The sequence below is a fragment of the Aromatoleum aromaticum EbN1 genome (genome assembly GCF_000025965.1).
In the GTDB taxonomy this organism is placed as follows: Bacteria; Pseudomonadota; Gammaproteobacteria; order Burkholderiales; family Rhodocyclaceae; genus Aromatoleum; species Aromatoleum aromaticum.
On sequence record NC_006513.1, the window covers coordinates 628,782 to 685,617 of the forward strand.

Consider the following 56,836-nt stretch of genomic DNA (forward strand, 5'->3'; position numbering starts at 1 on the left):
GAGCTGGTGAATCGCCTCGGCGAGGTCGCGTTCTGGAAAATCGACATCAAGCCGGGCCGCCCGATGGCTTTCGGCCGTATCGGCGATACCTGGCTGTTCGGCCTGCCGGGCAATCCGGTCGCAGTGCTGGTGACTTTTTACCAGTTCGTGCAGGATGCCCTGCTCGTCCTCTCCGGCGTTTCGCCGCTGCCGGAACCCGCGCTGTTCGAAGTTTCGTGCGGAGAAGCGATCCGCAAGCAGGCCGGCCGCCGGGAGTTCCTGCGCGGCCAGCTGGGAACGGTCGACGGCCGGCAGACGGTGCGCCTCGCGGGAGCGCAGGGCTCGGGAGTGCTGCGGTCAATGTCCGAGGCGAACTGCTTCATCGTCCTGCCCGAAGAACGCGGCGACGTGGCAGCCGGAGAACCGGTTATGGTGCAGGTTTTCGACGGACTGATCTGAAGCGACGTTTCACCGGATGGACATTCAATGACCCAGGACGAACTCAAGAAGGCAGCCGCGATCGCGGCACTCGACTACGTCGAAAACGGAATGATCGTCGGCGTCGGCACCGGCTCGACCGTCAATCATTTCATCGACGGTCTGGCCGGCATCAAGGGCCGGATCGCGGGAGCGGTGTCCAGTTCGGAAGCCAGCGCACGCCGCCTGCAGGCCCACGGCATCCCGGTTCTGGATCTGAACGACATCACCGACCTGCCGGTGTACGTGGATGGAGCCGACGAGATCGATGGCGGGTTTTGCATGATCAAGGGCGGAGGCGGCGCGCTGACCCGCGAAAAGATCGTCGCGGCGGTTGCGCGCCGGTTCATCTGCATCTGCGACGCGAGCAAGAAGGTCGCCTGTCTCGGCCGCTTTCCGCTGCCGGTCGAGATCATTCCGATGGCCCGCGCCTACGTCGAACGCGAACTGGTCCGGATCGGCGGTCGGCCCGAACTGCGCGAGGGATTCGTCACCGACAACGGCAACCTGATCGTGGACGTGCACGGCTTGATGATTACCTCACCGCGCGCGCTCGAGACCGAGCTGAACCAGATTGTCGGGGTGGTCACCAATGGCCTGTTCGCGCGCCGCGGCGCGGACGTGCTGCTGCTGGCAACGCTCGCCGGGGTCGAGCGACAGGTTGCAAACTGAGAAGCGCGCGCTCCCGACGCTCACCTGAAACATTCCGGTCATTTTTTGCTGCTAGCCTCCTCGCACACAGGGGATTCCAACATGCCGAGCAAACACACTCTTACTCATTTCGACACCGAACTGGAGTCCATCCGCAAGCGTCTGCTGGAAATGGGCGGCCTCGTCGCACAGCAGCTGAGCCGCGCGATCGAGGCGCTGAGCAGCGGGGACATGGCAACGATCGAAGCGGTCATCGAAGACGACCGACGCGTCAATGAAGAGGAAGTCGCGCTCGACGACGCCTGCATCCTGCTCATTGCACGGCACGGGCCCACAGCGGGCGACCTGCGCATGGTCATGACGATGATCCAGATGATCACCGACCTCGAACGGGTCGGCGACGAAGCGAAGAAAATTGCGAAGGCGGGCAGGCAGATCATCGGCTCCGACGTGGTTTTCGTGCCGAAAGTCGAACTGCGGCACGTCGCGGCGATGGTGATCGACATGCTGCAGCGCGCGCTCGACGCCTTCGCCCGCATGGATCCCTCGTCGTCGGCCGACATCGCCCGCCAGGACAAGGAAGTCGACGCGATCTTCAAAGGCATCATGCGCCAGCTGATCACCTACATGATGGAAGATCCGCGGCTCATCACGCGCGCGCTCGATGTGCTGTTCATCGCCAAATCGATCGAGCGGATCGGGGACCACGCCAAGAACGTGTCGGAATACGTGGTGTATATGGTCAGGGGCCGCGACGTGCGCCACGAAGGGATCGAAGCGCTGGAGCGCGAGTCCAGGGTCCGCTGACGGGGCTGCTGCGGCCGGAAAAGCGAAGGGATGACCCGCAGGTCATCCCTTCGTCGTTCGCACCCGCGGCATGCGCCGGGATTTACTGTGCGGGAGGAACGTAGCCGCCGACCTGGTCCGCACCACCGCCGAAGAAATGCTTTTCCATCTGTTCGGCGAGGTACTTCCGTGCCCGCGCATCCATCAGGTTGAGGCGATTTTCATTGATCAGCATGGTCTGGTACTTCACCCACTGCTGCCAGGCTTCCTTGGACACATTCTCGAAAATGCGCTTGCCCAGCGCGCCCGGCACCGGCGGCAGGTCCAGCCCTTCCGCTTCGCGCCCAAGCTTGATGCAATTGACCATACGGGCCATCGTTCAATCCCCTCTGCAAATGGGTTCATCGGATTCTGAAGACGCCATTCTATCGGATTCGTGCGCTTCACTCCTGGCCAGCGTCCATCTGTTGCGGCCACGATTCTTCGAGCAGTACATCGCCTGATCGGCAATCGCGATGAGCTGTTCCGGGTTGTCCGCGTGCTGCGGGAACAGCGCGATCCCGAGGCTCGCGGTGAGGTTCATGGACCGTCCCTCGAATTCGAAGCGCTGCGTCTCGATGACTTCGAGGATGCGGCGGGCGAGCTCGCACAGATCGCGCTCTTCGGCATCGGGCACCAGCACGCCGAATTCGTCGCCGCCGAGGCGGAAGAACATCTCGTTGCGCCGGATCACGCCCGCGACGGCCCGGGAGAGACCGACGAGCACCGCATCGCCCGCCTGGTGACCGAACTCGTCGTTGATCGGCTTGAAACCGTCGAGGTCGATCGCGATCAGTCCGACACGGACCTGATGGCGGGTCGCTTCGGCCAGCAGGCGATTCAGCTCCTCGTGGAAACGCCGCCGGTTGAAAAGGTTCGTCAGCGGATCGCGCTCGGCCAGTTCCACCATCTTCCGGGCGATCTTTCGCTCTTCGGTGACATCCTCGTAGATCCACACCCGCCCGATCCAGCGCTGGCCCTCGGCCGACTCCACGACCGTGGACACGTCGGTGACGATGCGTCCGTCGCACAGGCCGATCTCGTGCGTTTCGCTGACACCATGCATCTGCAGCACGCCGGCGATGTGTTCGAAATACGCTTCGGGCTGCTCGATCAACGGAGCCACGCGACTTTGCAGCACCACGTCGCGCATCCCGATGAGGTTCTCGTCGGGCTCGAACCCCCAGATGTCGAGCATCGCACGGTTGTAGTAGAGGACCCGGTGGTCGCGGTCCATGAACAGAATGCCGAGGCGGATCACGTTGAGCAGTGCCGAAAGGCGCTGGCGCTCATCGTTGCTGCGGGCCAGATAGCGTTCACGAAGCGCCTGCGCGCGACGCAGCTCGGTCACGGTCTCGAGCAGTTTGTATTCAGTTTCCTTGCGCGCCTGGATGTCCTCCGCCGACATCCGCAAACCTGCCGGATGAGTGGAATCGTCGCCGAGCCGCCGCCAGTGGCATGCGACCCAACAGATGCGCCCGTCGGCACGCATCAGGCGCATCTCGAAATTCGCGGGTGGGCCGCCCTCGGCGACTTTCCGCGCCGTGCGCAAACAATAATTGCGGTCCGACTCATGCACGAGGAACGCGATCGCATCGGGCGCTGCGAGGCATTCGGCAGGCGTGCGGCCGGTGATGCGGTGGATCGACGGGCTGATCCAGACGAGGCGCCCGCCGACATCGAACAGCGCCTCCAGTCCATACACGCCTTCGGCAACCTCCCGCAGCCGCCGCACCTCGTCGGAGACGGCGTCGATACGTGCGAGGGCATCCTGCGGCTGAACCTCCCGTGAAAGCGCGAGCGGAATCGCTGCGTCGGCATCGAGCCGGTCGAGCCGCGCCGCGATCTCGATATTGCCCTGCTCCCTTTCGCGCCCCCGGCGCAGCCTGTCGCAGCGCACGGCTGCCCCAGCCAGCAGGCCGATTACGGCGATCGTGATCACCGCCGCAAGGCGCGCGCCCTCGGCCCCGACATACTTTCCGATTCCGACTGCGAACGCAGCAAGCATCGCGGCGACCATGCCGGCGAGCACCGGAACCAGCTTTGCGCTGCCCTCTTCGCCGCTCAATTCGTCGCCTCCTCGCATACTGCGAGAGACCTCTTTGCGGCAGGCAATACCTCGCGAATGCTCATAGCGGCTTCGTGAACACCTTGGAGCGGCGCTGGTAGTTGTACAGTTCACGCTTCTGCCGCGGCAGGGCGTCCGGCCCGATCTCGCTGAAGCCGCGCTCGCGGAACCAGTGCGCGGTGCGCGTGGTCAGCACGAACAGCCGCTCGAGGCGCTGCGCGCGCGCGCGCTGCTCGATCCTTCGCAGCAGCTGGTCGCCCAGCCCCGCCCGCCGGTACTCGGGAGTCACTGCAAGGCAGGCGAGTTCGGCGGCACGTTCGTCGCTGAACGGGTACAGCGCGGCGCACCCCACGAGCACTCCGTCGTGTTCGACGACAGTGAAGCGGTCGATTTCCTGTTCCAGCAGCTCGCGGCCCCGCCGCACCAGCGTGCCGTCCGTTTCCATCGGCGAGATCAGGGCGACCAGCGCGGCGACGTCCTCGACGGTGGCTTCGCGCAAGCGGAACAGCGGGTCGCGCGACACGATGGTGCCGACACCGGCGTGCGTGAAAAACTCCAGCAGCAGGCCGCCGTCCTTGTCATGGTCGATCAGATGGACGCGCGCGACGCCGCGGCGCACGGCGCGGATCGCACAGGGCAGGTAGAGATCGAGATCCTCGGTCAACCCTTCGCCGGCGTTGAACATGCGCTCGGCTTCGTCCGCGGTAACGGAATCGATCAGATGCTGGTCCGCATCCAGCAGTCCCGGCGCGTCGCACAGGTAGATGAGCTTTTCGGCGTGGACCGCTATCGCGACCGCTTCCGCAACTTCCTCCATCGCCAGATTGAAAATCTCTCCCGCCGGCGACACGCCCAGCGGAGTGATCAGCACGACGTTCTGCTGATCGAGGTCGGCGTTGATTTCCTCGGCGATGATCTTGCGCACCGCCCCCGTATACAGGTAATCAACGCCCTCGACGACGCCGACCGGACGCGCCGTGATGAAGTTGCCGCCAGTGATGCGCATGTAGCTGCCCGCCATCGGCGTGTTCGGCAGCCCTTGGGACAGCAGCGCTTCGACTTCGATACGGGTCACCGCCATCGCCGCCTTGACGCATTCAAGCGCGTCGGCGTCGGTCACCCGCAGACCGTTGTGGTAGCGCGGCTCGAGACCGCGGCGCGCCAGTTCGGCATCGATCTGGGGACGCGCGCCATGCACGAGGACGAGGCGAATCCCGAGCGCCGCCAGCAGGTTGCAGTCGTATGCAAGACTTTGCGCGCGGACGCCGGCCGCGACCTCGCCGCCGAAACCGATCACGAACGTCCGGCCGCGAAAGGCGTGGATGTAGGGGGCCGCCCCACGCACCCAGGCGACGAACTGGTCGGTGGTCGCAGGGACTTCGGTTGCGGCACGGGAAGGAGTGGGTTGCCCGTTCAAGCGATCACCGTCAGGAGTCTTTGAGCTGTACGCGCCGCCAAAACGAGGCACGGAGCCCGAAAACCTCACATTCTAACGAAACAGGGACGCTGCGCATGCGCTTACCATGTGCCGAAACGCAAAACGTCGTTTCCCAGCTCCATTTCAAGCCCTGCGCAGAAAGTTGGCAACACTTTGATACGGGCAAACTCCGCTCGAACAGCGGGCAACTGCGGCGCCACCACGTCGTACTCGGCGTTGTCGATCCTGTGGCCGAGCTCAGCCGAGTCGCACGCGCCCGTCCAGCTTCAGAAATCGCCCCACAGCGCCTGTAGCGCGGCGACCGCAGCGAGCCCGGCCGTCTCGGTGCGCAGCACCCGCGGCCCGAGTCCGACCGGAACACACCCCGCGGCCCGGCACATCGCGAGTTCCTCGTCCGACCAGCCGCCTTCGGGGCCGACGAGCAGGTGCAGCGCGGCATCGGGGCGGGCGAGCGACGCCAGGCGCCGGCCCTCGACCGGGGTCAACACGAGTCTCGACCCCACTGCGGCGCTGGCGAGATACTCGCGCAGCCCGGTGATCGGCTCGATCTCCGGCACGCGATTGCGCCCGCTCTGCTCGCACGCCGAGATCGCCACCTGGCGCCAGTGCGCGACACGCTTGTGCGCACGCTCGCCCGACAGCTTCAGCACGCAACGCTCGGCCTGCAGCGGGACGAGCGCCGAGGTGCCCAGCTCGACGGCCTTCTGCACGATCCAGTCCATCTTCTCGCCGCTCGCGAGCGCCTGCACCAGCACCAGCGACAGCGGCGACTCGCGTTCCAGCGCGTGGTATTCGTCGCGTACCGCGAGGGCGTCCCGGCCGCGCACTTGCAGCCGGGCGGCCAGCTCTCCACCGCGTCCGTCGAACAGCACCAGCGGGTCGCCGTCGCGCAGGCGCAGCACGCGCAAGGCGTGGTGCGCGAGCGCGTCCGGCAGTTCGATTTCGCCCGAATCGGGCAACGGGCAAGGAAAAAAGAAGCGAGAAATCATCATGCTATTATAAGGAAACCCTTGTCTTTCCGGAGCTTCTCGATGGTCGCAACGACAACTCCGCTGTGCAATTTCGGCTGGCCGGCGCCGGACTTCGACCTGCCCGGCGTCGACGGCAAGCGTCATACGCCTGCGTCGGCGCGCGGGCCCAACGGCCTGCTGGTGATGTTCATCTGCAATCACTGCCCGTACGTGAAAGCCGTCATCGACAAGATCATCCGCGACGCGCGCGAGCTGGCAGAGCACGGTATCGGCAGCATCGCGATCATGGCGAACGATCCGGCCGACTATCCGGAAGACTCGTGGGACAACATGGTGCGCATCGCCCGCGACCTCGACTTTCCGTTTCCGTACGTGCTCGACGCGACGCAGGCGGTCGCGAAAGCGTACGGCGCGGTGTGCACGCCGGATTTCTTCGGCTTCAACAGCCGGCTCGAGCTGCAGTACCGCGGCCGCCTCGACGCATCGGGCCGCGGCCCGACGCCTGCCGGGGCGCGCCGCGAGCTCTTCGACGCGATGCTGCAGGTCGCGCGCTCCGGCGAAGGGCCGCGCGAGCAGAGCCCGAGCATCGGCTGTTCGATCAAATGGCGGGAGGCGTGACATGTCGACTGTCGGGCAACGACTCGCCTGTGCCCGTGCGCTCGAATCGGTCGTGCGCGACATCGCCCGCGAAGTCATCCTGCCGCGCTATCTGAAGACCGCGCGCAATCGCAAGCCGGACGGGTCGCTGTTCACCGAAGCCGATCTCGAATCGCAGGACCGCTTCATCGAAGCGCTGCCCCGCCTGCTGCCCGGCCCCGTGCTCGGCGAGGAAATGAGCGGCGAAGAGCAGGCCCACCTGTGGAGCAGCGGGCGGGCCGGCATGTGGTGCATCGATCCGATCGACGGCACCACCAACTTCGCCAACGGCATTCCGTTCTTCGCGGTGTCGATCGCGTATCTCGTCGAACAGGAAACCCGCTTCGGCGTCGTCTATAACCCGGTCACCGACGAATCGTTCTACGCCGCGAAAGGCGCCGGTGCGTTCCTCAACGGCGTGGAACTCCCCCTCCGCCCTGCTGCGCCGCGCCTGCACGACGCGGTCGCCGGCATCGATTTCAAGCGCATCAGCCATCACCTCGGCGACGAACTCGCGGTGCGGCCGCCGTATTTCTCGCAGCGCAACTTCGGCTCGAGCGCGCTCGAATGGTGTTTCGTCGCCGCCGGTCGGCTCGACGTCTATCTGCACGGCGGGCAGATGCTGTGGGACTACGCGGCGGGCCGGCTGATCCTGGCCGAGGCCGGCGGGGAGGCGGCGGCGCTCGACGGCGGGTCGCTGATGGCGGGGCCGGCGATCAAGCGCGGCATCATCGCCGCGGCCAATCCGACGCTGTTTCTCGAGTGGCGCAACTGGGTGGCCGCGCACTCCTGACCTTCCCGACCGGGCTCGTCGGGCTTCCGGGCGGCAGCTTCGCCCCGCGCCGCAAACCTCACCGCTTTCACGATCACCGCTTTCAAGATCACATTTCCCACGAACCTGCCCGCGGAACTTCGCCATGTCCATGAAACATCCGATCATCGCCGTGACCGGCTCCTCCGGCGCCGGCACGACCACGGTGAAACATACGTTCGCCGCGATCTTCCACCGCGAGCGCGTCAACGCCGCGATCGTCGAAGGCGACAGTTTCCACCGCTACACGCGCAACGAGATGAACCGCCTGATCGAGGATGCGGAACGGATCGGGCAGCGCGGCATCAGCCATTTCGGGCCGGAAGCGAACCTCTTCGAAGAGCTCGAGAACCTGTTCCGCGCCTACGGCGAATCGGCGACCGGCCGCAACCGCTCGTACATCCACAACGAGGAGGAATCGGCGCGCCTCGGGCTGGCGATCGGCACTTTCACCGAATGGGAAGACCTTCCCGTCGGCACCGACTGCCTGTTCTACGAGGGGCTGCACGGCGGTGTCGTCGCCGACAAGGTGGATGTCGCGCGGCACGTCGATCTGCTGATCGGCGTCGCCCCGGCGATCAACCTCGAATGGATCCAGAAGCTGCACCGCGACACGAAGATTCGCGGCTACTCGATGGAAGCCGTGCAGGACACGATCCTGCGCCGCATGCACGACTACGTCCATTACATCGTGCCGCAGTTCTCGCTCACGCACATCAACTTCCAGCGCATCCCGATCGTCGACACGTCGAATCCGTTCATCGCGCGCGATGTGCCCACGCTCGACGAATCGATGGTCGTGATCCGCTTCAAGGACCCGCGCGGCGTCGATTTTCCCTATCTGCTGCGCATGATTCACGAGTCGCAGATGTCACGGGCGAACTCGATCGTGATCCCGGGCGGCAAGATGGACCTCGCGATGCAGCTGATCCTGACACCGCTGATCTGGAAGCTGATGGAACGCCGGCGGCAGTGGGTGTAGGCCCGCGCCGCCCCGTCAGGCGGCGGCAATAGCGTTGCCGCGCCAGACACTTATCCGTTTTGCAGCGCAGCAGGCCCTACCCCATTGCCGTCGTTTTCGGCGATAATTCCGCTTTTTCCAAGCCGTCACAGGCCAGAGAAAGCCATGCCGCCAGCCGCACACACGAATCCGCGCAACGTCACTCCCCCGGTCTTCAACCCGGTCACCGGCGCGATTCGCGCGCTCGCGATGGACGCCGTCCAGCAAGCCAACTCGGGCCACCCGGGCGCCCCGATGGGCATGGCCGAGATCGCCGAAGTCCTGTGGCGCCACCACCTGCGTCACAATCCGGCGAACCCGCAATGGGCCGACCGCGACCGCTTCGTGCTGTCGAACGGCCACGGCTCGATGCTGATCTACGCGCTGCTGCACCTGACCGGCTACGATCTGCCGATCGAAGAGCTCAAGCGCTTCCGCCAGTTGCACAGCAAGACTCCCGGCCACCCCGAGTACGGCTACACGCCGGGCGTCGAGACGACCACCGGGCCGCTCGGCCAGGGCCTCAGCAACGCCGTCGGCATGGCGATCGCCGAGAAGGTGCTCGCCGCCGAATTCAACCGGCCCGGCCACGCCATCGTCGATCACCACACCTACGTGTTCGTCGGCGATGGCTGCCTGATGGAAGGCATTTCGCACGAAGTCTGCTCGCTCGCCGGCACGCTCGGCCTCGGCAAGCTGATCGCCTTCTATGACGACAACAGCATTTCGATCGACGGCGACGTCGCGGGCTGGTTCACCGACGACACGCCGAAGCGCTTCGAAGCCTACGGCTGGCATGTCGTGCGCGACGTGCAGGGTCACATGTCGGCCGAAATCGACGATGCGATCCGCGCCGCGAAAGCCGAGACCAGGCGGCCGACGCTGATCTGCTGCAAGACGGTCATCGGCGCGGGCTCCCCGGCCAAGCAGGGCGGCCACGACTGCCACGGCGCGCCGCTCGGCGCCGCGGAGATCACGGCCGCGCGCGCCCATATCGGCTGGACCCACGCGCCGTTCGAGATCCCCGCCGATGTCTACGCCGAGTGGGACGCGCGCGAAGCCGGCAAGGCCCGCGAAGCCGACTGGAACGCAACGTTCGCCGCGTACGCCGAGTCCTTCCCCGAAGCCGCCGCCGAGTTCGAACGCCGCATGAAAGGCGAGCTGCCGGCGAGTTGGGCGCAGCATGTCGACAGCGTGCTCGCGAAGTTCGGCGAGAAGGCCGAGACGATCGCGACGCGCAAGGCGAGCCAGAACTCGATCGAGGCGTTCGCGCCTGCGCTGCCCGAGCTGATCGGCGGCTCGGCCGACCTCGCCAGTTCGAACCTGACGCTGTGGTCCGGCTCGAAGGGCGTGTCGAAGGATTCCGGCGGCAACTACATCTACTACGGCGTGCGCGAATTCGGCATGGCCGCGATCGCCAACGGCATCGGCCTGCACGGCGGGCTGATCCCCTACACCGCCACCTTCCTGATGTTCAGCGAATACGCGAGGAACGCGCTGCGGATGGCGGCGCTGATGAAGCTGCGCCAGGTGTTCGTGTTCACGCACGACTCGATCGGCCTCGGCGAGGACGGCCCGACGCACCAGCCGGTCGAGCAGACTGCGACGCTGCGCCTGATCCCCAACATGGACGTGTGGCGGCCGTGCGACACCGTCGAAACCGCGGTCGCCTGGGCGAACGCGATTGAACGCCGCGACGGCCCGTCGTCGCTGCTGTTCTCGCGCCAGAACCTGCCGTTCCAGGCGCGCAACCCGGAGCAGGTCGCGGCGATTCGCCGGGGCGCCTACGTGCTGTCGGAAGCGGCGAACGGCAAGCCACAGGCAGTCGTCATCGCCACCGGCTCGGAAGTCGGTCTGGCGATGGCAGCGCAGCAGGCGCTCGCCGGCGACGACATCCATGTGCGCGTCGTGTCGATGCCCTCGACCAACGTGTTCGACCGCCAGGAAGCCGCGTACAAGGCGTCCGTGCTGCCGCTCGGCGTCCCGCGCGTCGCGGTCGAAGCCGGCGTTACCGGCCTGTGGCACAAGTACGTCGGCCTCGAAGGCGCTGTCGTCGGCATCGACACCTTCGGCGAATCCGCTCCGGCGGGGGACCTGTTCAGACATTTCGACATCACCGCCGACGCGGTCGCGCGCGCCGTGCGCTCGGTCCTTCTTTAACTGCCCATTCCCCATTCCATATACCTGTATTCCTCGAGGGAGATTCTTCGATGACCATCAAAGTCGCCATCAACGGTTACGGCCGGATCGGCCGCTGCACGCTGCGTGCGCTGTACGAGTTGGGCCTGCGCGACCAGTTCGAGATCGTGGCGATCAACGCCTCCGGCGATCTCGCCACCAATGCGCACCTGACCCGCTACGACACCACGCACGGCCGTTTCGCGACCCCGGTCGCGACCGAAGGCGACAATCTCATGATCGTCGGTGACGACCGCATCCCGTTCTTCTCGACGAAGGACCCGCTGGCGGTGAACTGGGGCGAGTTCGGCGTCGACGTGCTGCTCGAATGCACCGGCGCCTACGCGTCGAAAGCGAAGGCCGAAGTGCTCCTGAAGCAGGGCGCGAAAAAGGTGCTGATCTCCGCTCCGGGCGGCGATGATGTCGATGCGACGATCGTCTACGGCGTGAACCACGACGTGCTGACCCGCGACATGACGGTCGTGTCGAACGCGTCGTGCACGACCAACTGCCTCGCTCCGGTGGCAAAAGTGCTGCAGGACAACATCGGCATCGAGCAGGGCCTGATGACCACCGTCCACGCCTACACCAACGACCAGGTGCTGGTCGACGTGCGCCACAAGGACCTGCGCCGCGCCCGCGCTGCCGCGCAGAACATCATCCCGACCAAGACCGGCGCGGCGAAGGCCGTCGGGCTGGTGCTGCCCGCGCTGAAGGGCAAGTTCGACGGCTTCGCGCTGCGCGTGCCGACCATGAACGTATCGCTCGTCGACCTCACCTTCACCGCCAGCCGTGCGACCTCGAAGGAAGAGATCACCGTGCTGATGAAGGAAGCCGCCAACGGACCGATGAAGGGCGTGCTGGCGGTCAATGAAGAACCGCTGGTGTCGATGGACTTCAACCACGATTCGCACTCATCGGTGTTCGACGCGACCCAGACGCGCGTCATGGACGGCACGCTCGTCAAGGTGCTGGCGTGGTACGACAACGAGTGGGGCTATTCCTGCCGCATGCTCGACGCCGCCCGCGTTTTTCACCAGGCCAAATAACAGTCCACCGACTCCCGACGCCCTGCTCTTCGCAGGGCGTTTTTCCATCCGGAAGAAATCCCCATGAACGTCAAGAAACTCGCCGACCTCGACGTCGCCGGCAAGCGCGTCTTCATCCGTGCCGACCTCAACGTGCCGCAGGACGAAGCGGGCAACATCGTCGAGGACACCCGCATCCGCGCGTCGCTGCCGTCGATCCGCTACTGCCTCGAACGGAGCGCCACCGTCATGGTCACCTCGCACCTCGGCCGACCGACCGAAGGCGAATGCCGCGCCGAAGACACGCTCGCGCCAATCGCCGTGCGCCTCGGCGAACTCCTCGGCAAGCCGGTGCGCCTGATCCGCGACTGGGTCGAAGGCGGCTTCGAAGTCCGGGCCGGTGAAGTCGTGCTGCTCGAGAACTGCCGCTGCAACAAGGGCGAGAAGAAGGACAACGAGGAACTCGCGAAGAAGATGGCCGCACTGTGCGACATCTACGTCAATGACGCGTTCGGCACCGCGCACCGCGCCGAGGCCACGACCCACGGCATCGCGCGCTTCGCGCCGGTCGCGTGCGCCGGCATGCTGATGGGTGCCGAGATCGACGCGCTGACGAAAGCGACCGAGAACCCGGCCCGTCCGCTCGTCGCGATCGTCGGCGGCGCGAAAGTGTCGACGAAGCTGACGATCCTCAAGACGCTCGCCGAGAAGGTCGACCAGCTGATCGTCGGCGGCGGCATCGCCAACACCTTCCTGCTCGCGTCGGGCAAGCGCATCGGCGAATCGCTCGCCGAACCGGAGCTCGTCAAGGAAGCGCAGGCGATCATGGACATGATGAAGGCGCGCGGCGCCGAAGTGCCGCTGCCGGTCGACGTCGTCGTCGCCGACGAAGTGTCGGCGCTCGCGCGGGCGAACCGCATTCCCGTCGACGAAGTCGGCCCGCACGACCGCATCCTCGACGTCGGCCCGAAGAGCTCGGCAAAGCTCGCCGAGATCATCGCGCACGCCGGCACGATCGTGTGGAACGGCCCCGTCGGCGTGTTCGAGCACAACCAGTTCGCGGGCGGCACGAAAATGATGGCCTCGGCGATTGCGCACTCCGAGGCGTTCTGCATCGCCGGCGGCGGCGACACGCTGGCCGCGATCGCCAAATTCCACATCGCGCAGGACATCGGCTACATTTCGACCGGCGGCGGCGCCTTCCTCGAGTTCCTCGAAGGCAAGAAGCTGCCCGCGATCGCTGCGCTCGAAGCGCGCTTTGCCGACTGATCCCCCTTCCTCCGACCGACCTGCAGCGGACAATCCATGCCACGCCACACCAAGATCGTCGCCACTCTCGGCCCCGCCTCGTCCGACCCGCAGGTGCTTGAACGCATGGTTCACGCCGGCGTCGACGTGGTGCGGATGAATTTCTCGCACGGCAAGGCGGAGGATCACGTCGCGCGGGCCGAGGCGATCCGCGAAGCGGCATCGCTGGCGGGCCGGCCGGTCGGCATTCTCGCCGACCTGCAGGGACCCAAGATCCGTGTCGGCAAGTTCGCCGAAGGGCAGGTCGAACTGCAGCGCGATGCCGGATTCATCCTCGATGCGCGCTGCGAGCTGGGCAACGCCGAGCGGGTCGGGCTCGACTACAAGGACCTGCCGAAGGACGTCAAGGCCGGCGACGTGCTGCTGCTCGACGACGGACGGCTGAAGCTGACGGTCACGCGCGTCATCGGCCACGAGATCCACACCGTCGTCAAGGTCGGCGGCACGCTGTCGAACAACAAGGGCATCAACCGCCAGGGCGGCGGCCTGACTGCGCCCGCACTGACCGCGAAGGACATGGACGACATCAAGACGGCGGCGAAGATCGGCGTCGATTTCGTCGCGGTGTCGTTCCCGAAAAGCGCAGCCGACATGTACATGGCGCGCCAGCTGATGCGCGCGTCGGGAGTCGATGCGCTGCTGATCGCGAAGATCGAGCGCACCGAAGCGGTCGCGAACCTCGACGAGATCCTCGATGCATCCGACGGCATCATGGTCGCGCGCGGCGATCTCGCGGTCGAAGTGGGGGACGCCGCAGTGCCGGCGCTGCAGAAGAAGATGATCCGTGCGGCACGGGACCGCAACAAGCTGACGATCACCGCGACGCAGATGATGGAGTCGATGATCACGAGTCCGGTGCCGACGCGCGCCGAAGTCTCCGACGTCGCCAACGCGGTGCTCGACGGCACCGACGCGGTGATGCTGTCGGCCGAAACCGCGTCCGGCAGGTTCCCCGTCGAAGTCGTCGAAGCGATGAGCCGCGTGTGCCTCGAAGCCGAGAAGTCGTCCGACGTGGCGCTCGACCGCGACGTGCTGAACCGCGTCTTCACGCGCATCGACCAGTCGATCGCGATGGCGGCGATCTGGACGGCGTGGCATCTCAAGGTCAAGGCGATCGCGTCGCTGACGCAGACCGGCTCGACCGCACTATGGATGAGCCGCCTCAACAGCGGAGTGCCGATCTACGCGCTCACTCCCGAAGCGAGCGCGCGCAACCAGATGACGCTGTATCGCGAAGTGTTCCCGCTGCTGATGTCGCAGACGCATCAGGATCGCGACGTGCTGCTGTGGGAGGCCGAGCAGATCCTGATCGACCAGGGCGTCGCCGAGCGCGGCGACCTGATCGTGCTGACGATCGGCGAGCCGATCGGCGCATCCGGCGGCACCAACACGCTGAAGATCGTCCGCGTCGGCGAACATCCGCCGCCGCACGTCACCGACCAGTAAAATCCGGCCCACCCGGCCGGCGGTGCGTCGCGCGAACGCGAGCGACGGCGACGCAGGCACGCGAGGCGGGCAAGCTCCAGGTGCTTTTCCGGCCCGGCCTGCGCGGTCCGTTTCACCTCGAAACCCCGTTTGCCGACGCGCGGGCCCACGATGCACGAACAGCGCTAGAATGCGGTCCAAATTTCAACGTCGCGCACCCGCCGTGCCGGCGACCCAACTCCGGAGAAGTACCATGCCCCTCGTTTCGATGCGCCAGCTGCTCGATCACGCCGCCGAGAACGGCTACGGCCTGCCGGCGTTCAACGTCAATAACCTGGAACAGGTCCAGGCGATCATGGAAGCGGCCGCCGAGGCCGACAGCCCGGTCATCATGCAGGCTTCGGCCGGCGCGCGGAAATACGCCGGCGAACCGTTCCTGCGCCACCTCATCGACGCGGCGATCGAAGCCTACCCGCAGATCCCGGTCGTCATGCACCAGGACCACGGCCAGTCGCCGGCGATCTGCATGGCCGCGATCCGCTCGGGCTTCTCGAGCGTGATGATGGACGGGTCGCTGCTCGAAGACGGCAAGACGCCGTCGTCGTACGACTACAACGTCGCGGTGAGTCGCGAGGTGGTCAAGTTCTCCCATGCGATCGGCATCACCGTCGAAGCCGAGCTCGGCTGCCTCGGTTCGCTCGAGACCGGCCAGGCCGGCGAGGAAGACGGCCTCGGCGCCGAAGGCACGCTCGACCACTCGATGCTGCTGACCGACCCCGACCAGGCGGCCGACTTCGTCAGGCAGACCGACTGCGACGCCCTCGCGATCGCGATCGGCACGAGCCACGGCGCGTACAAGTTCAGCCGCAAGCCGACCGGCGACATCCTCGCGATCGACCGCGTCAAGGCGATCCATGCGCGCATCCCCAACACCCACCTGGTCATGCACGGCTCGTCGAGCGTGCCGCAGGAACTCCTCGAGATCATCAGGCAGCACGGCGGCGACATGAAGGAGACGTACGGCGTGCCGGTCGAGGAGATCCAGACTGCGATCGGGTTCGGCGTGCGCAAGATCAACATCGACACCGACATCCGCCTCGCGATGACCGGCGCGGTGCGCAAGTTCATGGCGGAGAATCCGTCGAAGTTCGACCCGCGCGAATTCCTCAAGCCGGCGCGCGAAGCAGCCAAGCTGGTCTGCAAGGCGCGCTTCGAAGCGTTCGGCTGCGCCGGCCAGGCGAGCCGCATCAAGCCGATGCCGCTGGAAAAAATCGCTGCCCGTTACAAGAGCGGTGAATTGAGCCAGGTCGTGCGCTGAGCGCGCATCGCGTCACCGGTCGGCGGCGAAGCGCAGGTCGCCGAACAGCGTCGTCACCTGCTCGTCGGTGTTGTCGGTATCGGCGCTGACAGCGACGCCGACGATGCGCGGCGCCGCTTCGCCGAAGGCCACGCGGAAATCGGCAGCGACATTGCGGCGCACGCTTATCCACTGCCCCGCATGCGCCGCGCCGCTGTCGACGACGACCATCCTGACGCGGTCGGTATAAGGGTTCGGGCCGATCGCGCCCGGCGGCTGCGCTGTACCCCATACATACGCGATCGCGGCCGCGGGCAGGTCGGCTCCATACAAGGCGCGCCCGAGCGTGATCCGGGCCCGGTCGGCGAGCGACAGCCGTTCGACCGGATAGTCGAACAGCACATACACTCTGGCGGCGTAGTCATCGCCACTCTTGTGGCTGAAGTCCGAGCCGGCCACGGGGCGGGAAACTTTCCAGCGCCATTCGAGCACCGGCGTTTCCGCCGGGTCGACGTCGAGCGGCTGGGCGAGCGTCGATGCGGCGGCGTCCGAGCGGACCCGCAGGACGGTCCGGCCGTCGTCCTCGACGAGGTCGAAGCGGTTCTGCCGTTCGACTCGCGGCAGCGGCTGGTGTCGCCACGGAGCGGGCGGCGCCGTGCCGTGTTCGGCCGCCGAGAACGGCGCCGGCGTCTGCGGCAACACCGGCGACGGGAAGATTTCCGCGGCAAATGCCAGCAAACCCGCTGCGACGATCATCCCCCTGCGGTGCGCAAGGCGGCGGCGAAGCCGTAGCACTCTTTTCATGCGCGTCTCCCGCAGGATAAGGTTGCCGATGCCGCCTCGCCAGGGGAGCTTTCCGTTCCGACGGGCGACAACGACGTGACTTGCCACGAGTGTAGACTGCAGGCCGCTGCTGCGGGCACGTTCCAAGCACAGAGAGGTGCCTCGCGCACGCACCACGCCCATGGAGAAACCCGTGCCTCCCTCGCTGTCCCGGCTGCATCGGACGATGAAGCTGTCGATCGTCATCCCGGTCCTGAACGAAGCCGGCAACCTGCCCGGGCTGCTCGCGCAGCTCGCCCCGCTGCGTACGCGCGGTACCGAGATCATCGTCGCCGACGGCGGCAGCAGCGATGGTTCGGCTGAAATTGCCGAACGCGCCGACATCATTACCGTCCGCAGTCCCCTCGGCCGGGCGCTCCAGATGAACGCCGGCGCCGACCGCGCGACGGGCAACGCGCTGCTGTTCCTCCATGCGGACACGACGCTGCCGCCGTCCGCCGATCGCATCGTCGCCGCGGCGCTGCAGCGCGGTCGCGCCTGGGGCCGTTTCGACGTTCATATCGACGGCCGCAGCCCGATGCTGCGCGTCGTCGCGGCGATGATGAACCTGCGTTCGCGGCTCACCGGCATCGCCACCGGCGACCAGGTGATCTTCGTCACGCGCGAGGCTTTCGAAACCGTCGGCCGCTTTGCGCCGTTGCCGTTGATGGAAGACGTCGAACTCTCCCGGCGCCTGAAAGCGATTTCTCCACCGGCGTGCGTGCGCCAGCGCGTGCACACCTCCGGACGACGCTGGGAGACGCGCGGCGTGTGGCGGACGATCCTGCTGATGTGGCGGCTGCGCTGGGCGTGGTGGCGCGGAGTGCCGGCCGAGCAGCTCGCCGAGCGGTATCGCTAGGATGACTGTCAACGTCGCGGCGAAGCCCGTCCGCATCCTCGTCTTCGCCAAGGCGCCCCGGCCTGGCTTCGCCAAGACGCGGCTGATCCCCGCGCTCGGGACCGTCGGTGCCGCGGCGCTTGCACGGCGCATGCTTGACGATACGGTCGCCGACGCCCTCGCCGCCGCAGTCGGGCCGGTCGAACTCGTTGCGACCCCGCATGTCGGCACGCTCGCTTGGCGCGATATCGCGTTGCCCACCGGAATCGCCGTTACCGACCAGGGCGAGGGAGACCTCGGCCAACGTATGGCGCGCGCGGTGCGGCGTACGGCCGAACGAGGTGAAGCAGCGTTGCTGATCGGCACCGATTGCGTCGAGCTCGGCCCCGCGGTGCTGCGTGCGGCGGCAGCCACCCTGTGCACGCACGACGCGGTGATCCACCCGAGCACCGACGGCGGCTACGTGCTGCTCGGCCTGTCGCGGTTCCACCCGCGGCTCTTCAGCGGCATCGCCTGGAGCACCGAAACGGTCGCCGCGGTGACGGTCGCCCGCCTCCGCGAGATCGGCTGGTCACTGCACGTCGGAAATGCAATGCATGACATCGACGTGCCCGGAGACCTGCGGCATCTGCCCGTGCGCCTCCCGGAACGAGACGGGCCGCCACGGCAGTAACACGTTTTACTTTTATCAGTGGTCAGGGGCCCCGTGCGCTATCGATCGACATGACGATGTATCCGGAGCACGCAGTCGAAACGAAAGCTCTGTTCCTTTTCGCCGACCCGGGACAGCGATTGCCCAAGCACTCGACGTTCGACCGCATTGACATACTTTTCGATACTCCTTTGTCCTCGCGAACACCGGCGGCCGCACCTAGAATGAAACGGTTCGGACCGTTCCTGCGTACGAACGGTGACGACGCGGCGATTCCCGGTCGAACAAGAAGAGGAGACGAATCATGAAACAGCTACAACGACTGTTCGCAATGCTGCTGGTCATCTGCTTTTCCAATGCGACGATGATCCAGGCCGCGCAGGCGGCACTCGTCACGACTGAACAGGTCGCCGGCATGGCCGCAGCTTCTCCGGAGGATTCGCCGCACGCGCGTCTCGGGGCGCTGATGGCCCGCGCCGACGTGCAGGCCCAGCTCGAGCGCTTCGGCCTGACTCCCGACGTCGCCAAGGAGCGCATCGCGGCCCTTACCGACGACGAAGCGACGCTGCTTGCACAGCAGATCGAAAACGCCCCGGCCGGAGCCTCCGACGTGCTCGGCGTGCTGCTGTTCGTGTTCATCGTGCTGCTCGTCACCGATATCCTCGGTTTCACGAAGATCTTCCCGTTCACCCGCTCGATCCGCTAGCACACCAAACGACGCCGTGCGGCCTGGGCCTCGTCGACATCCTGTGCTCCCTTTCGCCGCGCTGTGCGCGGCGATGCTGCTGATGCTCGCGCTGACAGGCTGCGCGGTCCAGGCGCCGCGGCTGCTCGGCCACCCGCCGCCCGACCTGCCACGGCAGGTCGAGCTGGTGAAGACGCCGTTCTTCCCGCAGCTGGAACTCCAGTGCGGACCGGCTGCGCTGGCGACGGCGCTATCGGCGAACGGTCCCATGATCCGGCCGCAAGCGCTCGTCGACGAGGTGTTCCTGCCCGGTCGCGAAGGGTCGCTGCAGCTCGAGATGCTCGCCGGGGCGCGACGCCACGGCATGGTCGCGACGCTGCTGCCGGGTTCGCTCGAAGCGGTGATGCGCGAGACCGCAGCGGGCCATCCGGTGGTCGTGCTGCAGAACCTCGGCCTGTCATGGGCGCCGACCTGGCACTACGCGGTCGTGATCGGCTATGACCTCGACGCGGCGATCTTCGTACTGCGCTCCGGCACGAGCGAGCGCCTCGAACTCGCGTTCCGCACTTTCGAACACACTTGGGACCGGTCACAACGCTGGGCCTTCGTCGCGCTGCCTCCCGGCAGGCTACCGGCCACGGCGACCGAGGACGAAGCGACGCGCGCGCTCGTCGCATTCGAACGCAATGCTCCGCCCGATGCCGCCGCGCGAGCCTACGCCGCCGCTCTCGCGCGCTGGCCCGACAGCCTGGTGCTGGCGATGGGTCTCGGCAACGCGCGCCATGCAGCCGGCGACAAGGCCGGCGCCGAACAGGCGTTCCGCGACGCCGCTGCCCGCCACGATTCGGCCGCGGCATGGAACAACCACGCTTCAGTGCTGCTTGAACTCGGACGACGGGATGAAGCGAGACGCGCCGCGCAGCGCGCAGTCGAGCTTGGCGGCCCGCTGCGCGAAGCCGCGCTCACGACGCTGCGTGCAATCGATCGACAGGAGCGATAGCATGGGTCCGAATCAGTACGCAAAACACAACAACACGTAGAGGTCATGAATGATGAAAACAGCCCTTCTTGCCACCGTCACGACGCTGCTGATCGCCGGTTGCGCCCAGAACCCCTACTATGGCGACACCGCGAAAACCGCCCGCGGAGCGACGATCGGTGCCGGTGCCGGCGCGGTGCTGGGCAGCGTCGTCTCGGGATCGGGTGATCGCACCAAAGGCGGCCTGATCGGCGCGGCCGTCGGCGCGACGGTCGGCGGCCTGATCGGCCGCCAGATGGACAAGCAGGAAGCGGAACTGCGCGAGCAGATGGCGGGCACCGGCGTCGAGGTCCAGCGCCAAGGCGACACGATCCGTCTGCAGGCCCCGGAGAACATCACGTTCGACACGAACCGCGCGGACATCAAGCCGCAGTTCCAGCCGGTGCTGGGCCAGCTCGCGCAGAGCATCCAGCAGTATCCGGACACCGTCATCCAGGTCGAAGGACACACCGACTCCGTCGGCTCCGCGAGCTACAACCAGACGTTGTCCGAGAACCGTGCCGGCGCGGTGCGCAGCTACCTGATCCAGCGCGGCGTTGACGCGAACCGGCTGGCGGCAGTGGGCTATGGCCTGACGCGGCCCGTTGCCGACAACAGCACCGCAGCCGGGCGCGCGCAGAACCGGCGCGTCGAAATGCTGATCGTCCCGGCGCAGCAGTCGACCCAGCAACAACCGGCCCAGCAACCGCAGCAAACCCCGCGTTACTGATACTGAATCCGCGTAGCCTTGTCGCCGGGCGTCGTCGGACGTCCGGCACCGCGGAGCTTCCGCGATGCCTGCAGGATGGGTACTCTTGCACAATCCTGCGGCTCATCCCCTCATCATGCCCCTGTTCGAAGAACACCCCCAGCGCCGCGCGCTGAACGACGAAGTTCACTCGCGCCCGCCGGTGCCGCTCAATACGCCGGAGCTCGTCAGCTACCTCGCCTTCCTCCACGTCGACGGCAGCGCCGATCTCGAGCCCGCGCACCTTCACCAGCTCGCCGCGCAACTCGGCCTGCCGGAGCCGGGCACCGACACCGGCCACGTATCGCTGGAGCTTGGCGAATTTCGCCTCAGCTGGGAACGGCACAGCGAATTCTCGAGCTATACGTTTTTCCGCCACGTCCCCGGCACCGGCGATGGCGATGGCGCCGATCCTGCGCTGCTGACGGTTCCCGCCGGGTGGCGCAAGGGCATCCCGGGTCAGCTGATCGTCGCCACTCAGGTCGAAGTGCGCGATGCGGACGAGGTTCCGCCGGAAACGATCATTGCCCAGGAGGGCCATGACTTCACCCCGACCGTCGCGTCGCAGATCGCCGGCGGCGCGGGATGGGTGCTGACCGACTTCCGCATCGTCGATGGTTTTTCGCGCTTCGTCGTCTTCAACCGCTCGCTGACGCCGCGGCAGGCCGGCCGCAGCGTCCAGCGGCTCGTCGAGATCGAAACCTATCGCGTCATGGCGCTGCTCGCGTTCCCCGTCGCGAAAGACGTCGGTCGGCTGCTCGCGCGCGCCGAGGGGGAACTCGCCGACCTGATGGACAATATGGGCAATTCGACCTCGACCGACGACGAACGCCACGTCCTGAACCGGCTGACCCGCCTCGCCGCCGAAGTCGAGCGCTCCGTCGCGCGCACGACGTTTCGCTTCGGTGCCGCCGCCGCGTATTACCAGCTGGTACGCCAGCGCATCGAGGACCTGCGCGAAGTCCGTCTCGACGGCTACCCGCCGATCCGCGAGTTCATGGACCGCCGGCTCGCTCCGGCAATCGCGACCTGCGCGACCATGGCTCGCCGGCAGGAAGACCTGTCGGGCCGCATCGCGCGCAATTCGCAGCTGCTGCGCACGCGTGTCGACATCGAGATCGAGCGGCAGAACCAGGAACTTCTCGCGCAGATGAACCGGCGCGCGAAGCTGCAGCTGCGGCTGCAGGAGACGGTCGAAGGCCTGTCGGTCGTCGCGATCACGTATTACGCGTCGCAGCTCGTGCAATACCTCGCGAAAGGTGGCAAGGACTACCTCGCCCCGGCGACCCCGGAAGTCATCACCGCAGTGTCGATCCCGATCATCGCCGGCCTGGTCGCGCTCGGCCTGCGCCGCATGCGCCGCCAGCTTGCCGCCGAAGAGGCAGTGCCGGGCCACTGAGCGGGCGCGGCGCGGTGAGCGGCGGCCGGACAAGCTGGCCTATAATCGCGTTTTGCCTGAATGAGTCCGATCGTGGCCCAACCCCTGTTCGAATCCACCATCAAGAGCCTGCCGTTGCTCGGTCGCGGCAAGGTCCGCGACATCTACGCCGTCGATGCCGACAAGCTGCTGATCGTCACCAGCGACCGGCTGTCCGCATTCGACGTGATCCTGCCGGACCCGATTCCCGACAAGGGGCGCGTGCTGACCGCGATGGCCGCGTTCTGGTTCGCACGCCTCGGCCACATCGTGCCGAACCAGCTCACCGGCATCGACCCCGAATCGGTCGTCGCCAGCGACGAGCGCGACCAGGTGCGCGGCCGCTCGCTCGTCGTCAAGCGACTCAAGCCGCTGCCGATCGAGGCCGTCGTGCGCGGCTACGTGATCGGCTCGGGCTGGAAGGACTACCAGGACACCGGCGCGATCTGCGGCATCAGGCTGCCCGCAGGGCTCGCGCAGGCGGCGAAGCTGCCGTCGCCGATCTTCACCCCGGCGTCGAAAGCCGACGTCGGCGACCATGACGAAAACATCTCGTTCGCCGCAGCCCAGACGCGCTGCGCCGCCGAGCTGACCGGTCTCCTGGCCGGCAGCGGCACGAACGGCGCCCGTCTCGCCACCGAGGCGCGGGATGCGGCAATCACGCTGTACGTCGAAGCGGCAAACTATGCCGCCGGGCGCGGCATCATCATCGCAGACACGAAGTTCGAGTTCGGCATCGATTCCGCAGGCACGCTGCATCTCATCGACGAGGCGTTGACGCCGGACTCGTCGCGTTTCTGGCCGGCCGACAGCTACCGCGAAGGCATCAGCCCACCGAGCTACGACAAGCAGTACGTGCGCGATTACCTCGAGACGCTGACGTGGGGCAAGAAAGCGCCCGGCCCGCACCTGCCGGCCGACGTCATCGCAAAGACCGCGGCGAAGTACCGCGAAGCGTTCGAGCGCCTCACCGGACAGTCGCTGGCCTGAACGACACGACTCCCGACGACAGGCCGGACCGGTAGCCCCCGCATCGCGGACAGAAAAGCACCGCACTTTCCGTCGTATTTTCTGCCGGCCGGGCGACGCTCCTCTCCCTCGCCGGCAACACACGCAGGAACACCGGCGGCATCGGGGCCAGGATCGCACAGCAACCAGCCGGTGAACCGGTCGCGGCAGCTGCCGGTCGCGAACTTGCCGCCGTCGCCTCTCTCTAATTTGCGTCGCGGGGCCCGCACCGCCGGCAAAAGGAGCGGGCATGAACTCCGCACGTCCTGTTCCGGAGGAGGCCGTCATGGACAAGCCGCATGGTGTGCTGGATCGACATTTCCAGCGAGCTCAGGTGCGCCGGGTCGACAGCGCACGGCCTTTCGTGTGGCTGCGCAGGGGCTGGGCCGACATGCGCGACAACCTGGCGGCAAGCCTGAGCTACGGCCTGCTGTTCGCCGCCGCCGGTTCATTCATCCTCGGTTATGCGACCGGCCTGCCGCATCTGTTCACGGCAGCGATTTCCGGTTTCTTTCTCGTCGGCCCGGTCGCCGCAGCCGGCTTGTACGAGATTTCGCGGCGCCACGACAACGGTGAACCGGCCAGCTTCATCGATTCGCTGCGCGGGTTGAGCACACATGCCGATCACCTGCTGTATTTCGGCGCCTTCCTCGCTTTCGTGCTGCTCGGCTGGGAACGCCTGTCGGCGATCCTGTTCGCGTCGTTCTACCCCGAGGACGCGAGCGGTCTGGGCAGCTTTTTCCTGGACGTGTTCCTGACGGGCGCTTCCGCCTCGTTCGTCGTGTGGTATCTGGTCATCGGCGGCGCGATCGCGGCCCTGGTCTTCGCGCTGTCGGCGGTGTCGGTGCCGATGCTGATGGACCGCGACACCGATGTCGTCACGGCGATGGTCGCGAGCGCCCGCGCAGTGGGCATAAACTTCGGTCCGATGGCACTGTGGGCGCTGATCATCGTCGTGTTGATCACCATCGGTTTCGCGACGATGGCCGGCATGATCCTGCTGCTGCCGCTGCTCGGCCATGCCAGCTGGCATGCCTACAAGGATCTCGTCGAGTAATGCCCGTGCTGCCCCGGCCGCAAGGGCCTGCGGTCGGAAAACCGCGCAGCGGCAATGCGGTTAGAATGCGATACGTGCTCCAGCGCCCCTTTCTCCTGTCTTTCCTCCCGTCCTCCTCCCAGCCTGCCGGAGAATCCCCATGCCCAATCCCCTCCTTGATTTTTCGGCGCTGCCGCGCTTCGACGACATCCGCCCGGAGCATGTCGCGCCGGCAATCCGCCAGCTCATCGACGAGAACCGCGCGCTGATCGCGGAGCTCGTCGCCGACCCCGCGCCGCCGACCTGGGCGAACTTCGTCACGCCGATGACCGAGGAAGGCGAGCGACTCGGTCGCGCGTGGGGCATCGTCGGCCATCTGCACAGCGTCATGGACGTGCCCGAATGGCGCGAAGCCTACAACGCGATGCTGCCCGAGGTGTCGAGCTTCTATGCCGAAGTCGGGCAGAACCTCGAGCTGTTCGAGAAATACCGGCTGCTGCACGACAGCGCCGAATACGACATGCTGTCTCCGGCGCGCCAGCGCATCATCGACCACGAGCTGCGCGACTTCCGCCTGTCGGGCGCCGAGCTGCCGGACGCCGACAAGCCGCGCTTCAAGGAAATCCAGGAAGAGCAGTCGGCGCTCGCGGCGAAATTTTCCGAGAACCTGCTCGACGCCACCAACGCCCACACCGAATGGATCGAGGACGAAGCGGAGCTCGCCGGACTGCCGGACGATGCGATCGCCGCGGCGCGCGCGGCCGCCGAACGCGACGGCAAGCCGGGGTGGAAATTCACGCTGCAGATGCCCGCCTACCTGCCGGTGATGCAGTACGCCGACAACCGCGAACTGCGCGCACGAATGTATCGCGCGTATGCGACACGCGCGTCGGAACAGGGCAGGCCGGAGCTCGACAACGGGCCGCTGATCGGCCGCATCCTCGCTCTGCGCGCCGAAGAGGCGAAGATGCTCGGGTACCGCAACTTCGCCGAAGTGTCGCTCGTGCCGAAGATGGCCGAAACGCCCGACGAGGTGCTCGCCTTCCTGCGCGAGCTGGCGACGAAAGCCAAGCCGTTCGCCGAGCGCGATCTCGCCGAACTGCAAGCTTTCGCCCGCACGGAACTGGGCCTCGATCCGCTCGAGCCGTGGGACATCGGTTATGCGTCGGAAAAACTGCGCCAGGCCCGTTACGCGTTCTCGGACCAGGAAGTGAAACAGTACTTCCCCGAGCCGAAAGTGCTCGAAGGCCTGTTCGGCGTGATCCGCACGCTGTATGGCGTCGACATCGTCGCCGACAACGCGCCGCTGTGGGATGCGGGCGCACATTTCTTCCGCATCGACCGGGACGGCGCGACGCTGGGACATTTCTACCTCGACCTGCACGCGCGCAAGACCAAGCGCGGCGGCGCATGGATGGACTCGGCGAGGAGCCGCTACGTCGGTCCGCGCGGCACGCAGACGCCGGTCGCGTACCTCGTATGCAACTTCCCCGGCCCGGTGGGAGGAAAGCCTCCGACCTTCACGCACGACGACGTGCTGACGCTGTTCCACGAATGCGGCCACGGCCTGCATCACCTGCTGACGCAGATCGACGACCTCGCGGTATCGGGCATCCACGGCGTCGAATGGGACGCCGTCGAACTGCCGAGCCAGTTCATGGAGAACTTCTGCTGGGAATGGGACGTGCTCTGCGGCATGACTTCGCATGTCGACACCGGGGCCCCGCTGCCACGCGAACTCTTCGACAAGATGATCGCGGCGAAGAACTTCCAGAGCGGCATGCAGACGGTGCGACAGCTCGAATTCTCGATGTTCGACCTGCGTCTGCACAGCGAGGTCGACGCGTCGGCCGGACCGGTTCCGGTCGAGCGCGTCATGGAGCTGCTCGACGAAGTGCGGCGCGAAGTCGCGGTGATGATCCCGCCGCCCTGGCACCGCTTCCCGCACAGCTTCTCGCACATCTTCGCCGGCGGCTACGGGGCCGGGTATTACAGCTACAAATGGGCTGAAGTGCTGTCGGCCGACGCGTTCGCGGCGTTCGAGGAAGCGGGCGCGGGGAAAGGGACGTTGCTGGACCGTGAAACGGGGGAACGCTTCTGGCGCGAAATCCTCGCTGTCGGAGGCAGCCGCCCGGCGCTCGAATCATTCAAGGCTTTCCGCGGCCGCGAACCGCGCGTCGATGCGCTGCTGCGGCACAACGGCATGGTGAGCGCATGACCCGCGCGCGAGAGTCACAGATGGGAGGCAGCCCCCTCCAGGACGCGCCGCTGCACATGCAGCGGGACGCCACGTTCGGTCATGTTCATCTGCGCGTTCGCGTGGTCGCCACCTCGGGCAAGATAATCCATGATTGCCCCGACGAACTGGCGCATGGCCCAATCGACACGCATTTCCAATCCACTGAATGCCATCGTCGCCCCCTTTCATGACGAAATGCGTGAATGCGCATGACGACATGTCGTAGCCTCCCGGGAGCCAAAGCCAGTTTTATGCCACGTGCAGGACACGACGTGGATACAATGAATTGCAGCGGGCACCGGGAGGGCGGCGGGCCTCGTCGTCACATGGTGTAAGAATTTCCGACACCCCCGCTCCGGCTGAACTGTTCAATCCCCACGCCACCCTGCATACGATGAAAATCGCCACCTGGAACGTAAACTCCCTCAAGGTCCGCCTGCCCCACGTGCTCGACTGGCTCGCGGCCAACCGGCCCGACGTGCTGTGCCTGCAGGAACTCAAGCTCGAGGACAAGTCGTTTCCGAGCGCCGAAATCGAAGCGGCCGGCTACCACGCAGCATTCAGCGGCCAGAAGACCTACAACGGCGTGGCGATACTGAGCCGCTCTGCGCTCGCCGGCATCGGCCACGGCATCCCGGGTTTCGATGACGAACAGAAACGCGTGCTCGCGGCGACGGTGAACGGCGTGCGCGTGATCTGCGGGTATTTCCCGAACGGACAGGCGGTTGGCTCGGAGAAATTCGCGTACAAGCTGCGCTGGCTCGCGGCCCTGACGGAGTGGCTGCGCGAAGAACTCAAGGCGCATCAGCGGCTGGTGCTGACGGGCGACTTCAACATCGCTCCCGAAGACCGCGACGCCCATCCGGACTGGAAGGACGAGATCCACGTCTCACCTGCCGAGCGCGCCGCTTTCGCCGCGCTGACCGGGCTCGGCCTGGCCGACGCTTATCGTCTTTTTCCGCAGGACGACAAGAGCTTTTCGTGGTGGGACTACCGCATGGGCGCTTTCCGGCGCAACTTCGGCCTGCGCATCGACCACATCCTGCTGTCGCCGGCGCTGCGCGATGTGTGCTGCGCGTGTACGATCGACAAGGCACCGCGCAAGCTCGAACGCCCGTCCGACCACGCTCCGGTGATCGCCGAACTCGAGTTGTAGCCCCATCGCCGCAGCGCGCGACGGAAGACGACGATGACGACCCCGCACACGCCAGAGCTGGCCCGCCTCGCCCACCGCTATCCGGTGATCGCCACGCTGCCCGAATCGGCCCGGCACCGTCTGTTCGAGACTGCGCGCTGGGCGCGCGTGCCGGCCGGCGCCCTGCTGTTCGACGACCACCAGGCGTGCGAAGGTTTTCCGTTCGTCGTCGAAGGATCGGTGCGCGTCGTCAAGTGCGCCCCCAACGGCCGCGAACTGCCGCTGTACCGGGTCGCGGCGGGCGAAACCTGCATCATCTCGTCGTCCTGCCTGCTCGGCCACGAGGACTACAACGCGCGCGGCATCGCCGAATCCGACACGGTGCTGATGCTGCTGCCGAAAGCCGAGTTCGATGCGCTGCTCGGCGAGCCGGCGTTCCGCAATTTCGTCTTCCACCTGTTCGCCGAGCGTATCGCCGACCTGATGCAGCTGATCGAGGAAGTCGCGTTCCACCGGCTCGACCAGCGCCTCGCCGGCCAGCTGCTCGGCAAGGGGCGCGTGCTGCACGTCACGCACCAGCAGCTCGCCGACGAGCTCGGCAGCGTGCGCGAATTCATCAGCCGCCTGCTCAAAGGCTTCGCGGCGCAGGGGCTGGTGAAGCTGTCGCGCGAGCAGATCGAGATCCTCGATCCCGCGGGGCTGCGGCGGATGGCGAGCGAAGGGCGCCACGAGTAAGGCTGGGGCCAAGGCGCCGCTGTGTAACCGAGGTTACAGACCGGGCGACGGTGGAGTGGTCCAATACGCTCGTCATCCACCCCATCGCAACGGAGAACACCACCATGAATGCAAACGTCGGCGGCATCGACCGGGTCCTGCGCATCGTCGCCGGGCTGGTCCTGGTCATCCTCGCCATCCTCGGCATCGGCAATCCCTGGACCTGGATCGGTGTCGTCCCGCTCGCGACCGGGCTGCTCGGCTGGTGCCCGGCCTATACCCTCTTCGGCCTGCGCACCTGCCCGCTCAGGAAAGCCTGAGCGCCACGGCGATCCGCCTCGACGCCTACCCGTGACCGGCGCCGAGGCGCCCCTGGGTCGGCGCACACCGCACCAAGATCACGCGTTCGCGAGCGCGCGCGGCGACTTCGCCGCGATGTAGTTCGTGATCGCGACGTAGTCGGCGACGGTCAGGCGTTCGCCGCGCAGGCCCGGGTCGATCCCGAGCGCGGGAAAATCCGCTTCGTCGAGCCATTCGCGCAGCGTATTGCGCAGCGTCTTGCGGCGCTGGCCGAACGCGGCGGCGACGACGCGCTCGAGCAGCGCCTCGTCCTTCGCGGTGCGCTGCTCTGCCGGCAGCGGCACCATGCGGACGATGCTCGACGTGACTTTCGGCGCCGGGCGGAACGCCCCGGGCGGCACGTCGAACAGCCGCCCCATGCGGAACCGGTATTGCAGCATCACCGACAGGCGCCCGTAGTCCTCGGTGCCCGGCTCGGCGACCATGCGCATCACGACTTCCTTCTGCAGCATGAAAGTCATGTCGCGCACCCGGGCCGCGAACTCCGCGAGGTGGAACAGCAGCGGCGTCGAGATGTTGTACGGCAGGTTACCGACGACCCGCAGCGGCGCGCCGAGCGTGGCGAAATCGAACTTCAGCGCGTCGCCTTCGTGGATCGTCAGCCGCTCCGGCGAATAACGTTCGTGCAGCCGGGCGATCAGGTCGCGGTCGATCTCGACGACGTGCAGATGACCGAGCCGTTCGACGAGCGGATCGGTCATCGCGCCCAGCCCCGGGCCGATCTCGACGACGGTCTCGCCCGGCACCGGGTGGATCGCATCGATGATCTTGCGGATGATGTTGGGGTCGGACAGGAAATTCTGGCCAAAACGCTTGCGCGCGCGGTGTTCGCTCATCGTGCGACATCCCGATTGCATACCATCGCAGTCGCAAGTTCGACTGCGGCGAACAGGCTGCCCGGATCGGCCCGGCCCGTGCCCGCGAGATCGAGCGCAGTGCCGTGATCGACGGACGTGCGAATGATCGGCAAGCCCAGCGTGACGTTCACGCCACCGCCGAAGCTCGCGTGCTTGAGCACCGGCAGGCCCTGGTCGTGGTACATCGCGAGCACCGCGTCGCCCTGCCCGAGCGTATGCGGCACGAACAGCGTGTCGGCAGGCAGCGGTCCGACGAGCCGCATGCCTTCGCCGCGCAGCCGCTCGAGCACCGGCGCGATGACGTCGATTTCCTCGCGCCCCATGTGCCCGCCCTCGCCGGCGTGGGGGTTGAGGCCGGCCACGAGAATGCGCGGCGCGGCGAGCCCGAAGCGCCCCGCCAGATCGGCGTGCAGGATGCGCAGCGTCTCGTCGAGCAGCGCCGGCGTGATCGCTCCGGGCACGGCCGCGAGCGGCAAGTGGGTGGTCGCAAGCGCGACGCGCAGCCCGCCGCCGACCAGCATCATCACGACGCGCGGCGTGCCGGTGTGCTCGGCCAGGTATTCGGTGTGACCGCTGAACGCGACGCCGGCGTCGTTGATGACGCCCTTGTGCACCGGCGCCGTCACGATGGCGCCGAACTCGCCGCTTCGGCAACCGTGCACTGCCCGGTCGAGCAGTGCCAGCACATAGCCGGCATTGGCAGGATCGAGCCGGCCGGGTCGCGCGGCGACGTTCAGCGGCACGTGCAGCACGTCTAGCACGCCCGCTGCGGCAGGCGCGTCCGGCATGTAGGCGCGCACGACTGCCGCGCCGGCTGCGCGCGCCCGGATCAGCTCGAAGTCGCCCAGCACGACCGGGCGCAGCGGCCAGTCACGACGAGAGAGTTGCGCGCACAGCTCGGGGCCGATGCCGGCCGGCTCGCCGCTGGTGATTGCAAGGATCGGAAGAGAAGCCACGGTGCCGAGTTATTCCTTGCCGGTCCGGTACTCGACATAGGTGCGGTCGCGCAGCTGGCGCAGCCAATCCTCGAACGCCTCGTCGGCCTTGCGCTCGCGCAGCGCATTGCGGGCCGCGTTGCGCTTGCGCTCGTCGGACACGTCCTGGAGCCGGCGCGCCTCGACCTGGATCAGATGCCAGCCGAACGGCGAACGCACCGGCGCACTCACTTCGCCCGGTTTGAGCGCGTTCATCGTGCGCTCGAATTCGGGGACGGTGTCGCCGGGGCTGAGCCAGCCGAGATCGCCGCCTTTCGCCGACGACAGGTCCGCCGAATGGGCTTTCGCGAGCTCGGCGAAACTGGCGCCGTTGACGACCCGCTCGCGCAGCCCGAGCAGGCGGCTTTCCGCCTCGCTGTCGTTGAGGATTTCCGAAGTCCGGATCAGGATGTGACGCGCCCGCGTCTGTTCGAGCTGTTGCGGCCCGGCCGCCGCGCCGCCACGCCTGTCGAGGAGCTTGACGATATGCAGGCCCGCCGAACTGCGCAGCACGGGCGACACGCTGCCGGGACTCAGCTCGCGCACCGCCTCGGCAAACAGCGGCGGCAGGCGGTCGCGGCTGCGCCAGCCGAGCGCACCGCCGTTCATCGCATCGGGCGCATCGGAATAGCTCGCGGCGACACGCGCGAAGTCGTCACCCGAATTGAGCCGCTGTTTCGCGGTTTCGGCGCGCGCGACGAGGCCGGCCATCTGCTGCTGCGTTGCCGCTTCGGGCACGCGGATCAGGATGTGGGCGAGCTCGAATTCCTCGCCGGACAGCGCATCGGCATTGTTCGCGAGGAAGTTGTCGACTTCCGCGTCGGTCACGACGATGCGGTTGTCGACTTCGCGCTCGCGCAGCCGCGTCAACAGGATTTCGGTGCGGATATTGTCGCGGAAGCGGCTCCAGCTGACGCCGTCCTTTTCGAGCGCAGCCTGCAACTGCGCTATGGTCAGGCGGTTGCTCTCCGCGATCCGCGCGATCGCCCGTTCGAGCGTCGCCTCGTCGACCTGCAGCGACGTCTCGCGCGCCAGCTGCAGCTGCGCCCGCTCGAGCACCAGACGCTCCAGCAGCTGCCGCTCGAGCACGTCGGCGGGCGGCTGCGGCGTGCCCTGGCGGTTCAGCTGGTGAATCGCCTGCTCGACCCGCTCACGCAATTCCCTCGCCGTGATGACTTCGTTGTTCACGACTGCGGCGATGTGGTCGACTTCGACGGAGCGGGGATTGGCCGCATGAGCCGGAAACAGGGCTGTGGCGCAGGACAGGGCGGCGAACAGGACGAGGCTGAGGCGCGAGGAAATTCGACGCAAGGCAATGCGACGCAGGGGAATTCGACGCAGGGGAATTCGTATCATGGTTTCTCGAAAAATGAATCGACTCGTGTAATGCTGAAATACGGCCGCCGGATTCAGTAGGCACCGAAAACGCGGTCGGACACGGGTTCGTTGATCTTGCCATATCCCGCAACGCTGCGTTTGAGCAGATTGACCGGACTGGAACCGACACTGGCCAAGCCGTTGAGTTCGAGCTGCACGAACAGCGCTTCGGTGACGTCGTCGGGATTGGTCGCGAAACGGTGCACCGCGCTGCGCACCACCCAGCAGCCACCATCGTATTCGAGGCCCGCGATGGTCTCGGTGATGCGGTTCTCCTTCAGCGAGCGCGTCACGCGCGCGACACCATACCAGCCGCCGCCGAGCGGCCACTGCCCGGAAAGGTCGAGGTCCTCCAGCACCTCGCGCGAATAACGGTAACCGAGATTGAGCGCCTTCGCGAATTCCGGCTGATAGCGCACGGCGAAGTTGAAGCGCTCCGTCAACTGCTCGCGCGGGTTGTACTGCCACGCCGAATCGATCGACGAGCTCGTCGTGACCCGCCCGCTGAACGCCGCGAGCATGTCGGCACGGCGCTCGCCGCGGCGCGGTTCGCCCGGCAGCGCGACGCGCTGTTCGTCGAAGTAGTAGCGCTGGCCGATGGTTGCGCGCATGCGCTCGGCCCCGGTTCCCGGATCGATCAGGCGCGACGTCACGGCCGCAGTGACCTGGTTCGCGTCGGCGATGCGGTCGCCGCCGGCATAGAGGTTTTCGGAGAAGATCTGCGCGAAGCCGAAGTCGAAACGGGCCGTGTCGAAAACCGGGATGTCGTCCTGATTGCGGTACGGCGTGCGCACGTAGTAGATCCGCGGCTCCAGCGTCTGGAGATACTCGCGGGCGAACAGCGTCGTGTCGCGCTCGAAGTTGAGCCCGCTGTCGAGCGTGAAGATCGGCAGCGACCGCGTGATCGAGTCGCTCTCGCCGGAGAGGTCGCGGTCGAGCGCGTATTGCGTGTGATGCACGCCGATTTTCGGCGTCACGTAGTAGCCCGGCCGCTCGAACGGCAATGACAGCTGCGGATACAGCGTGAAGCGGCTGCCTTCCGGCTTGCGGCTATCAGTGTGTTCGAACTGCACGTATTCGCCGCGAAAGCCGAAGACGGTCCCCGCCGCCATGTCTTGCCGGTTCGCGTTCAGCAACAGCTGCGGCAGGCGCCGGTAAGGGTCTTCGCCGGACAGCGTCTGGTAGCTTTGCACCAGCGCCGACGCGCTCCACCAGTCGCTCGCGACATAGCTGAGCCGGCCTTCGCGCAGCAGGTTGACCTGCGACGCGACCGACAGGCGCGAGCTGAGGTCTTCGAAATACTGGTCGTCGGAGACGGCGTTCAGGTCGAGCGAACCGTACAGGTTCGGCGTGATCTGCTGCTGGTGCTGCACCGATCCGAGCGCACGCTCCTCGCCGGTGACGGCATCGCGCGGCAGCCACTCGACACGCGACTCGCCGCGATAGCCCGGCGTCAGGTAACGGAACTCACCCCCGAGCTGCACGCCGCGTCGCCCCATGAAGCGTGGCGCGAACGTCGCGTCGTAGTTCGGCGCAAGGTTCCAGTAATAGGGCACGGAGATATCGACGCCGGCCTTGTTCGAGACGCCGACCGTCGGCGAGAGGAAACCGGACTGGCGCTGGGCGACGAGCGGAAATTCCGCCCACGGCCACCAGAAGATCGGCACGTCCTGGAAGATCACCGAGCCGCCGCGCACGACGCCGACTTCACGGTCGTAGTCGAGCTCGAGGTCGCGCGCCTTGATGTACCAGTCCGGGTCGTCGGCCTGGCAGGTCGACCACGTGGCGTTCTCCAGGCGATACTGGTTCTCGCCTTCGAAGTGCATCACGTCGGCATGCCCGCTGCCGGAGATCTCGCGCACCGGCTCGCCAGGCGCCGGATCGGAGCGGCGACTGAAACGGTATTGCGGCGCTTCGAATTCGCCGACCTGCTCGGCGATCTTCAGATTGGCACGCGGCCCCTCGACCCGGTCCGTACCCTGCGCCACCAGCACGTTGCCTTCGGCCCGCGCCTCGTCGGTCAGCTCGCTGTAGGTCAGCCGGTCGGCGGACAGCAGTATTCCGTCGCGGCGCAGCTCGGCATTGCCTTCGGCGACCAGTTCGACTGCTCGCGTTCCGCTGATCTGCTGCGCGCGGATCTCGGTCGCTCCTGCAGCGATCGGCCCGCTTTCCGCAGGCGCAGCGCCGGCAGCCGGTTCGGCGGGAGTCCCGACCGGTGGCAGCGCCACAGCCGGTGGTGGCGATTCCGGGGTCGGCAATGACCGCGCCGGTGCAGACGGCTGCGCCTGCACCTCGGGCGCATCCGGGCTTTGAGCCGGCGCCTGTCCGGCCGGGCGTTCCGGCCGGCTTTTCACCAGGTCCGGCGAAACCACCAGCGGTGGCAATCCTGCCGCCACCGCGGCTCCCGAGAAGCAGCACATCAGCAGCGGGATAAGCTTCAGCCGCGTTCTCAATCGCGTTTCGCGCAAGCGTCTTCCCCAATCGTCAAGAGTCAGCCCGACGGCGAGCGGCCCGGTCGAAGCCTTTGATAAACTCACCGATTTTACACGAAGCCTCGCGGAGAACCCGGTGCAAAGACTCACTCAACTGAAGACCTGGCTGACGGCGCGGCTACCCGGACAGGATTTCGAACTGAGCCCGGCATCGGCCGACGCCAGCTTCCGGCGCTATTTCCGCGTGCGTTTTGCCGACGGCAGCCAGAGCCGCATCGTCATGGACGCACCGCCCGAACACGAGGACACGCGCCCCTGGCTCAAGGTCGCAGAGCTCTTCGGCGACGCCGGCGCACACGTCCCCGAAGTGCTGGCGCGCGATCCGGACCAGGGCTTCCTGCTGCTGTCGGATCTCGGCAGCACGACCTACCTCGCGGCGCTCACCCCGGCGAACGCCGCAAGCCTCTACGCCGACGCTCTCGGTACGCTGATCGCGATCCAGAAAGCGAGCCGTCCCGGGGTGCTGCCGGAATATTCGCGCGAACTGCTGCGGCGCGAGCTGATGCTGTTCCCCGAGTGGTACATCACGCGCCACAAGGGCGTGAGCCTCGACGAGCGCCAGCACGCCGCGCTGGAGACGGTTTTCGACCGCATCCTCGCCGTCAACCTCGCCGAGCCGCAAGTCTTCGTGCATCGCGACTACCACTCGCGCAACCTGATGTACCTCGCCGACGGCGCCAACCCGGGCGTCATCGACTTCCAGGACGCGGTGTACGGTCCGCTGACCTACGACCTCGCGTCGCTGTTCAAGGACGCGTATATCCATTGGGAAGAGGACTTCACACTCGATCTGCTCGCGCGCTACTGGGAGGCGGCACGCACGCTCGGCCTGCCGGTGCGCGAGGATTTCTCCGACTTCCACCGCGACTACGAGTGGATGGGCGTGCAGCGCCACGTCAAGGTGCTCGGCATTTTCGCCCGCCTCTGTCACCGCGACGGCAAGGACGGCTACCTTGCCGACATGCCGCGGGTGATGGACTACCTGCGCCGCGCGTGCAAGCGCTACCGCGACCTCACGCCGCTGCTGCGGCTGCTCGACCAGGTCGACCCGGAGCCGGTCGAAGTCGGCTACACGTTCTGATGCGCGCGATGATCCTCGCCGCCGGGCGCGGCGAGCGGATGCGTCCGCTGACCGACGCCTGCCCGAAGCCGTTGCTCGTCGCGGGCGGACGGCCGCTGATCGCGTGGCACCTCGAACGGCTGCGCATGGCGGGCTTCACCGACGTCGTCATCAACCACGCCCATCTGGGAACGATGATCGAAGCGGCGCTCGGCGACGGCCGGCAATTCGGATTGCATGTCGCCTACTCCGCCGAAACCGAGGCACTGGAGACCGCCGGCGGCGTCCGCCAGGCGCTGGCCCTGCTCGGCGACGCGCCTTTCCTCGTCATCAACGGCGACGTCTTCTGCGACGCGGACCTCGCCGCGCTGCGCCCTGTCGGCGCCGGACTCGCCGCGACGGACGACCTCGCCCACCTCGTGATGGTGCCCAACCCGGACCATCACCCCGGCGGCGATTTTCGCCTCGACGGCGAGCGCCTGCACCGCGACGGCGAGCCGCGGCTGACGTTTTCCGGCATCGGCGTCTATCGGCCGGCGCTGTTCGCCGCGGTCGCAGCCGGAACGAAAGCGCCGCTCGGCCCGCTGCTGCGGGAGGCGATGGACGCGGGCCGCGTGCGCGGCGCGCTCCATCGCGGCTACTGGCTCGACGTCGGGACGCCGCAACGCCTCGCCGCGCTCGATCGCCACTTGCGGCAAGTCATCGACTGAGCGCCGCTCCCGGACAGGGCCCGTTCCGCCGGGTCGAAACCGGGAATCGCCCCCGTGCCATAATGAATTCATGAACAGCCTTCCAGAGCGCCCCGTGCCTGACATCGCCCCGTTTCACGCCCGCCGCGAACGGCTTCTCGCCCGCATGAACGCGCTCGGCGGCGGCATCGCGGTACTGCCGACCGCTGCCGAATGCACGCGCAACCGGGACACGCACTATCCGTTCCGCCACGACAGCTACTTCCATTACCTGACCGGTTTCGGCGAGCCCGAAGCGGTGGTCGTGCTGGTTGCCGGCGAATCCCCACGCTCGATCCTGTTCTGCCGCGAGAAGAACAAGGAGCGGGAGATCTGGGACGGCTATCGTTTCGGCCCCGATGCGGCCGGCGAGCGCTTCGGCTTCGACGAAGCGTGGACGATCGGTGACCTTGACCAGCGCCTGCCCGATCTCCTCGCGAACCAGCCGAAGCTGTGGTGCGCGCTGGGCTACGAAGCGGACTGGGACGCCCGCGTGATGCGCGCACTGAACGCGGTACGGGCGAACGCGCGCGCCGGCGCAGTGCCGCCGCATGCGATCCACGACGTGCGCACCGAGCTCGACGAAATGCGCCTCGTGAAGGACGAATCGGAGCTCGCGATCATGCGCCGCGCAGCCGCCATCTCGGGCGACGCGCACCGGCGCGCGATGGCCGCAACCCGCCCCGGCCGCCACGAATACGAGATCGAGGCGGAACTCCTGTACAGCTTTCGCCGCGCCGGCAGCCAGTTCCCCGCCTACCCGTCGATCGTCGCCAGTGGCCCGAATGCGTGCGTGCTGCACTACGTCGAGAACGACCGCGTGATGGCCGACGGCGAGCTGCTGCTGATCGACGCCGGCTGCGAGCTCGACGGCTACGCGTCCGACATCACCCGGACGTTTCCCGTCAATGGCCGCTTCACCGGCGCGCAGCGGGACGTCTATGAACTCGTGCTCGCCGCGCAGCGCGCCGCGAAAGACACGATTCGTCCCGGCGTGCTGTGGAACGACCCGCACGACGCCGCGGTACGGGTCATCGCGCAAGGCCTGCTCGATCTCGGCCTGCTCTCCGGCACGCTCGATGCCGTCATCGAACAGGACCTCTACCGGCGCTTCTACATGCACCGCACCGGTCACTGGCTCGGCCGCGATGTCCATGACGCCGGCGAATACAAGCGCGCCGGCGAGTGGCGGCCGCTCGAACCGGGCATGGTACTGACCGTCGAGCCGGGTTGTTACATCCGCGCCGCCGCCGACGTGCCGGAAGCGTTCTGGAACATCGGCGTGCGCATCGAGGACGATGCCGTCGTCACCGCAACCGGGTGCGAATTCATCACCGATGCGGCGCCGCGGTCGATCGCCGACATCGAAGCGGTGATGCGAGAGGGCGCCGGTGCGACAGCCTGACCTGTTGGTCGTCGGCGCCGGGCCGGTCGGGCTCGCCCTGGCACTCGCACTGAAGGACAGCGGCCTTGCGATCGTGCTCGCCGACGCCCGCCCGCGCGCGGCCGTGCTCGCCGACCCCCGCGTGCTCGCGCTGGCGCACGGCACGCGCCTGACGCTGGAGCGCCTCGGCGTGTGGGACGCCCTGCCGGTGACGCCGATCCGCCGTATCCACGTCTCGCAGCAAGGCGGGTTCGGCCGCACCGAACTGCGGGCCGAGGACTACCGCCAACCGGCACTCGGCTACGTCGTCTCGGCCGGCGCGCTCGCCGGCGCCCTGCGCGCCGCGGTGGAGCGCAGCGGCATCCCCATCCTCGACGAAACGGAAGTCACCGCCCTCACGCCGCAGGCCGACGCCGTCGTTGCCACCCTCGTTGCCACCCTCGGCAGCCCTGCAGCGAGCGCGCCGGACGACGCGCCGTGCCGCGCGCGTCTCGTCGCCTGCGCCGAAGGCCGGCTCGACGTCGGCAGTCGGGACGTCGTCGAGCGCGACTACCGCCAGCACGCCCTCATCGCACGGATCGACGTCGACGGCGGTCACCGCGATCGCGCGTTCGAGCGCTTCACGCCGCAGGGTCCGATCGCGCTGCTGCCCTGCGACAGCAACTTCGCGCTGGTCCAGGTCGTTTCGCCCGAACGCGCCGACGAGCTGCTCGCCATTGACGACGCCGGCTATGTCGCGCAGATGCAGGAGCGCTTCGGCACCCGCTTGCGGTTCGGCACAGTTTCCCGCCGTCACCGCTATCCCCTCGGCCTGCGCTACCGGCGCGATCCGGCGGGCGCCCGCACCGTGTGGCTCGGCAACGCCGCCCAGACCCTCCATCCGGTCGCCGGCCAGGGCTTCAACCTCGCGCTGCGCGACGTCTGGGCGCTCGCCGACACGCTGCTGCGCCACCGCGGCGATCCGGGCGGCGCGGCAGTCCTGGACGCCTATGCCGATTCCCGCGGCCTCGACCGCTTCGGCGCGATCCACTTCACCGACGCACTCGTGCGCGTGTTCAGCAATGACTTCGCCCCGCTGCGCCAGCTGCGCGGCGCCGGCCTGCTGGCCCTCGACCTCATCCCGCCGCTGCGCGATTTCGTTGCGCGGCGGATGATGTTCGGGGCGCGCGCCTGGCCCTGACGGGCGCCGTCCCGCCGGCGCGCAGCGGGCGCAAATACGACAGGATGTGATGCGATCGGCGTCGGCGCTGCATTCCGCTGCTCGGCCGGCGGCGCATGGGGTAAAATGCGCCCTCTTCCCCGAACACCCTCTCCATCCATGCAGTACGCCGGTTTTACCCTGCGCAACAATCTTTTCGTCGCCCCGATGGCGGGCGTGACCGATCGGCCGTTCCGCCAACTGTGCAAGAAGCTCGGCGCAGGCGTCGCGGTCAGCGAAATGGTCACGTCGAACTCGCTGCTCTATGGCAGCGCGAAAACCCGTCGCCGCGCCGAGCACGCCGGCGAGGCCGATCCGATCTCGGTGCAGATCGCCGGCGCCGATCCGGCGATGATGGCCGACGCCGCGCGCTACAACGCCGACAACGGCGCACAGATCATCGACATCAACATGGGCTGCCCGGCGAAGAAAGTCTGCAACGTCATGGCAGGCTCCGCGCTGATGCAGGATGAGCCGCTCGTCGCCCGCATCCTCGAAGCGGTCGTCGCCGCGGTGCCCGGCACCCCGGTGACACTGAAGTTCCGCACCGGCTGGAACCGCGACAATCGCAACGCGCCGACGATCGCCCGCATTGCCGAAGCATCGGGCATCCGCGCGGTCGCGATCCATGGCCGCACGCGCGCCGACCAATACACCGGCAACGCCGAGTACGACACGATCGCCGAAGTGAAATCCCTCGTGAAGATCCCGGTGATCGCCAACGGCGACATCACGACGCCCGAGAAAGCCCGCTACGTGCTCGACTACACCGGTGCCGACGGCGTGATGATCGGCCGCGCCGCGCAGGGCCGACCGTGGATTTTCCGCGAAATCGAGCATTACCTCGCGACCGGCACGCTGCTGCCGCCGCCGCTCGTCGCCGAGATCCTCCAGGTATGCCGCGAGCACCTGGGCGACCTGTACGCGTTCTATGGAGAGGAAACCGGAGTCAGGATCGCGCGCAAGCACATCTCCTGGTACACGAAGGGCCTCGTCGGCTCGGCGGCTTTCCGCCGCACGATGAACCAGCTGTCGGATGTACGCGAACAACTCGAGGCGGTTGACGACTTCTTCGGCCGCCTCGCCGAGCAGGACGCCCGCCTGCGCTACGAAGAACTTCCGCAGGAACTCGCAGCATGACCCGCTCGAACGAGATCGCCGAATCGATCCACCGCACTCTTGACCAGTACTTCCGCGACCTGGACGGCGAGAAGCCGGCCGCAATTTATGACATGGTGATTCGCAACGTCGAGCGCCCGATGCTCGAATTCGTGCTTCGCCAAGCCAATGGCAACCAGACCGTCGCCGCCGAGATGCTCGGCATCAACCGCAACACGCTGCGCCGCAAGCTGACGGAATACGAACTGCTGTAGCGCATCCCGACCCTCACTCCCCGCGCGGCGGAATCACCGCGTCGCCCACCCTATTTTTTCTTGCGATCCTCACGATGAAAGTCTCCCAAGCCCTGATCAGCGTCTCCGACAAGCGCGGTGTCCTCGAATTTGCCCGGTCGCTCGATGCGCTCGGCGTCAAGCTGCTGTCGACCGGCGGCACCGCCGCGATGCTGCGCCAGGCCGGCCTGCCGGTCACCGACGTGTCCGAACACACCGGTTTCCCGGAAATGCTCGACGGCCGCGTCAAGACGCTGCACCCGAAAGTGCACGGCGGCATCCTTGCGCGTCGTGACCTGCCGGAACACATGGAGACGATCGCCGCGCACGGCATCTCGCGCATCGACCTCGTCGTCGTGAACCTCTATCCGTTCGCCGAAACCGTCGCCCGGCCCGACTGCACGCTCGAGGACGCGATCGAGAACATCGACATCGGCGGCCCGACGATGGTGCGCGCGGCAGCCAAGAACCACGGCAACCAAGCGGGCGGCGTCGGCATCGTCACCGACCCGGAAGACTATGCGTCGATCATCGCCGAGCTGAGCTCGGGCGACGGCGCGCTGAGCTACAGGACGCGCTTCGCGCTCGCGGTAAAAGCCTTCACGCATACTGCCCGCTACGACGCGACGATTTCCAATTACCTGACGGCGCTGAGTTTCGACGATGCCGGAGCGGCCACGCGACAGGCCTACCCGGAACGCTTCCAGCTCGCGTTCGACAAGGTCCAGGACCTGCGCTACGGCGAGAACCCGCACCAGTCCGCAGCCTTCTACCGCGAGCCGTCGGCCCCTGAAGGCGTGATCGCGGCGTACCGGCAGTTGCAGGGCAAGGAACTGTCTTACAACAACATCGCCGACGCCGATGCGGCATGGGAATGCGTGAAAGTCTTCGACGTCGAAGCCGGCCGCGTCGCGTGCGTCATCGTCAAGCACGCGAACCCGTGCGGCGTCGCGCTCGCCGAAACCCCGCAGGCCGCTTACCGCAAGGCTTTCTCGACCGATCCGACGTCGGCCTTCGGCGGCATCATCGCGTTCAACTGCGAAGTCGACCGTGCCGCTGCCGAAGCCGTCGCAGCGCAGTTCCTCGAAGTGCTGATCGCACCGTCGTACAGCGCCGACGCGCTCGCGGTGCTCGCCGCGAAGCAGAACGTGCGGGTGCTGACCTGCGGGCTCGGCAAGCCGTCCGGCGCCCTCGACCTGAAGCGGGTCGGCGGCGGGCTGCTGGTGCAAAGCGCCGACGAGGCGCGCATCGCGGTCGCCGATCTCAGGATCGTCACGCGGCGCGCGCCGACCGAACAGGAACTCGGCGACCTGCTGTTCGCGTGGCGGGTCGCAAAATACGTCAAATCGAACGCGATCGTGTATTGCCGTGACGGCATGACGGTCGGTGTCGGCGCAGGTCAGATGAGCCGCGTCGATTCGGCTCGCATCGCCGCGATCAAGGCCGAGAATGCCGGGCTGACGGTGCACGGCTCGGTCGTCGCTTCCGACGCGTTCTTCCCGTTCCGCGACGGACTCGACGTGCTCGCCCAGGCCGGCGCGACGGCAGTGATCCAGCCCGGCGGCTCGATGCGCGACAGCGAAGTGATCGCGGCGGCCGACGAACAGGGCGTGGCGATGGTGTTCACCGGTTTCCGTCATTTCCGGCATTGAGAGCGGCACAGGAAAACTCATGAAAGTTCTCGTCATCGGCTCCGGCGGCCGCGAACACGCGCTGGCCTGGAGACTCGCCCAGTCGCCCAAAGTCACACGCGTGCTGGTTGCCCCGGGCAATCCGGGCACCGCGCGCGAACCGCTGCTCGAGAACGTCGCAGTCACTGCGATCCCGGACCTCGTCGAACTCGCACGCGCCGAGCAGGTGCAATTCACCGTCGTCGGGCCGGAAGCACCGCTTGCGGCCGGCATCGTCGACGCCTTTCGCGCCGCCGGCCTGCCGATCTTCGGCCCGACGAGAGGCGCGGCGCAGCTCGAAAGCTCGAAGGATTTCGCCAAGCGCTTCATGGCCCGGCACAACATCCCCACGGCGAAGCACGCGACTTTCTCCGACCCGTCCGCGGCACACGACTATGTCGAGACCGAAGGAGCGCCGATCGTCATCAAGGCCGACGGCCTGGCTGCCGGCAAGGGCGTCGTGGTCGCCGCGACGCTTGCCGAAGCCCACGCCGCGATCGACATGATGCTGAACGGCAACCAGACCGGCGTGCAGTACGACGAAGCCGGCGCGCGGGTCGTCATCGAGGAGTTCATGGCGGGCGAGGAAGCAAGCTTCATCGTCATGGCCGACGGCAAGCATGCGCTGGCACTGGCGACGAGCCAGGACCACAAGCGCCTGCGGGACAAGGACGAAGGCCCCAACACTGGAGGCATGGGCGCCTATTCGCCGGCGCCGGTCGTGACGCCCGAAATCCACGCTCGCGTGATGCGCGAGATCATCCTGCCGACTCTTGCCGGGATGAGCGCCGACGGGCTGTCCTATACCGGCTTTCTGTACGCCGGCCTGATGATCGACGAAGCGGGCCAGCCGCGCGTCGTTGAGTTCAACTGCCGCATGGGCGACCCGGAAACCCAGCCGATCATGATGCGCCTGAAGACCGACCTGTCCGATCTCGTCGAAGCGGCGATCGGCGGGCGGCTCGACCAGGTCGAAGCCGAATGGGACCGCCGGGTCGCGCTCGGCGTCGTGCTCGCCGCCGAAGGCTATCCGGAGGCGCCGCGCAAGGGCGACGTGGTGTCCGGGTTTCCGGCCACCGAGAGCGAGGATGTGCACGTTTTCCACGCGGGCACTGCGGAGCTGGACGGGCAGGTCGTGACCGCCGGCGGGCGCGTGCTGTGCGTCACCGCGCTCGGCGACAACATCCGCAGCGCGCAGAAGCGCGCCTACGAGATCGCCGACGGGATCATCTTCGAAGGACGCCAGTACCGCCGCGACATCGGCCACCGCGCCATTGCCAGAAAAGGCTGAACGATGGGCGCGCCCGATTCGCGCGTCGTCAGGCAACACCTGCTCGACCTGCAAAGCGGCATCGTCGCCGTGCTCGAACGCTTCGACGGCGGCCGCTTCCGCGAGGATGCGTGGCAGCGCCCGGCAGGCGGCGGAGGCATCACGCGCGTCATCGAGGAAGGCCGTTTCTTCGAACGGGGCGGAGTCAATTTCTCGCACGTGATCGGCGGTGCGATGCCGGCGTCGGCGACTGCCCATCGCCCCGATCTCGCGGGCCGCACGTTCGAGGCGATGGGCGTGTCGCTCGTGCTGCATCCGCGCAACCCATACTGTCCGACAGTGCACATGAACGTGCGTTTCTTCATCGCGTCCCACCCGGAGGCTGCCGTTCCGCCGCCTGCCGCAGCGCCGGTCTGGTGGTTCGGCGGAGGGATGGACCTGACGCCCTATTATCCGTATGAGGAAGACGTGCGCAATTTCCACCGCGCCTGCCGGGCCGCAGTGCTGCCGTGGGGCGGGGAGCCGGAATACCGTCGCCTCAAGGAATGGTGCGACCGATACTTTTTCCTCAAGCACCGCAACGAACCACGCGGTGTCGGGGGGCTGTTCTTCGACGATCTGGGCGCCGACGGCAAGACCGACTTCGATGCCGCATTCGGGCTCGCGCGCAGCGTCGGCGACGCATTCCTCGACGCCTATCTGCCGATCATCGAGCGGCGGCGCGACGTCGCATACGGCGAACGCGAACGCGACTTCCAGGCCTACCGCCGCGGCCGCTACGTCGAATTCAACCTGGTGTTCGACCGCGGCACACTGTTCGGCCTGCAGTCGGGCGGACGCACCGAATCGATCCTGATGTCGCTGCCGCCAGTGGTCAAATGGCGCTACGACTGGCAGCCGGAGCCGGGCAGCGCCGAGGCGCGTCTATACGACGAGTTTCTCGCCCCGCGCGACTGGTGATGACTGCCTCGCGGGGCAACGAGGCCACTCAGGAGGCCGCTCAGGCAGCCGAATGTTCGGCTGCTGCTGCGCGATAGTGAGTGTGCGCCTCTTCGGCCCGCTCGAGACGCTCGAACAGATGCGCGAGCGCGAGGTGGGTTTCGATCGTTGGCGCAAGGTTCAGCGACGCCTCGAGGTAACTCTGCGCCTTGCCCCACAGCTGCGCCGCCAGGCATAACCTGCCGAGCGCATACAGCAGGTCCGCATCCTTCGGGTGTTTGCGCAGCCACCCTTCGCCACGCGCGAGGCAGCCAGCCGCATCGCCGTTTGCACACTGGGCGTACAGCCGCGCCAACCCCCCGTCCCACTCGGTGTCGAGCATGCGTTCAACGGTCTTGCGCACCAGCGCTCCCTGTCCCGCGGCGGCAAGATAGGGAACGGCTTCCTCGACCATGTGCCGGTCACCCAGTTCGGCCGCGGGAATGCTGCGCCAGTACGCCGCGAGCGCCTCGCCGTCGCGGGCCAGTTCGCGTATCCGTTCGACGTGCGCGCGGCGCACTACCGGTTGCGCCTGCTCGTCCGTCAGGGCCTTGTGCTTGCGCAGCTGCCGTGCGAGGCGCAGGACTTCTTCCCAGTGCCCCAGCGCCGAAGCCACTTTCAGCGACAGGCGCAGCGCGGCGATGTGCCGATGCCCGGACAGACGCAGATTTTCGAGCCGTTCGGCGGCTTCCTCGAAGCGCCGCCCTTCGATCGCGAGTTCGGCTTCGGTCATCAGGCGTGCAACCCGGACTTCTTCTTCCTGCTCCGCAGCCCGCCCGATCCAGATCCGGTAGCGGGTGTCATCGTGCATGCCGTGCGCCGCACGCGCCGCGACCAGTGCCGCCATCGAGCGGCTTTCCCCGGCGTCGAAAGCCTTGCCGGAAAGCTTCAACGCCTGCGCAAAGCGGCCTTCGAAAAGGGCCCGCAAGCCCTCGCGCAGCGCTCGGCCGGCCTTGTCCTTGCGCCGGCGCTCGCGAAACACGCCGACCCGTCCCGGCAGCGCGATCGTTTTCCCGACCAGTCGGAGCACCACGTAGCCGATGAAAAATGTCGCGAGCAGCGCGACGATGAGAAGATTCAGTGACAGCTGGGCACGCCACGGCGGCAGCACGACGAGCACGTAGCCGGTATTGACGCTCGCGAGCATCGCCACCCCGGCAGCGAGAGCGAACAAGGCGATGAGCCAGAGCAGGGTACGCATCCCGGGCCTCTCCTCAACGCTCGCCGGCGCCCGGCCCCTGCTCGCGCGCAGGCGGAGCAGGCGGCGACGGGATCGTGGGAGCGGAAACCGCCTCATCGTGCGAACGGCGGGCACCGGAAGCGGCACCACCCGCGGGCGCCGGTGCTCCGTTGATCGGCCGCCGGCTCTCGGCCGAGCGTGCCTGCAGCATTCGCAGTGCGCCGAGGCTTTCGGTCGGCGTCGGCTGCTCGACCTTGACCGGCAATGCCTGCAGCGCCGCGAGTTCGGCGAGCGTTTCCTGGACGGCCGGGTCGCGCTGGTCGAAAAAGCGTTCGATCCAGCCCTGCGCCTGCGCCAGATCGGCGGCGAAAGTCCGGCCGTCGCGCGCGAGCAGCGCGAGCCGCGCGGTCAGCAGGCGAATCTTGAGATTCTCGCGCAGGTAGGTGCTTTGCGCCGGCGCCAGCAGCACGGGTTCCGACTGGTCGAGACGCTCGATTCGCACCAGCGTCAGCATTTCGCGCCAGATGTCGCGCGCCAGTCCGGTGATGAAATCGATCACCGACGGCTCGGTCGAAGCACCTTCCGGCGCGCTCGCCCCCGCGTTGCGGGCGGCAGCAGGATCGTCGAGTTGCCCGGCGAAAGCCAGCGGCAGCGTGTCGACACGCTCGAGCAGCATCTCCAGGCGCAGCGCGATGCCGGGCACATCGACTTGCGGCGCAGTCTGGAGCCGCTCGATGTCACGCACCAGCGCGCGCCGCAGGGCCTGGAACTGGCCACGGTCCTGCGCCGCGAGCCGCGCTTCGGCCCCCTGCAACGCGATCAGCGCGGCTTCGGGGTTGCCGGCCAGCTGCAGTTGCTGCGCGGCGATGCCGATCGCCTGCTCCGTCTCGGCGACGATCCGGTCGTCCCGCGTGCGCGAAAACTCCTGGTAGAGATTCTCGAGCGCGGCGGCCTGCCCTTCGGTGGCCGCGACGTGCGCCTCGAGCGCGCCGATCTTGCCCTGCAGCGACGCGATCGACTCCTGCTGCTGGCGCGCCGATCCCCGCGCTTCGGCGAGCGCGGAATCGCTTGCCGCCAGGCGCTGGGCGACTTCCTCGCGAATCTCGATGGCGCCAGAGCGCAGCTCGTATACCTGCCAGGCGGCGAGCCCGGCGGCGGCGAGCGCGACCAGCGCCACGGCAGTCGCGACGCCGCCGCCACGCTTCGAGGAGGAAGCCGCCGGAGTGGAGGACGAGGTGGATGGCGCCGATCCGGATGGAGTATCGGAACGCGGAGGCTGGGAAAGCGCTGGGATTTCTTCTTTCATGCCGAGAGTTTAACCGAGGTCGCTAGAAATGAGATTCGAGTGCGCGAATGAGCCCTTCGTCGCCGGGGCCGGTTTCGACGACACGCACGAAGCCGGCTGCGCGCGCGTGCGCCGCAATTCTCGAGTGCGGCGCGAAGATCGGCACCGGGCACAGCAGGCGCAGGCCCTCGGCGCCGACGATGGCGACGAGCTTCGCGACACCTTCGCTGCTGGTGAGCGTGATCGCGTCGAGTGCGCCGCGCCGCGCGAGGTCGAGCAGCGGGGCCGGATCCTGGTCGGGCTGGAAGCGGCGATAGCAGCTCACGTATTCGACGTCGGCGCCGTGTTCGCGCAAGGTTTCGCCGAGCAGGTCGCGACCGCCGTCGCCGCGGAAGATCACGATCCGCCGGCCACGCACCGCTTCGGGCCGGAATTCCGGAAGGGCGAGCACGGACTCGCTGTCGAAACCACTCGCCGGCGCGACGACGGAGCGAAAACCGAACGCCGCGAGCGCCCGCTCGCTCCCCTTGCCGACAGTCGCGACCACCACTCGCTGCGGCCAGGCGCGCCGCGCGAGGATCGGCGTGAGCGCGTGCTGCACGGCGTTCGGACTGACGAAAAACGCGAGATCGAACTGATCGAGCCGGGTGGCTATGTCGTCGAGTCGTGCGCCATCGACGGCGCCGATCGCGAGCACCGGAAAGCACACCGGAATGCCGCCGCGTGCAGCGATCGCCTCGCACAGGCTGTCGGCCTGCCCCACCGGGCGAGTGACTGCGACGTGACGTCCGCAGAGCGTATTGCGCGTCATCGACAAGCCTGTGCCGTCCGGACCGGGCTCACCCCAGCCGCGCGAGGATGTCTTCGGCCCCTTGCGCGCGCAAGTCGTCGGCCAGTGCGAGGCCGAGCCCTTCGGCATCGGCGGCATCGCCTTCGCGTTCGGCGCGGACCATGCGGCTGCCATCGGGCAGCGCGACGAAACCGCGCAGCCACAGCCGGCCGGCGCGGATCTCGGCGTAGGCGCCGAGCGGCACTTCGCAGCTGCCCGCGAGCGCGCGCGCGACGGCGCGCTCGGCGCGCACGCACGCGGAAGTGTCGGCATCGTTCAACGGCGCGAGCCAGGCCGCGATGTCGGTGCGCTTCGCCAGGCATTCGATGCCGAGCGCGCCCTGCCCGGCCGCCGGCAGCGACACCTCGGACGGCAGTTCGGCACGGATGCGGTCGGCAAGCCCTAAGCGCCGCAGTCCGGCGGCGGCGAGAATGATCGCGTCGTACTGCCCCTCGTCGAGCTTGCGCAGGCGCGTGTCGAGGTTGCCGCGCAGGCTCGTGACCGCCAGGAACGGGAACTGCGCATGCAGCTGCGATTCGCGGCGCAGCGATGACGTGCCGACGACCGTGCCCGGCGGCATGTCGGCGAGGCTCGCGTAGCGCGGCGACACAAACGCGTCGAGCGGCACTTCGCGCGCCGAGATGCACGGCAGCGCGAACGGTTCGGCCAGCTGCATCGGCACGTCCTTCATCGAATGCACCGCGATGTCGGCGCGCTCCTCGAGCAGCGCGGCTTCGAGTTCCTTGACGAACAGCCCCTTGCCGCCGACCTTCGCGAGCGGACGGTCGAGGATCTGGTCGCCGCGCGTGGTCATGCCGAGCAGCTCGACGCGACAGCCCGGGTAGAGCGCCTCGAGCCGAGCCTTGACGTGTTCGGCCTGCCACAGTGCTAGACGGCTTTCGCGAGTGGCGATTACGAGGCGTTCGGGGGCGGGAAAGTCAGGGGTAGCGCTCACGGTGGGCAGACTCGTCACGGAGGAATGGATCGGTGCCGCTCGCAGCAAAGGGTTGCCGCAATGCAACATCAGGGTTGGCGCCAATGGCGCACGGGCTGGGCGGCATTCTAGCATGGGTGCAAATTGCGCCTTTCGTGCCCCGGCGGGCGCAAGTCCCCATCACGTCAGCCGGCGAGCCAACCGGCCGCTCCCACAACGTAGCCACCCACACCCGGAACAGACCATGACTGAAGACAAGGACGCCCCGCTGCGCGAAGACATCCGGCTGCTCGGCCGCGTGCTGGGCGACACCGTGCGCGACCAGCACGGCGAAGCGGCATTCGCCCTCATCGAGCGCATCCGCCAGACTTCGGTGCGCTTCCGCCGCGACGATGACAACGCGGCACGGCTCGAACTCGAAGGCATCCTCGACGCGCTGTCGCGCGAACAGACGATCGAAGTCGTGCGCGCGTTCAGCTATTTCTCGCACCTGTCGAACATCGCCGAGGACCAGCATCACATCCGCCGCAGCCGCGCGCACCTGATCGCCGGCTCGGCGCCGCGCGAAGGCAGCGTCGCGCACGCGCTCGTGCGCGCACTGGCGAGCGGCTTGCCGCCGGCCCGGCTCGCGGCGTTCTTCGACACCGCGCTGATCTCGCCGGTGCTGACTGCGCATCCGACCGAAGTCCAGCGCAAGAGCATCCTCAACTGCGAGACCGACATCGCCCACCTGCTCGATGCACGCGACCGCATGACGCTGACTCCCGAAGAGCGCCAGGAAAGCGACGAGGCGCTGCGCCGCACGGTGCTGACGCTGTGGCAGACGCGCATGCTGCGCCCGGCGAAGCTGTCGGTCGTCGATGAAGTCGCGAACGGCCTGTCGTATTTCGACGCGACTTTCCTGCGTGAGCTGCCGCACCTCTATGCGAACCTCGAAGACCAGCTCGTGAGCCGCGACCCGGCGCTCGCCGGCCTCGAACTGCCGGCGTTCCTGCAGGTCGGCAGCTGGATCGGCGGCGATCGCGACGGCAATCCTTTCGTCACTGCCGACGTGCTTGAACGCACGCTCGCGATGCAGGCAGGGGCCGTGCTCGGCTTCTATCTCGACGAACTGCACGCCCTCGGCGCGCGCCTGTCGCTCGCGCTCGGGCTGGTCACCGCATCCGATGCGCTGCTCGCACTGGCCGCCCGCTCGCCCGACCATTCTCCCCACCGCAACGACGAACCCTACCGCCGCGCGATCTCCGGCATCTATGCGCGGCTCGCAGCGACGCACCACGCGCTGCTCGGCACCGAACCGCCGCGCCACCCGGTGGCAGTGGCCGAACCGTATGCCGCCGTCGCCGAACTCGCCGACGATCTCGATGTCATTCACCGCTCGCTCGTCGCGAACGGCTCGGCGGCGCTCGCGCGCGGGCAGCTGCGCCGGCTGCGGCGGGCGGTGCGCGTGTTCGGCTTTCACCTCGCGCCGATCGACCTGCGCCAGAATTCCGAGGTGCATGAGCGCGTCGTCGCCGAACTCCTTGCGACCGCCAGAACCGGTACCGACTACGCGACGCTCGACGAGGCGGCGCGCGTCGAACTGCTGATCGAGGAACTCGCGACACCGCGTCCGCTCGCATCGCCTCACGTGCGCTATTCAGACGAGACCGAAGGCGAGCTCGCGATCTTCCGCACTGCGCGCGCGGCTCACCGGCGCTACGGGGGGCCGGCGATCCCGAACTGCATCATCTCGAAGACCGACGACGTCTCCGATCTGCTCGAACTCGCGCTGCTGCTGAAGGAGGCGGGCCTGCTGAGGCCGCACGAACGGGCGCTGGACGTCAATATCGTCCCGCTGTTCGAGACGATCGAAGATCTCGCGAACGCGCCGTCGGTGATGGACCGCCTGTTCGCGCTGCCCGGATACATGAACCTGCTCGCTGCCTCCCGCGACCGCACCCACGAAGTCATGCTCGGCTATTCCGACAGCAACAAGGACGGCGGCTTCCTGACGTCGGGCTGGGCGCTCTACAAGGCCGAGATCGGCCTGATCGAGGTGTTCGCGCGGCACGGCATCCGTCTGCGCCTGTTCCACGGCCGGGGCGGTTCGGTCGGACGGGGCGGCGGCCCGAGCTACGAGGCGATCCTCGCGCAACCCGGCGGCGCGGTGCAGGGGCAGATCCGGCTCACCGAGCAGGGCGAAGTGATCGCGGCGAAATATGGCAACCCGGAAGTCGGCCGGCGCAACCTCGAAGTCATCGTCGCCGCGACGCTCGAAGCGAGCCTGCTCGCCGATCGCGCTCCCGCGCCGCGCGTCGAGTTCCTCGACACGATGCAGGCGCTGTCGGACGTCGCGTTCGCTGCGTACCGCGGGCTGGTCTACGACACCGAAGGGTTCGAACGCTATTTCTGGGAATCGACCGTGATCTCGGAGATCGCCGAGCTGAACATCGGCTCGCGGCCCGCGTCGCGCAAGAAAGGCACGCGCATCGAGGATCTGCGCGCGATCCCCTGGGTGTTCAGCTGGTCGCAGTGCCGCCTGATGCTGCCGGGCTGGTTCGGCTTCGGCAGCGCAGTCAAAACCTGGCTCGCAGCCCACGCTGACGACGGCATCGCCCGCCTGCAGGCGATGCATCGGGAATGGTCGTTCTTCGCCGCGCTGCTGTCGAACATGGACATGGTGCTGGCGAAGACCGATCTGGCGATCGCGTCACGCTACGCCGGGCTCGTCAAGGACGTCAACTTGCGCGATGCGATCTTCGAGCGCATCCGCAACGAATGGCACGACACCGTCGACGCGCTGCTCGCGATCACCGGCCAGCGCGAGCTCCTCGACGGCAACCCGCTGCTCAAGCGCTCGATCCGCAACCGCTTCCCCTACCTCGATCCGCTCAACCACGTACAGGTCGAGCTGCTGCGCCGCCATCGCGAGACGCATGACGACGCGCGCATCCGGCTCGGGATCCACATCTCGATCAACGGCATCGCGGCCGGTTTGCGCAACAGCGGCTAATGAAGTCGGGGCGTCAGCGAGTGAGAGTCAGAACCCGAGCGTGTGCCGGACCACCGGCCACTGGCGCCGGCTGATCGGCAGGCGTTCGGCCAGGCCGGCGAGCACGACGTCCCAGTGCGGCTCGCCGTCGTCCTCGCCCGCGCGCTCGACGCCCGTCACCGCCCCGCGCGCGACGAGGCAGTTGCGATGGATGCGGACGAAGCGATCGCGGAACTCCTGTTCGAGCTGGACCAGCGACTCGTCGAGCAGGAACTCGCGCCCCGCGGTGCGCGCAGTGACGTATTTGAGTTCCGCGCGCAGAAACAGCACGTCGGCGAGCGGCACCAGCACGATGCGCCCGCGCTCATTGACGCTGAAATGGCGCCTTGCGCCGCGCGAAAGGCCGGCCAGCAGCGTGTCGGTAGCGGGCGAACGCCAGCGTGCGCGCGCGAGCGCTTCGGCAAGCCGCGCTGCGCGCACCGGCTTCAGCAGGTAATCGGTCGCTGCCAGCTCGAACGCCTGCACCGCGTATTCATCGTATGCCGTTGTGAAGATCACAGCGGGGGGGCACTCGAGACGGCCGAGGTGGCGCGCGAGTTCCACCCCGTCCATGACCGGCATGCGGATGTCGGCGAGCACGACGTCGGTGGCCAGGTCTTCGATCAGGCGCAACGCTTCGAGCCCGTTAGCCGCCACGCCGACGACGCGCGTCGGCTGCGTGTCCGCGATGTCGTCGAGCAGGTCCTTGAGGCGTGCGCGGGCAGGCTCCTCGTCGTCAACAATGACGACTCGCAGAGCAGCGTCGGTCATGCAGGAATTCTCGGTTGTGGCGACGCCGGGAAAGCCCGCGTCGCAAGCGCCCGGCGGAAGCCGGCGAAGCTTTTGCTTTATACTTTTCACCCCTTATATGCGACGGACGCGACGGACGAAACCTGCGCCGCCGCGGCATCGAACGATCCTCCCGGTCGGTTTTCCTTCCACGGACATTATGACAGACACCTCCTCCTCGCAGCCGGCCAAGGCGTGGTCCGGCCGTTTTTCCGAACCGGTCTCGGACCTCGTCAAGCGCTATACCGCCTCGGTGTCGTTCGACCAGCGCATGGCGCAGCAGGACATCCGCGGCTCGCTCGCGCACGCGAAGATGCTCGCTCGCCAAGGCATTATCGGCGCGACCGACCTCGCCGACATCGAGCGCGGCATGGTGCAGATCCGCGGCGAGATCGAGCGCGGCGAATTCGCGTGGAACCTCGACGACGAGGACGTCCACCTCAACATCGAGAAGCGCCTCACCGCGCTCGTCGGCAATCCCGGCAAGCGCCTGCACACCGGCCGCAGCCGCAACGACCAGGTCGCGACCGACATCCGCCTGTGGCTGCGCGACGCGATCGACCGGATCCTCGCGCTGATCGGCGAGTTCCAGAAGAACTTGCTCGATGTGGCCGAAGCGAACGCCGCGACGCCGATGCCCGGCTTCACGCACCTGCAGGTCGCCCAGCCGGTGACTTTCGGCCACCACCTGATGGCCTATTTTGAAATGAGCCGCCGCGACGCCGAGCGCTTCACAGACTGCCGCAAGCGCGTCAACCGCCTGCCGCTCGGAGCCGCCGCGCTCGCCGGCACAAGCTATCCGATCGACCGCGAGTTCGTCGCTCGCGAGCTGGGCTTCGATGAGGTCTGCCACAATTCGCTCGACGCCGTCAGCGACCGCGATTTCGCGATCGAATTCTGCGCCGCCTCGGCGCTGCTGATGACCCACCTGTCGCGCTTGTCCGAAGAGCTGATCCTGTGGATGAGCCCGCGCGTGGGTTTCATCGACCTTGCCGACCGCTTCTGCACCGGCAGCTCGATCATGCCGCAGAAGAAGAACCCCGACGTGCCCGAACTCGTGCGCGGCAAGACCGGGCGCGTCAATGGTAGCCTGATCGCGCTCTTGACGCTGATGAAAGGCCAGCCGCTCGCCTACAACAAGGACAACCAGGAAGACAAGGAGCCGCTGTTCGACACCGCCGACACGGTCATCGACACGCTGCGCATCTACGCCGACATGATCACCGGCATCCGCGTCAAGGCCGACGCGATGCGCGACGCGCTGAAGCAGGGCTACGCAACGGCGACCGACCTCGCCGACTATCTCGTCAAGAAAGGCCTGCCGTTTCGCGACGCACATGAAGCGGTTGCGCTCGCCGTGCGCGCAGCCGAGGCAAAAGGCTGCGACCTGCCGGACTTCAGCCTCGACGAGCTGCGCGCCTTCTCGCCGCTCGTCGGCGAAGACGTGTTCGCAGTGCTGACCGTCGAAGGCTCGCTGGCGTCGAGGGCGCATGTCGGGGGCACTGCGCCGGAACAGGTCCGCGCCGCGATCACGCGCGCGCGGGGCAAGAATGCTTGATTCCGTACGGGCCCTGTCGCCCCCCCACGCGCCGGAACGAAGAGGCGTGCTGACGGGACGAGTGCAGGAGCCGACGTCTGTATCGGCACACGGAGCACGAGCCGATTCCTGAAACCTGCCGCCTGTGGCCGCTGTCGGAGTTTTTTACAGCCGGCAGCTCGGCGACGAGAGGGTGGTCCGCGCCGGCCTTTTCGATCAGTGACTTGCAAAGATTTTTTCAGTCTCGGCGTGATATTTGCTATGGTTGAAAGGGGCTGAACTGACAGCGAAGCAGCCGCTGCGGCGATTTCACTGGCGGTTGCTGAAACAAGGGGTTCGAAATGACTCAGGCAAAGCAAGACAATGCGGACGAGCGGCGCCGACGCTTGCTTAAGGGCGCACTGGCGACGTCATCGGTGATGACTCTGGGTTATGGCGGACCGCTGGCGGCGGCATCCCTGAGTTGCATCGCCAAGATCGATGGCGGTTACCCGACTGGTACTAATCAGTTCTTCATCGGCGCCGCACCGCCAGCCACACCTGGAGGGGGCAACTGGGCGTGGAAAATGGTGGAGGTGAACCGATACCAGAGCAATGGCAACGGGGTGATAGACGGCTTCGAGGTGGACGGCAACGTGTATCGAGCCGATAATCCAGAGGTTCTCATTTCAGCTGCCATCCCGAAGCCAAACGGCAGCGGTGACTATCCGAAAAAGGCTTGGCTGCTGGTTTATTTCGATCCCGATGGCATTGAGGCCGGCACCTACCCGACTTACACCGTTCAAGGCGAGGGATTCACTCCTGCGGTCTCGTCGTGCCTGACCTCGATCAACCCCGGCATCGTGGCGAACTACGGTTTCGGAGGCTGACCGGATCGTACGATGCGCTTCCGCTATGGCCCCCGCGCATGGATGGATGCGCACTGCCCGTCGCTCGACGGGCAGTTTCTTTTTCTGGACCCCGTGTGGTGGGACACGCATTTGCTCAGCGAAGGGGCGGTCCAGGTGCTGCGTGAGGCAGCCTCCGCGATCGAGGCGTCACGCTTCGATGAATTTGTGCGCGAGATTCATGCCGCCGGCGGCTGGCCTCCAGGCCTCGAGCACCTCGCGCATTCCCTTGCGGGCCTCGGCCGTGGTCGCGACGAAGGCGCAGTTTGAGGCGCCTCGACTACCGCCTGCTCGATCTCGGCGCGGCCCGTATCGCGGTGACCTCACCGATATTGAAGTTCCAGGAGCAGCTCGATTTCATTTACGGCCGTCGCAGTGACAACGACGCGGGGTTTTTCGCTGACATTCGCGTTGCGCTGTGGCCGGGCCCCGCGTGGCGGCTGGGCCGACGGCAGGTGGCGCTTTGGTCCGAGGGGGTTCGCCCCTTCGAGCCCTATCCCCTGCACGGCGCGCTCCCGCTGTTCGAATGGGGCAGCAACTGGTTGCTCGCGCAGCGCCTCAACGCCTATCTGCTGCTTCATGCCGGCGTGCTGGCGCGGGGGGAGCATGCGCTGATCCTGCCGGCGGCCCCCGGCTCGGGCAAGAGTACGCTGACCTGTGCGCTCCACCTCGCCGGCTGGCGCTTTCTCTCGGATGAATTCGGCGTCGTCGACCCGGAATCCGGGCACGTACGGCCCCTGCTGAAGCCCGCTGCACTGAAGAATCGCTCAATCGACGTTATCGGTGGTCTGCCCGGAGCCGTGCTCGGCCCCGTATTCCCGAAAACGCGCAAAGGCGATGTCGCACACTTCGTGCCGAACCCGGCCAGCATCGCCGATCGCCACCGCACCGCCACACCGAGGTTAGTGATCTTCCCGCGCTATCGCGATGGCGCGCCGCTGCGCTCCAACACGCTGTCCACGGCCGAGGCGGCGATGCGCCTCGGCCTCAACAGTTTCAACTACCGCAGCCTCGGCCCGATCGGCTTTCATGCTGTCACACGGCTCGCCCGGTCGGTAAAAGCCTGCGAACTCGAATACGGGGACCTCGGGGCCGCCATCGACCACATCGAGCATTTGTTCGTGGCGGCGCCGTGAAACCGCGGCTGCCGACCGAACTCGAACTGTTGCTGCGGGGAATGCGCGAACCGCTTCACATTGACACAGCGCGATGGGAACATGTGCTCCGTCTCGCCCGCATGACCGGCTTGCACGGCCGCCTCGCCGCCTCAAACGACGGCAACAGCGACCTGCCCGAACCGGTGCGCCGACATTTGGTGTCGGCCAGCCGAATCGCCGCATTCAACGCCCGCATGCTGCTCGGCGAACTCGACGCGCTCGCTGCGCTGCTGCGCGACGTCACTTTTCCAGTCATTGCGCTGAAAGGCGGCGCCTACGCGTTGCAGGGGGGGATGGCGCGCGGCCGTTTTGCGTCGGATGTCGACCTTCTGGTGCCGAAAGCGCACTTGCGGCCGGTGGAACAGCGGCTACGCGCTGCGGGCTGGGTCGCTGCCCCGCTCGACGCCTATGACGAGCGCTATTACCGCGACTGGAGCCACGAGACGCTGCCGATGCGTTTTCCCGGCCGGGTGCTGGAGGTGGACCTGCATCATGCGATCACGCCGGTAACCGGCACCCTCCACTTCGACGCCCGCCCGCTGTTCGAGGCCAGCGTGCCAGTTCCCGACTCGGTGTTCCGGGTCCTGTGCCCCGAAGACCAGGTGCTGCATGCGTGCGTGCACTGCTTTCATGACGGCGACCTTGCCTTGCGAGTCCGCGAGATCGTCGACATTGACGCCCTGTTGCGCCGCTTTTTTCAACAGGAAGATTTCCCGGAGCGCCTTGTCGCCCGCGCTCAGGAGTTGGGGCTGCAGCGGCCTTTGTGGTACGGGCTGCATTTCGCGCAAGCGTGGCTCAACACACCGACCGCCCCAAGGGGGTTCGAGCGACTCGATTCCCCCGGCGCGACCTCGCAGCGTCTGATGGACTGGCTGGTGCCGCGCGCGTTACTGCCGTCGAATCCGGACTTCCCGCCCCCGACAGCCGTTCGCCTCGCTCGCGCGGCGATGCTCGCGCGTTATCACTGGCTTCGCATGCCCCTGCCGATGCTGTTCCCGCATCTCGCGCGCAAGACGGCATTGAGGATGCGGGCCCGACTGGTACAGCCGGCGGGACGGCCGGCACGAAAAAGCCCGCCGTGA

Annotated in this window: 53 protein-coding genes (1 of these 53 running past the window's edge); 38 read left to right on the forward strand and 15 right to left on the reverse strand. The window is 67.2% G+C overall.

All coding sequences use genetic code 11. The features are described from left to right. The 3 genes from moeA to phoU form a co-directional block, all read left to right on the forward strand. A protein-coding gene (gene moeA, locus EBN1_RS02950) for a molybdopterin molybdotransferase MoeA (protein WP_011236421.1) crosses the window boundary here: on the forward strand, nt 1–438 show its end. Its footprint begins 816 nt before the window's first position; 438 of the gene's 1,254 nt are visible here — the last part of the coding sequence; its start codon lies off the left edge, out of view; its stop codon occupies nt 436–438. Nucleotides 439–465: 27 nt separating this feature from the next. Beyond that, complete coding sequence (rpiA, locus tag EBN1_RS02955; RefSeq protein WP_011236422.1) at nt 466–1,128, forward strand: ribose-5-phosphate isomerase RpiA; 663 nt, start codon at nt 466–468, stop codon at nt 1,126–1,128. Nucleotides 1,129–1,209: 81 nt separating this feature from the next. Beyond that, a complete protein-coding gene (gene phoU / locus EBN1_RS02960; protein WP_011236423.1) occupies nt 1,210–1,914 on the forward strand; it encodes a phosphate signaling complex protein PhoU in 705 nt (234 codons plus the stop codon). Nucleotides 1,915–1,996: 82 nt separating this feature from the next. Here the strand turns inward: phoU and EBN1_RS02965 are convergent, their stop codons facing one another. From EBN1_RS02965 to EBN1_RS02980, 4 genes are all read right to left on the reverse strand, one after another. After that, nucleotides 1,997–2,269, reverse strand: a complete 273-nt coding sequence (locus EBN1_RS02965; protein WP_041645623.1) for an oxidative damage protection protein — start codon at nt 2,267–2,269, stop codon at nt 1,997–1,999. Between the two features lie 3 nt (nt 2,270–2,272). Then, nucleotides 2,273–4,018 (reverse strand): sensor domain-containing diguanylate cyclase, encoded by a 1,746-nt coding sequence (locus EBN1_RS02970; RefSeq protein WP_011236425.1) that lies wholly within the window; start codon nt 4,016–4,018, stop codon nt 2,273–2,275. A 43-nt stretch (nt 4,019–4,061) separates the two neighbouring features. Continuing rightward, nucleotides 4,062–5,417 (reverse strand): amino-acid N-acetyltransferase, encoded by a 1,356-nt coding sequence (gene argA, locus EBN1_RS02975; protein ID WP_049780158.1) that lies wholly within the window; start codon nt 5,415–5,417, stop codon nt 4,062–4,064. A 287-nt stretch (nt 5,418–5,704) separates the two neighbouring features. Further along, nucleotides 5,705–6,427 (reverse strand): 16S rRNA (uracil(1498)-N(3))-methyltransferase, encoded by a 723-nt coding sequence (locus EBN1_RS02980; protein WP_041646862.1) that lies wholly within the window; start codon nt 6,425–6,427, stop codon nt 5,705–5,707. A gap of 42 nt (nt 6,428–6,469) precedes the next feature. Here EBN1_RS02980 and EBN1_RS02985 point away from each other — a divergent pair, with 42 nt between their 5' ends. The 8 genes from EBN1_RS02985 (at nt 6,470) to fba (ending at nt 16,113) form a co-directional block, all read left to right on the forward strand. Further along, a complete protein-coding gene (locus EBN1_RS02985; RefSeq protein WP_011236428.1) occupies nt 6,470–7,027 on the forward strand; it encodes a thioredoxin family protein in 558 nt (185 codons plus the stop codon). Nucleotide 7,028: 1 nt separating this feature from the next. Beyond that, a complete protein-coding gene (locus EBN1_RS02990) occupies nt 7,029–7,838 on the forward strand; it encodes an inositol monophosphatase family protein (protein ID WP_011236429.1) in 810 nt (269 codons plus the stop codon). A 124-nt stretch (nt 7,839–7,962) separates the two neighbouring features. Beyond that, nucleotides 7,963–8,838: a phosphoribulokinase gene (locus tag EBN1_RS02995; RefSeq protein ID WP_011236430.1), complete on the forward strand. Its 876-nt coding sequence runs from the start codon at nt 7,963–7,965 to the stop codon at nt 8,836–8,838. A gap of 144 nt (nt 8,839–8,982) precedes the next feature. Further along, the gene (gene tkt / locus EBN1_RS03000; RefSeq protein ID WP_011236431.1) at nt 8,983–11,016 is read left to right on the forward strand and encodes a transketolase; all 2,034 of its coding nucleotides are present in this window, start codon (nt 8,983–8,985) and stop codon (nt 11,014–11,016) included. Between the two features lie 50 nt (nt 11,017–11,066). Further along, nucleotides 11,067–12,083, forward strand: coding sequence for a type I glyceraldehyde-3-phosphate dehydrogenase (gap, locus tag EBN1_RS03005; RefSeq protein WP_011236432.1), 1,017 nt, complete (start codon nt 11,067–11,069; stop codon nt 12,081–12,083). 63 nt (nt 12,084–12,146) lie between these two features. Beyond that, nucleotides 12,147–13,331, forward strand: coding sequence for a phosphoglycerate kinase (locus EBN1_RS03010; RefSeq protein ID WP_011236433.1), 1,185 nt, complete (start codon nt 12,147–12,149; stop codon nt 13,329–13,331). Nucleotides 13,332–13,367: 36 nt separating this feature from the next. Then, nucleotides 13,368–14,816, forward strand: a complete 1,449-nt coding sequence (gene pyk / locus EBN1_RS03015) for a pyruvate kinase (RefSeq protein ID WP_011236434.1) — start codon at nt 13,368–13,370, stop codon at nt 14,814–14,816. Between the two features lie 232 nt (nt 14,817–15,048). Further along, on the forward strand, nt 15,049–16,113 hold the full coding sequence (gene fba / locus EBN1_RS03020; RefSeq protein ID WP_011236435.1) for a class II fructose-bisphosphate aldolase: 1,065 nt from the start codon (nt 15,049–15,051) through the stop codon (nt 16,111–16,113). A 12-nt stretch (nt 16,114–16,125) separates the two neighbouring features. Here the strand turns inward: fba and EBN1_RS03025 are convergent, their stop codons facing one another. After that, complete coding sequence (locus EBN1_RS03025; protein WP_041645627.1) at nt 16,126–16,896, reverse strand: DUF3047 domain-containing protein; 771 nt, start codon at nt 16,894–16,896, stop codon at nt 16,126–16,128. 172 nt (nt 16,897–17,068) lie between these two features. Between EBN1_RS03025 and EBN1_RS03030 the strand changes: the two genes are divergently transcribed. The 9 genes from EBN1_RS03030 (at nt 17,069) to EBN1_RS03070 (ending at nt 26,534) form a co-directional block, all read left to right on the forward strand. After that, nucleotides 17,069–17,773: a TIGR04283 family arsenosugar biosynthesis glycosyltransferase gene (locus tag EBN1_RS03030; protein WP_011236437.1), complete on the forward strand. Its 705-nt coding sequence runs from the start codon at nt 17,069–17,071 to the stop codon at nt 17,771–17,773. A gap of 1 nt (nt 17,774) precedes the next feature. Next, nucleotides 17,775–18,425, forward strand: a complete 651-nt coding sequence (locus tag EBN1_RS03035) for a TIGR04282 family arsenosugar biosynthesis glycosyltransferase (protein WP_011236438.1) — start codon at nt 17,775–17,777, stop codon at nt 18,423–18,425. 283 nt (nt 18,426–18,708) lie between these two features. Then, nucleotides 18,709–19,110 (forward strand): PA2779 family protein, encoded by a 402-nt coding sequence (locus EBN1_RS03040; RefSeq protein ID WP_011236440.1) that lies wholly within the window; start codon nt 18,709–18,711, stop codon nt 19,108–19,110. Between the two features lie 43 nt (nt 19,111–19,153). Continuing rightward, the gene (locus tag EBN1_RS03045) at nt 19,154–20,089 is read left to right on the forward strand and encodes a PA2778 family cysteine peptidase (RefSeq protein ID WP_041645629.1); all 936 of its coding nucleotides are present in this window, start codon (nt 19,154–19,156) and stop codon (nt 20,087–20,089) included. Nucleotides 20,090–20,138: 49 nt separating this feature from the next. After that, nucleotides 20,139–20,837 (forward strand): YiaD family glycine zipper/OmpA-like lipoprotein, encoded by a 699-nt coding sequence (locus EBN1_RS03050; protein WP_011236442.1) that lies wholly within the window; start codon nt 20,139–20,141, stop codon nt 20,835–20,837. Between the two features lie 115 nt (nt 20,838–20,952). Next, nucleotides 20,953–22,254, forward strand: a complete 1,302-nt coding sequence (locus tag EBN1_RS03055) for a DUF3422 family protein (protein WP_041646869.1) — start codon at nt 20,953–20,955, stop codon at nt 22,252–22,254. A 72-nt stretch (nt 22,255–22,326) separates the two neighbouring features. Further along, nucleotides 22,327–23,262 (forward strand): phosphoribosylaminoimidazolesuccinocarboxamide synthase, encoded by a 936-nt coding sequence (locus EBN1_RS03060; RefSeq protein WP_011236444.1) that lies wholly within the window; start codon nt 22,327–22,329, stop codon nt 23,260–23,262. Between the two features lie 304 nt (nt 23,263–23,566). Next, on the forward strand, nt 23,567–24,337 hold the full coding sequence (locus EBN1_RS03065; RefSeq protein WP_041645632.1) for a DUF2189 domain-containing protein: 771 nt from the start codon (nt 23,567–23,569) through the stop codon (nt 24,335–24,337). Between the two features lie 139 nt (nt 24,338–24,476). Beyond that, nucleotides 24,477–26,534: a M3 family metallopeptidase gene (locus tag EBN1_RS03070; RefSeq protein WP_011236446.1), complete on the forward strand. Its 2,058-nt coding sequence runs from the start codon at nt 24,477–24,479 to the stop codon at nt 26,532–26,534. A 14-nt stretch (nt 26,535–26,548) separates the two neighbouring features. Here the strand turns inward: EBN1_RS03070 and EBN1_RS03075 are convergent, their stop codons facing one another. After that, nucleotides 26,549–26,707 carry a hypothetical protein gene (locus tag EBN1_RS03075; RefSeq protein WP_241762796.1) on the reverse strand — a complete coding sequence of 53 codons (159 nt, stop codon included), beginning with the start codon at nt 26,705–26,707 and terminating at the stop codon, nt 26,549–26,551. Nucleotides 26,708–26,949: 242 nt separating this feature from the next. Here EBN1_RS03075 and xth point away from each other — a divergent pair, with 242 nt between their 5' ends. The 3 genes from xth to EBN1_RS03090 all read left to right on the forward strand — a co-directional run bounded on the left by xth (nt 26,950) and on the right by EBN1_RS03090 (nt 28,724). Continuing rightward, nucleotides 26,950–27,711: an exodeoxyribonuclease III gene (gene xth, locus EBN1_RS03080; RefSeq protein ID WP_011236447.1), complete on the forward strand. Its 762-nt coding sequence runs from the start codon at nt 26,950–26,952 to the stop codon at nt 27,709–27,711. 33 nt (nt 27,712–27,744) lie between these two features. Further along, nucleotides 27,745–28,425 (forward strand): Crp/Fnr family transcriptional regulator, encoded by a 681-nt coding sequence (locus EBN1_RS03085; RefSeq protein WP_011236448.1) that lies wholly within the window; start codon nt 27,745–27,747, stop codon nt 28,423–28,425. A 104-nt stretch (nt 28,426–28,529) separates the two neighbouring features. Next, nucleotides 28,530–28,724 carry a YgaP family membrane protein gene (locus EBN1_RS03090; RefSeq protein ID WP_011236449.1) on the forward strand — a complete coding sequence of 65 codons (195 nt, stop codon included), beginning with the start codon at nt 28,530–28,532 and terminating at the stop codon, nt 28,722–28,724. Between the two features lie 78 nt (nt 28,725–28,802). On the opposite strand, the gene rsmA is transcribed toward EBN1_RS03090, so the two are convergent. Genes rsmA through EBN1_RS03110 form a run of 4 tightly spaced genes read right to left on the reverse strand, consistent with a single transcriptional unit; the run spans nt 28,803 to nt 34,392 of the window. Beyond that, nucleotides 28,803–29,600 (reverse strand): 16S rRNA (adenine(1518)-N(6)/adenine(1519)-N(6))-dimethyltransferase RsmA, encoded by a 798-nt coding sequence (gene rsmA / locus EBN1_RS03095; protein ID WP_011236450.1) that lies wholly within the window; start codon nt 29,598–29,600, stop codon nt 28,803–28,805. Then, the gene (gene pdxA / locus EBN1_RS03100) at nt 29,597–30,577 is read right to left on the reverse strand and encodes a 4-hydroxythreonine-4-phosphate dehydrogenase PdxA (protein ID WP_011236451.1); all 981 of its coding nucleotides are present in this window, start codon (nt 30,575–30,577) and stop codon (nt 29,597–29,599) included. Before pdxA ends, rsmA begins: the two co-directional genes overlap by 4 nt. A 9-nt stretch (nt 30,578–30,586) precedes the next feature. Then, on the reverse strand, nt 30,587–31,951 hold the full coding sequence (locus EBN1_RS03105; RefSeq protein WP_011236452.1) for a peptidylprolyl isomerase: 1,365 nt from the start codon (nt 31,949–31,951) through the stop codon (nt 30,587–30,589). Between the two features lie 53 nt (nt 31,952–32,004). Further along, entirely contained in the window at nt 32,005–34,392 is a 2,388-nt protein-coding gene (locus tag EBN1_RS03110) for an LPS-assembly protein LptD (protein ID WP_241762848.1), read from the reverse strand. 148 nt (nt 34,393–34,540) lie between these two features. Between EBN1_RS03110 and EBN1_RS03115 the strand changes: the two genes are divergently transcribed. The 9 genes from EBN1_RS03115 to hemF all read left to right on the forward strand — a co-directional run bounded on the left by EBN1_RS03115 (nt 34,541) and on the right by hemF (nt 44,125). Then, on the forward strand, nt 34,541–35,545 hold the full coding sequence (locus EBN1_RS03115; protein ID WP_011236454.1) for an aminoglycoside phosphotransferase family protein: 1,005 nt from the start codon (nt 34,541–34,543) through the stop codon (nt 35,543–35,545). After that, nucleotides 35,545–36,234, forward strand: coding sequence for an N-acetylmuramate alpha-1-phosphate uridylyltransferase MurU (gene murU / locus EBN1_RS03120; RefSeq protein WP_011236455.1), 690 nt, complete (start codon nt 35,545–35,547; stop codon nt 36,232–36,234). Before EBN1_RS03115 ends, murU begins: the two co-directional genes overlap by 1 nt. 70 nt (nt 36,235–36,304) lie before the next feature. Then, entirely contained in the window at nt 36,305–37,657 is a 1,353-nt protein-coding gene (locus EBN1_RS03125) for an aminopeptidase P N-terminal domain-containing protein (RefSeq protein WP_011236456.1), read from the forward strand. After that, complete coding sequence (locus EBN1_RS03130) at nt 37,644–38,816, forward strand: FAD-dependent monooxygenase (RefSeq protein WP_011236457.1); 1,173 nt, start codon at nt 37,644–37,646, stop codon at nt 38,814–38,816. The genes EBN1_RS03125 and EBN1_RS03130 overlap by 14 nt, the downstream gene beginning before the upstream one ends. 138 nt (nt 38,817–38,954) lie before the next feature. Continuing rightward, entirely contained in the window at nt 38,955–39,974 is a 1,020-nt protein-coding gene (gene dusB, locus EBN1_RS03135) for a tRNA dihydrouridine synthase DusB (protein ID WP_041645642.1), read from the forward strand. Then, nucleotides 39,971–40,207, forward strand: a complete 237-nt coding sequence (locus EBN1_RS03140; RefSeq protein WP_041645644.1) for a helix-turn-helix domain-containing protein — start codon at nt 39,971–39,973, stop codon at nt 40,205–40,207. The genes dusB and EBN1_RS03140 overlap by 4 nt, the downstream gene beginning before the upstream one ends. 74 nt (nt 40,208–40,281) lie before the next feature. Then, nucleotides 40,282–41,877, forward strand: coding sequence for a bifunctional phosphoribosylaminoimidazolecarboxamide formyltransferase/IMP cyclohydrolase (gene purH, locus EBN1_RS03145; RefSeq protein WP_011236459.1), 1,596 nt, complete (start codon nt 40,282–40,284; stop codon nt 41,875–41,877). Between the two features lie 19 nt (nt 41,878–41,896). Next, entirely contained in the window at nt 41,897–43,186 is a 1,290-nt protein-coding gene (gene purD, locus EBN1_RS03150) for a phosphoribosylamine--glycine ligase (protein WP_011236460.1), read from the forward strand. A gap of 3 nt (nt 43,187–43,189) precedes the next feature. After that, nucleotides 43,190–44,125 carry an oxygen-dependent coproporphyrinogen oxidase gene (hemF, locus tag EBN1_RS03155; RefSeq protein ID WP_011236461.1) on the forward strand — a complete coding sequence of 312 codons (936 nt, stop codon included), beginning with the start codon at nt 43,190–43,192 and terminating at the stop codon, nt 44,123–44,125. A gap of 40 nt (nt 44,126–44,165) precedes the next feature. Here the strand turns inward: hemF and EBN1_RS03160 are convergent, their stop codons facing one another. From EBN1_RS03160 to hemC, 4 genes are all read right to left on the reverse strand, one after another. After that, on the reverse strand, nt 44,166–45,344 hold the full coding sequence (locus EBN1_RS03160) for a heme biosynthesis HemY N-terminal domain-containing protein (RefSeq protein ID WP_011236462.1): 1,179 nt from the start codon (nt 45,342–45,344) through the stop codon (nt 44,166–44,168). Between the two features lie 13 nt (nt 45,345–45,357). Continuing rightward, complete coding sequence (locus EBN1_RS03165) at nt 45,358–46,500, reverse strand: uroporphyrinogen-III C-methyltransferase (protein ID WP_241762797.1); 1,143 nt, start codon at nt 46,498–46,500, stop codon at nt 45,358–45,360. Between the two features lie 151 nt (nt 46,501–46,651). Next, nucleotides 46,652–47,419, reverse strand: coding sequence for a uroporphyrinogen-III synthase (locus EBN1_RS03170; protein ID WP_049780160.1), 768 nt, complete (start codon nt 47,417–47,419; stop codon nt 46,652–46,654). A gap of 28 nt (nt 47,420–47,447) precedes the next feature. Continuing rightward, on the reverse strand, nt 47,448–48,392 hold the full coding sequence (hemC, locus tag EBN1_RS03175; RefSeq protein WP_011236465.1) for a hydroxymethylbilane synthase: 945 nt from the start codon (nt 48,390–48,392) through the stop codon (nt 47,448–47,450). Nucleotides 48,393–48,615: 223 nt separating this feature from the next. On the opposite strand from hemC, the gene ppc reads away from it, so the two are divergent. Further along, nucleotides 48,616–51,366, forward strand: a complete 2,751-nt coding sequence (gene ppc, locus EBN1_RS03180) for a phosphoenolpyruvate carboxylase (protein ID WP_041645647.1) — start codon at nt 48,616–48,618, stop codon at nt 51,364–51,366. Nucleotides 51,367–51,393: 27 nt separating this feature from the next. Here the strand turns inward: ppc and EBN1_RS03185 are convergent, their stop codons facing one another. Next, nucleotides 51,394–52,155 (reverse strand): LytR/AlgR family response regulator transcription factor, encoded by a 762-nt coding sequence (locus tag EBN1_RS03185; RefSeq protein WP_011236467.1) that lies wholly within the window; start codon nt 52,153–52,155, stop codon nt 51,394–51,396. Between the two features lie 178 nt (nt 52,156–52,333). Between EBN1_RS03185 and argH the strand changes: the two genes are divergently transcribed. The 5 genes from argH (at nt 52,334) to EBN1_RS03210 (ending at nt 56,836) form a co-directional block, all read left to right on the forward strand. Beyond that, entirely contained in the window at nt 52,334–53,731 is a 1,398-nt protein-coding gene (gene argH / locus EBN1_RS03190; protein ID WP_011236468.1) for an argininosuccinate lyase, read from the forward strand. 320 nt (nt 53,732–54,051) lie between these two features. After that, a complete protein-coding gene (locus EBN1_RS03195; protein ID WP_011236469.1) occupies nt 54,052–54,579 on the forward strand; it encodes a hypothetical protein in 528 nt (175 codons plus the stop codon). A 12-nt stretch (nt 54,580–54,591) separates the two neighbouring features. Further along, on the forward strand, nt 54,592–54,867 hold the full coding sequence (locus tag EBN1_RS03200; protein WP_041645652.1) for a hypothetical protein: 276 nt from the start codon (nt 54,592–54,594) through the stop codon (nt 54,865–54,867). Further along, a complete protein-coding gene (locus EBN1_RS03205; RefSeq protein ID WP_011236470.1) occupies nt 54,864–55,733 on the forward strand; it encodes an HprK-related kinase A in 870 nt (289 codons plus the stop codon). The genes EBN1_RS03200 and EBN1_RS03205 overlap by 4 nt, the downstream gene beginning before the upstream one ends. After that, a complete protein-coding gene (locus EBN1_RS03210) occupies nt 55,730–56,836 on the forward strand; it encodes a nucleotidyltransferase domain-containing protein (protein WP_011236471.1) in 1,107 nt (368 codons plus the stop codon). The genes EBN1_RS03205 and EBN1_RS03210 overlap by 4 nt, the downstream gene beginning before the upstream one ends.

Excerpts from the sequence above, each read along its gene's own strand:
- rpiA (WP_011236422.1), top strand. The coding sequence starts at position 466 with ATGACCCAGGACGAACTCAAGAAGGCAGCCGCGATCGCGGCACTCGAC.
- phoU (WP_011236423.1), top strand. The coding sequence starts at position 1,210 with ATGCCGAGCAAACACACTCTTACTCATTTCGACACCGAACTGGAGTCC.
- EBN1_RS02965 (WP_041645623.1), bottom strand. The coding sequence starts at position 2,269 with ATGGCCCGTATGGTCAATTGCATCAAGCTTGGGCGCGAAGCGGAAGGG.
- EBN1_RS02970 (WP_011236425.1), bottom strand. The coding sequence starts at position 4,018 with ATGCGAGGAGGCGACGAATTGAGCGGCGAAGAGGGCAGCGCAAAGCTG.
- EBN1_RS02980 (WP_041646862.1), bottom strand. The coding sequence starts at position 6,427 with ATGATTTCTCGCTTCTTTTTTCCTTGCCCGTTGCCCGATTCGGGCGAA.
- EBN1_RS02985 (WP_011236428.1), top strand. The coding sequence starts at position 6,470 with ATGGTCGCAACGACAACTCCGCTGTGCAATTTCGGCTGGCCGGCGCCG.
- EBN1_RS02990 (WP_011236429.1), top strand. The coding sequence starts at position 7,029 with ATGTCGACTGTCGGGCAACGACTCGCCTGTGCCCGTGCGCTCGAATCG.
- EBN1_RS02995 (WP_011236430.1), top strand. The coding sequence starts at position 7,963 with ATGTCCATGAAACATCCGATCATCGCCGTGACCGGCTCCTCCGGCGCC.
- tkt (WP_011236431.1), top strand. The coding sequence starts at position 8,983 with ATGCCGCCAGCCGCACACACGAATCCGCGCAACGTCACTCCCCCGGTC.
- gap (WP_011236432.1), top strand. The coding sequence starts at position 11,067 with ATGACCATCAAAGTCGCCATCAACGGTTACGGCCGGATCGGCCGCTGC.
- EBN1_RS03010 (WP_011236433.1), top strand. The coding sequence starts at position 12,147 with ATGAACGTCAAGAAACTCGCCGACCTCGACGTCGCCGGCAAGCGCGTC.
- pyk (WP_011236434.1), top strand. The coding sequence starts at position 13,368 with ATGCCACGCCACACCAAGATCGTCGCCACTCTCGGCCCCGCCTCGTCC.
- fba (WP_011236435.1), top strand. The coding sequence starts at position 15,049 with ATGCCCCTCGTTTCGATGCGCCAGCTGCTCGATCACGCCGCCGAGAAC.
- EBN1_RS03025 (WP_041645627.1), bottom strand. The coding sequence starts at position 16,896 with ATGAAAAGAGTGCTACGGCTTCGCCGCCGCCTTGCGCACCGCAGGGGG.
- EBN1_RS03035 (WP_011236438.1), top strand. The coding sequence starts at position 17,775 with ATGACTGTCAACGTCGCGGCGAAGCCCGTCCGCATCCTCGTCTTCGCC.
- EBN1_RS03040 (WP_011236440.1), top strand. The coding sequence starts at position 18,709 with ATGAAACAGCTACAACGACTGTTCGCAATGCTGCTGGTCATCTGCTTT.
- EBN1_RS03050 (WP_011236442.1), top strand. The coding sequence starts at position 20,139 with ATGATGAAAACAGCCCTTCTTGCCACCGTCACGACGCTGCTGATCGCC.
- EBN1_RS03055 (WP_041646869.1), top strand. The coding sequence starts at position 20,953 with ATGCCCCTGTTCGAAGAACACCCCCAGCGCCGCGCGCTGAACGACGAA.
- EBN1_RS03065 (WP_041645632.1), top strand. The coding sequence starts at position 23,567 with ATGGACAAGCCGCATGGTGTGCTGGATCGACATTTCCAGCGAGCTCAG.
- EBN1_RS03070 (WP_011236446.1), top strand. The coding sequence starts at position 24,477 with ATGCCCAATCCCCTCCTTGATTTTTCGGCGCTGCCGCGCTTCGACGAC.
- EBN1_RS03075 (WP_241762796.1), bottom strand. The coding sequence starts at position 26,707 with ATGCGTGTCGATTGGGCCATGCGCCAGTTCGTCGGGGCAATCATGGAT.
- xth (WP_011236447.1), top strand. The coding sequence starts at position 26,950 with ATGAAAATCGCCACCTGGAACGTAAACTCCCTCAAGGTCCGCCTGCCC.
- EBN1_RS03085 (WP_011236448.1), top strand. The coding sequence starts at position 27,745 with ATGACGACCCCGCACACGCCAGAGCTGGCCCGCCTCGCCCACCGCTAT.
- EBN1_RS03090 (WP_011236449.1), top strand. The coding sequence starts at position 28,530 with ATGAATGCAAACGTCGGCGGCATCGACCGGGTCCTGCGCATCGTCGCC.
- rsmA (WP_011236450.1), bottom strand. The coding sequence starts at position 29,600 with ATGAGCGAACACCGCGCGCGCAAGCGTTTTGGCCAGAATTTCCTGTCC.
- EBN1_RS03105 (WP_011236452.1), bottom strand. The coding sequence starts at position 31,951 with ATGATACGAATTCCCCTGCGTCGAATTCCCCTGCGTCGCATTGCCTTG.
- EBN1_RS03110 (WP_241762848.1), bottom strand. The coding sequence starts at position 34,392 with ATGTGCTGCTTCTCGGGAGCCGCGGTGGCGGCAGGATTGCCACCGCTG.
- murU (WP_011236455.1), top strand. The coding sequence starts at position 35,545 with ATGCGCGCGATGATCCTCGCCGCCGGGCGCGGCGAGCGGATGCGTCCG.
- EBN1_RS03125 (WP_011236456.1), top strand. The coding sequence starts at position 36,305 with ATGAACAGCCTTCCAGAGCGCCCCGTGCCTGACATCGCCCCGTTTCAC.
- dusB (WP_041645642.1), top strand. The coding sequence starts at position 38,955 with ATGCAGTACGCCGGTTTTACCCTGCGCAACAATCTTTTCGTCGCCCCG.
- EBN1_RS03140 (WP_041645644.1), top strand. The coding sequence starts at position 39,971 with ATGACCCGCTCGAACGAGATCGCCGAATCGATCCACCGCACTCTTGAC.
- purH (WP_011236459.1), top strand. The coding sequence starts at position 40,282 with ATGAAAGTCTCCCAAGCCCTGATCAGCGTCTCCGACAAGCGCGGTGTC.
- purD (WP_011236460.1), top strand. The coding sequence starts at position 41,897 with ATGAAAGTTCTCGTCATCGGCTCCGGCGGCCGCGAACACGCGCTGGCC.
- hemF (WP_011236461.1), top strand. The coding sequence starts at position 43,190 with ATGGGCGCGCCCGATTCGCGCGTCGTCAGGCAACACCTGCTCGACCTG.
- EBN1_RS03160 (WP_011236462.1), bottom strand. The coding sequence starts at position 45,344 with ATGCGTACCCTGCTCTGGCTCATCGCCTTGTTCGCTCTCGCTGCCGGG.
- EBN1_RS03170 (WP_049780160.1), bottom strand. The coding sequence starts at position 47,419 with ATGACGCGCAATACGCTCTGCGGACGTCACGTCGCAGTCACTCGCCCG.
- ppc (WP_041645647.1), top strand. The coding sequence starts at position 48,616 with ATGACTGAAGACAAGGACGCCCCGCTGCGCGAAGACATCCGGCTGCTC.
- EBN1_RS03185 (WP_011236467.1), bottom strand. The coding sequence starts at position 52,155 with ATGACCGACGCTGCTCTGCGAGTCGTCATTGTTGACGACGAGGAGCCT.
- argH (WP_011236468.1), top strand. The coding sequence starts at position 52,334 with ATGACAGACACCTCCTCCTCGCAGCCGGCCAAGGCGTGGTCCGGCCGT.
- EBN1_RS03195 (WP_011236469.1), top strand. The coding sequence starts at position 54,052 with ATGACTCAGGCAAAGCAAGACAATGCGGACGAGCGGCGCCGACGCTTG.
- EBN1_RS03200 (WP_041645652.1), top strand. The coding sequence starts at position 54,592 with ATGCGCTTCCGCTATGGCCCCCGCGCATGGATGGATGCGCACTGCCCG.